At 58.1% G+C, this 56,080-nt stretch carries 57 protein-coding genes, 1 tRNA gene and 1 pseudogene (1 of these 59 cut by a window edge); 29 read left to right on the forward strand and 30 right to left on the reverse strand.

Annotation, left to right across the window (positions count from 1 at the left end; genetic code table 11):
* Window positions 1–247 (forward strand): hypothetical protein (locus tag ACR0AO_RS12980; protein ID WP_480604180.1); only part of this gene is annotated, 247 nt, incomplete at its 5' end.
* Between the two features lie 184 nt (window positions 248–431).
* Window positions 432–731, forward strand: coding sequence for a hypothetical protein (locus tag ACR0AO_RS12985; RefSeq protein ID WP_480604182.1), 300 nt, complete (start codon window positions 432–434; stop codon window positions 729–731).
* Between the two features lie 108 nt (window positions 732–839).
* Here the strand turns inward: ACR0AO_RS12985 and typA are convergent, their stop codons facing one another.
* The 5 genes from typA to ACR0AO_RS13010 all read right to left on the reverse strand — a co-directional run bounded on the left by typA (window position 840) and on the right by ACR0AO_RS13010 (window position 5,521).
* The gene (typA, locus tag ACR0AO_RS12990; protein WP_480604183.1) at window positions 840–2,657 is read right to left on the reverse strand and encodes a translational GTPase TypA; all 1,818 of its coding nucleotides are present in this window, start codon (window positions 2,655–2,657) and stop codon (window positions 840–842) included.
* 76 nt (window positions 2,658–2,733) lie between these two features.
* Window positions 2,734–3,069 carry a DMT family transporter gene (locus tag ACR0AO_RS12995; protein WP_480604185.1) on the reverse strand — a complete coding sequence of 112 codons (336 nt, stop codon included), beginning with the start codon at window positions 3,067–3,069 and terminating at the stop codon, window positions 2,734–2,736.
* 381 nt (window positions 3,070–3,450) lie between these two features.
* Window positions 3,451–4,626 (reverse strand): HD domain-containing protein, encoded by a 1,176-nt coding sequence (locus ACR0AO_RS13000; RefSeq protein ID WP_480604187.1) that lies wholly within the window; start codon window positions 4,624–4,626, stop codon window positions 3,451–3,453.
* On the reverse strand, window positions 4,623–4,868 hold the full coding sequence (locus tag ACR0AO_RS13005; RefSeq protein WP_480604189.1) for a hypothetical protein: 246 nt from the start codon (window positions 4,866–4,868) through the stop codon (window positions 4,623–4,625). The genes ACR0AO_RS13000 and ACR0AO_RS13005 overlap by 4 nt, the downstream gene beginning before the upstream one ends.
* Window positions 4,868–5,521: an alpha/beta hydrolase gene (locus ACR0AO_RS13010; RefSeq protein WP_480604190.1), complete on the reverse strand. Its 654-nt coding sequence runs from the start codon at window positions 5,519–5,521 to the stop codon at window positions 4,868–4,870. Before ACR0AO_RS13010 ends, ACR0AO_RS13005 begins: the two co-directional genes overlap by 1 nt.
* 177 nt (window positions 5,522–5,698) lie before the next feature.
* On the opposite strand from ACR0AO_RS13010, the gene iscR reads away from it, so the two are divergent.
* The 10 genes from iscR to ACR0AO_RS13060 all read left to right on the forward strand — a co-directional run bounded on the left by iscR (window position 5,699) and on the right by ACR0AO_RS13060 (window position 14,084).
* The gene (iscR, locus tag ACR0AO_RS13015; RefSeq protein ID WP_480604192.1) at window positions 5,699–6,157 is read left to right on the forward strand and encodes a Fe-S cluster assembly transcriptional regulator IscR; all 459 of its coding nucleotides are present in this window, start codon (window positions 5,699–5,701) and stop codon (window positions 6,155–6,157) included.
* Between the two features lie 91 nt (window positions 6,158–6,248).
* On the forward strand, window positions 6,249–7,328 hold the full coding sequence (locus ACR0AO_RS13020; RefSeq protein ID WP_480604194.1) for a cysteine desulfurase family protein: 1,080 nt from the start codon (window positions 6,249–6,251) through the stop codon (window positions 7,326–7,328).
* A gap of 18 nt (window positions 7,329–7,346) precedes the next feature.
* Window positions 7,347–8,867 (forward strand): Fe-S cluster assembly protein SufB, encoded by a 1,521-nt coding sequence (sufB, locus tag ACR0AO_RS13025; RefSeq protein WP_480604196.1) that lies wholly within the window; start codon window positions 7,347–7,349, stop codon window positions 8,865–8,867.
* Window positions 8,868–8,918: 51 nt separating this feature from the next.
* Window positions 8,919–9,524, forward strand: coding sequence for a hypothetical protein (locus ACR0AO_RS13030; RefSeq protein WP_480604198.1), 606 nt, complete (start codon window positions 8,919–8,921; stop codon window positions 9,522–9,524).
* Between the two features lie 59 nt (window positions 9,525–9,583).
* Window positions 9,584–10,339: a Fe-S cluster assembly ATPase SufC gene (gene sufC / locus ACR0AO_RS13035; protein WP_480604200.1), complete on the forward strand. Its 756-nt coding sequence runs from the start codon at window positions 9,584–9,586 to the stop codon at window positions 10,337–10,339.
* Window positions 10,339–11,619 carry a Fe-S cluster assembly protein SufD gene (gene sufD / locus ACR0AO_RS13040; RefSeq protein ID WP_480604202.1) on the forward strand — a complete coding sequence of 427 codons (1,281 nt, stop codon included), beginning with the start codon at window positions 10,339–10,341 and terminating at the stop codon, window positions 11,617–11,619. Before sufC ends, sufD begins: the two co-directional genes overlap by 1 nt.
* Complete coding sequence (locus tag ACR0AO_RS13045) at window positions 11,619–12,104, forward strand: YIP1 family protein (protein ID WP_480604204.1); 486 nt, start codon at window positions 11,619–11,621, stop codon at window positions 12,102–12,104. The genes sufD and ACR0AO_RS13045 overlap by 1 nt, the downstream gene beginning before the upstream one ends.
* Window positions 12,101–12,694, forward strand: a complete 594-nt coding sequence (locus ACR0AO_RS13050) for a YIP1 family protein (RefSeq protein ID WP_480604206.1) — start codon at window positions 12,101–12,103, stop codon at window positions 12,692–12,694. Before ACR0AO_RS13045 ends, ACR0AO_RS13050 begins: the two co-directional genes overlap by 4 nt.
* A complete protein-coding gene (locus ACR0AO_RS13055) occupies window positions 12,687–13,907 on the forward strand; it encodes a cysteine desulfurase (protein ID WP_480604208.1) in 1,221 nt (406 codons plus the stop codon). The genes ACR0AO_RS13050 and ACR0AO_RS13055 overlap by 8 nt, the downstream gene beginning before the upstream one ends.
* A 100-nt stretch (window positions 13,908–14,007) precedes the next feature.
* Window positions 14,008–14,084 (forward strand) — tRNA-Arg (locus tag ACR0AO_RS13060).
* 122 nt (window positions 14,085–14,206) lie between these two features.
* Here the strand turns inward: ACR0AO_RS13060 and mepK are convergent.
* Both mepK and ACR0AO_RS13070 read right to left on the reverse strand, forming a co-directional pair.
* The gene (mepK, locus tag ACR0AO_RS13065; protein ID WP_480604210.1) at window positions 14,207–14,776 is read right to left on the reverse strand and encodes a peptidoglycan L,D-endopeptidase MepK; all 570 of its coding nucleotides are present in this window, start codon (window positions 14,774–14,776) and stop codon (window positions 14,207–14,209) included.
* Window positions 14,777–14,834: 58 nt separating this feature from the next.
* Window positions 14,835–15,152: a hypothetical protein gene (locus ACR0AO_RS13070; RefSeq protein WP_480604212.1), complete on the reverse strand. Its 318-nt coding sequence runs from the start codon at window positions 15,150–15,152 to the stop codon at window positions 14,835–14,837.
* Here ACR0AO_RS13070 and ACR0AO_RS13075 point away from each other — a divergent pair.
* From ACR0AO_RS13075 to ACR0AO_RS13090, 4 genes are read left to right on the forward strand one after another with little or no spacing between them, the layout of a single operon-like run.
* Window positions 15,139–16,752, forward strand: coding sequence for a L,D-transpeptidase family protein (locus ACR0AO_RS13075; RefSeq protein ID WP_480604214.1), 1,614 nt, complete (start codon window positions 15,139–15,141; stop codon window positions 16,750–16,752). The two genes, ACR0AO_RS13070 and ACR0AO_RS13075, sit on opposite strands and share 14 nt — an antisense overlap.
* 38 nt (window positions 16,753–16,790) lie before the next feature.
* Window positions 16,791–17,882, forward strand: a complete 1,092-nt coding sequence (gene lpxD, locus ACR0AO_RS13080; RefSeq protein WP_480604216.1) for a UDP-3-O-(3-hydroxymyristoyl)glucosamine N-acyltransferase — start codon at window positions 16,791–16,793, stop codon at window positions 17,880–17,882.
* Between the two features lie 32 nt (window positions 17,883–17,914).
* On the forward strand, window positions 17,915–18,172 hold the full coding sequence (locus ACR0AO_RS13085) for an acyl carrier protein (RefSeq protein WP_480604218.1): 258 nt from the start codon (window positions 17,915–17,917) through the stop codon (window positions 18,170–18,172).
* Window positions 18,173–18,180: 8 nt separating this feature from the next.
* A complete protein-coding gene (locus ACR0AO_RS13090; protein WP_480604220.1) occupies window positions 18,181–19,389 on the forward strand; it encodes a beta-ketoacyl-[acyl-carrier-protein] synthase family protein in 1,209 nt (402 codons plus the stop codon).
* 56 nt (window positions 19,390–19,445) lie between these two features.
* On the opposite strand, the gene ACR0AO_RS13095 is transcribed toward ACR0AO_RS13090, so the two are convergent.
* A complete protein-coding gene (locus tag ACR0AO_RS13095) occupies window positions 19,446–20,054 on the reverse strand; it encodes an invasion associated locus B family protein (protein WP_480604222.1) in 609 nt (202 codons plus the stop codon).
* Window positions 20,055–20,514: 460 nt separating this feature from the next.
* On the opposite strand from ACR0AO_RS13095, the gene ACR0AO_RS13100 reads away from it, so the two are divergent.
* Window positions 20,515–22,062, forward strand: a complete 1,548-nt coding sequence (locus ACR0AO_RS13100; protein ID WP_480604224.1) for a helicase HerA-like domain-containing protein — start codon at window positions 20,515–20,517, stop codon at window positions 22,060–22,062.
* Window positions 22,063–22,480: 418 nt separating this feature from the next.
* On the opposite strand, the gene ACR0AO_RS13105 is transcribed toward ACR0AO_RS13100, so the two are convergent.
* From ACR0AO_RS13105 to ACR0AO_RS13135, 7 genes are all read right to left on the reverse strand, one after another.
* Window positions 22,481–23,785 carry a branched-chain amino acid ABC transporter permease gene (locus tag ACR0AO_RS13105; protein WP_480604226.1) on the reverse strand — a complete coding sequence of 435 codons (1,305 nt, stop codon included), beginning with the start codon at window positions 23,783–23,785 and terminating at the stop codon, window positions 22,481–22,483.
* Window positions 23,782–24,792, reverse strand: coding sequence for a branched-chain amino acid ABC transporter permease (locus tag ACR0AO_RS13110; protein WP_480604228.1), 1,011 nt, complete (start codon window positions 24,790–24,792; stop codon window positions 23,782–23,784). The genes ACR0AO_RS13105 and ACR0AO_RS13110 overlap by 4 nt, the downstream gene beginning before the upstream one ends.
* 116 nt (window positions 24,793–24,908) lie before the next feature.
* Window positions 24,909–25,259 carry a hypothetical protein gene (locus ACR0AO_RS13115; protein ID WP_480604229.1) on the reverse strand — a complete coding sequence of 117 codons (351 nt, stop codon included), beginning with the start codon at window positions 25,257–25,259 and terminating at the stop codon, window positions 24,909–24,911.
* 270 nt (window positions 25,260–25,529) lie between these two features.
* Window positions 25,530–25,859, reverse strand: a complete 330-nt coding sequence (locus ACR0AO_RS13120; protein WP_480604230.1) for a hypothetical protein — start codon at window positions 25,857–25,859, stop codon at window positions 25,530–25,532.
* 331 nt (window positions 25,860–26,190) lie between these two features.
* Window positions 26,191–27,021, reverse strand: a complete 831-nt coding sequence (locus tag ACR0AO_RS13125) for an ABC transporter ATP-binding protein (protein WP_480604232.1) — start codon at window positions 27,019–27,021, stop codon at window positions 26,191–26,193.
* On the reverse strand, window positions 27,018–27,806 hold the full coding sequence (locus ACR0AO_RS13130) for an ABC transporter ATP-binding protein (protein WP_480604234.1): 789 nt from the start codon (window positions 27,804–27,806) through the stop codon (window positions 27,018–27,020). Before ACR0AO_RS13130 ends, ACR0AO_RS13125 begins: the two co-directional genes overlap by 4 nt.
* A 136-nt stretch (window positions 27,807–27,942) precedes the next feature.
* Window positions 27,943–29,127, reverse strand: coding sequence for an ABC transporter substrate-binding protein (locus ACR0AO_RS13135; RefSeq protein WP_480604236.1), 1,185 nt, complete (start codon window positions 29,125–29,127; stop codon window positions 27,943–27,945).
* Window positions 29,128–29,345: 218 nt separating this feature from the next.
* Here ACR0AO_RS13135 and ACR0AO_RS13140 point away from each other — a divergent pair, with 218 nt between their 5' ends.
* Entirely contained in the window at window positions 29,346–30,389 is a 1,044-nt protein-coding gene (locus ACR0AO_RS13140; protein ID WP_480604238.1) for a PQQ-dependent sugar dehydrogenase, read from the forward strand.
* Window positions 30,390–30,392: 3 nt separating this feature from the next.
* On the opposite strand, the gene ACR0AO_RS13145 is transcribed toward ACR0AO_RS13140, so the two are convergent.
* Window positions 30,393–31,397, reverse strand: coding sequence for a GlxA family transcriptional regulator (locus ACR0AO_RS13145; RefSeq protein WP_480604240.1), 1,005 nt, complete (start codon window positions 31,395–31,397; stop codon window positions 30,393–30,395).
* 174 nt (window positions 31,398–31,571) lie between these two features.
* Between ACR0AO_RS13145 and ACR0AO_RS13150 the strand changes: the two genes are divergently transcribed.
* From ACR0AO_RS13150 to ACR0AO_RS13180, 7 genes and pseudogenes are all read left to right on the forward strand, one after another.
* Entirely contained in the window at window positions 31,572–32,942 is a 1,371-nt protein-coding gene (locus ACR0AO_RS13150; protein ID WP_480604242.1) for a class II 3-deoxy-7-phosphoheptulonate synthase, read from the forward strand.
* Window positions 32,943–33,256: 314 nt separating this feature from the next.
* Window positions 33,257–34,078: an SDR family NAD(P)-dependent oxidoreductase gene (locus ACR0AO_RS13155; RefSeq protein ID WP_480604245.1), complete on the forward strand. Its 822-nt coding sequence runs from the start codon at window positions 33,257–33,259 to the stop codon at window positions 34,076–34,078.
* 47 nt (window positions 34,079–34,125) lie between these two features.
* On the forward strand, window positions 34,126–35,127 hold the full coding sequence (locus tag ACR0AO_RS13160) for an NAD(P)H-dependent flavin oxidoreductase (RefSeq protein WP_480604575.1): 1,002 nt from the start codon (window positions 34,126–34,128) through the stop codon (window positions 35,125–35,127).
* A gap of 18 nt (window positions 35,128–35,145) precedes the next feature.
* Window positions 35,146–36,180 (forward strand): phosphotransferase family protein, encoded by a 1,035-nt coding sequence (locus tag ACR0AO_RS13165; protein ID WP_480604247.1) that lies wholly within the window; start codon window positions 35,146–35,148, stop codon window positions 36,178–36,180.
* 108 nt (window positions 36,181–36,288) lie between these two features.
* Window positions 36,289–37,032, forward strand: coding sequence for an enoyl-CoA hydratase/isomerase family protein (locus ACR0AO_RS13170; protein ID WP_480604248.1), 744 nt, complete (start codon window positions 36,289–36,291; stop codon window positions 37,030–37,032).
* Window positions 37,033–37,111: 79 nt separating this feature from the next.
* A complete protein-coding gene (locus ACR0AO_RS13175; protein WP_480604250.1) occupies window positions 37,112–38,335 on the forward strand; it encodes a serine hydrolase domain-containing protein in 1,224 nt (407 codons plus the stop codon).
* A 279-nt stretch (window positions 38,336–38,614) separates the two neighbouring features.
* A pseudogene (locus tag ACR0AO_RS13180) lies at window positions 38,615–38,758 on the forward strand (helix-turn-helix domain-containing protein); the annotation flags it as partial.
* Between the two features lie 87 nt (window positions 38,759–38,845).
* Here the strand turns inward: ACR0AO_RS13180 and ACR0AO_RS13185 are convergent.
* Complete coding sequence (locus ACR0AO_RS13185) at window positions 38,846–40,075, reverse strand: acyl-CoA dehydrogenase (protein ID WP_480604252.1); 1,230 nt, start codon at window positions 40,073–40,075, stop codon at window positions 38,846–38,848.
* Between the two features lie 97 nt (window positions 40,076–40,172).
* Between ACR0AO_RS13185 and ACR0AO_RS13190 the strand changes: the two genes are divergently transcribed.
* Window positions 40,173–41,084, forward strand: a complete 912-nt coding sequence (locus ACR0AO_RS13190; RefSeq protein ID WP_480604254.1) for a LysR family transcriptional regulator — start codon at window positions 40,173–40,175, stop codon at window positions 41,082–41,084.
* On the opposite strand, the gene phoB is transcribed toward ACR0AO_RS13190, so the two are convergent.
* The 10 genes from phoB to ACR0AO_RS13240 form a co-directional block, all read right to left on the reverse strand.
* Complete coding sequence (gene phoB / locus ACR0AO_RS13195) at window positions 41,081–41,770, reverse strand: phosphate regulon transcriptional regulator PhoB (protein ID WP_480604256.1); 690 nt, start codon at window positions 41,768–41,770, stop codon at window positions 41,081–41,083. The two genes, ACR0AO_RS13190 and phoB, sit on opposite strands and share 4 nt — an antisense overlap.
* An 11-nt stretch (window positions 41,771–41,781) precedes the next feature.
* Entirely contained in the window at window positions 41,782–42,483 is a 702-nt protein-coding gene (gene phoU / locus ACR0AO_RS13200; protein ID WP_480604258.1) for a phosphate signaling complex protein PhoU, read from the reverse strand.
* 15 nt (window positions 42,484–42,498) lie between these two features.
* Window positions 42,499–43,296, reverse strand: coding sequence for a phosphate ABC transporter ATP-binding protein PstB (gene pstB / locus ACR0AO_RS13205; RefSeq protein WP_480604260.1), 798 nt, complete (start codon window positions 43,294–43,296; stop codon window positions 42,499–42,501).
* 12 nt (window positions 43,297–43,308) lie between these two features.
* On the reverse strand, window positions 43,309–44,661 hold the full coding sequence (gene pstA, locus ACR0AO_RS13210) for a phosphate ABC transporter permease PstA (protein ID WP_480604262.1): 1,353 nt from the start codon (window positions 44,659–44,661) through the stop codon (window positions 43,309–43,311).
* Window positions 44,658–46,130 carry a phosphate ABC transporter permease subunit PstC gene (gene pstC, locus ACR0AO_RS13215; protein ID WP_480604264.1) on the reverse strand — a complete coding sequence of 491 codons (1,473 nt, stop codon included), beginning with the start codon at window positions 46,128–46,130 and terminating at the stop codon, window positions 44,658–44,660. Before pstC ends, pstA begins: the two co-directional genes overlap by 4 nt.
* 81 nt (window positions 46,131–46,211) lie before the next feature.
* Window positions 46,212–47,267, reverse strand: a complete 1,056-nt coding sequence (locus ACR0AO_RS13220) for a substrate-binding domain-containing protein (RefSeq protein ID WP_480604266.1) — start codon at window positions 47,265–47,267, stop codon at window positions 46,212–46,214.
* Between the two features lie 195 nt (window positions 47,268–47,462).
* Complete coding sequence (locus ACR0AO_RS13225) at window positions 47,463–48,509, reverse strand: sensor histidine kinase (protein ID WP_480604268.1); 1,047 nt, start codon at window positions 48,507–48,509, stop codon at window positions 47,463–47,465.
* 75 nt (window positions 48,510–48,584) lie between these two features.
* The gene (locus tag ACR0AO_RS13230) at window positions 48,585–49,109 is read right to left on the reverse strand and encodes a gamma carbonic anhydrase family protein (RefSeq protein WP_480604270.1); all 525 of its coding nucleotides are present in this window, start codon (window positions 49,107–49,109) and stop codon (window positions 48,585–48,587) included.
* Window positions 49,106–49,747 (reverse strand): guanylate kinase, encoded by a 642-nt coding sequence (gene gmk / locus ACR0AO_RS13235; protein WP_480604272.1) that lies wholly within the window; start codon window positions 49,745–49,747, stop codon window positions 49,106–49,108. The genes ACR0AO_RS13230 and gmk overlap by 4 nt, the downstream gene beginning before the upstream one ends.
* Window positions 49,748–49,764: 17 nt before the next feature.
* Entirely contained in the window at window positions 49,765–50,655 is an 891-nt protein-coding gene (locus ACR0AO_RS13240; protein WP_480604274.1) for a YicC/YloC family endoribonuclease, read from the reverse strand.
* Between the two features lie 218 nt (window positions 50,656–50,873).
* Here ACR0AO_RS13240 and ACR0AO_RS13245 point away from each other — a divergent pair, with 218 nt between their 5' ends.
* From ACR0AO_RS13245 to ACR0AO_RS13255, 3 genes are all read left to right on the forward strand, one after another.
* Window positions 50,874–51,548 carry a PAS domain-containing protein gene (locus tag ACR0AO_RS13245; protein ID WP_480604276.1) on the forward strand — a complete coding sequence of 225 codons (675 nt, stop codon included), beginning with the start codon at window positions 50,874–50,876 and terminating at the stop codon, window positions 51,546–51,548.
* A 619-nt stretch (window positions 51,549–52,167) separates the two neighbouring features.
* Window positions 52,168–52,617, forward strand: a complete 450-nt coding sequence (gene aroQ, locus ACR0AO_RS13250; RefSeq protein ID WP_480604278.1) for a type II 3-dehydroquinate dehydratase — start codon at window positions 52,168–52,170, stop codon at window positions 52,615–52,617.
* Window positions 52,614–53,369 (forward strand): autoinducer binding domain-containing protein, encoded by a 756-nt coding sequence (locus tag ACR0AO_RS13255; protein ID WP_480604280.1) that lies wholly within the window; start codon window positions 52,614–52,616, stop codon window positions 53,367–53,369. Before aroQ ends, ACR0AO_RS13255 begins: the two co-directional genes overlap by 4 nt.
* 381 nt (window positions 53,370–53,750) lie before the next feature.
* Here the strand turns inward: ACR0AO_RS13255 and tsf are convergent, their stop codons facing one another.
* From tsf to olsA, 3 genes are all read right to left on the reverse strand, one after another.
* Complete coding sequence (gene tsf / locus ACR0AO_RS13260) at window positions 53,751–54,626, reverse strand: translation elongation factor Ts (protein ID WP_480604282.1); 876 nt, start codon at window positions 54,624–54,626, stop codon at window positions 53,751–53,753.
* A gap of 77 nt (window positions 54,627–54,703) precedes the next feature.
* The gene (gene rpsB, locus ACR0AO_RS13265) at window positions 54,704–55,483 is read right to left on the reverse strand and encodes a 30S ribosomal protein S2 (protein WP_480604284.1); all 780 of its coding nucleotides are present in this window, start codon (window positions 55,481–55,483) and stop codon (window positions 54,704–54,706) included.
* Window positions 55,484–55,648: 165 nt separating this feature from the next.
* Window positions 55,649–56,080, reverse strand: partial view of a lyso-ornithine lipid O-acyltransferase gene (gene olsA / locus ACR0AO_RS13270; RefSeq protein WP_480604285.1) — the 3' portion only. It continues 405 nt past the right edge of the window; 432 of the gene's 837 nt are visible here — the last part of the coding sequence; its start codon lies off the right edge, out of view; it ends in the stop codon at window positions 55,649–55,651.

The raw sequence follows: 56,080 nt of genomic DNA on the forward strand, positions 1-56,080 counted from the left end.
TATCGCCAGTGCCACCGCCGGTATCGCCAGTGCCACCGCCGGTATCGCCAGTGCCACCGCCGGTATCGCCAGTGCCACCGCCGGTATCGCCCGTGCCGCCACCGGTATCGCCAGTGCCACCGCCGGTATCGCCCGTGCCGCCACCGGTATCGCCAGTGCCACCGCCGGTATCGCCGCCCGTATCACCGCCGGTGTTGCCGGGATTTCCGTCAGCGCGACCGTCAGGGCCACCGCCGCCGGCCAATGATGACCCATCGCCGTCTCCACCCTCAAGAGAGGATCCGATCGAGGCCGTCGGGAAATCGGTCAGCACTGCTGCAAAACTGGGACAGGCGTTAGCCGTACGAGAAAGGATATCTTCGAAATCGGCACGACGTTGAAGATAACGCAACATCCTGGCTTCGACGACGCCGCATTCGCAAAGCGTTTCCGTGGATACCGATTTTTTCGCCGTATTCAGTGTGCATCTTTCTCCGGCGGCAAAACCAGAAGATGCCATTACAACCATGGACGTCGAAGCCAACATCAACGGAACGAAACGTACCTTGGACGTCATTTGTCACTCCAATCACTCGTTACTCAGATCAAGATCCCTATGCCGGGCACATGATCACCCCACAGGGGTCAAAACACATTTCAGCATTCGCCATAAAATTGCCCTGAAGGCAAGGTTGAAAATTCTTTACAATCGCGTGATGAGATCGGATTGGGCAATAAAAAAAGCCCTTTGAGACATGGTATCTCAAAGGACTTAAAAAAAGAATTGTGCACGATGGGATCAGAATGCGAGTTCAAGACCCTGTTTGTTGACCAAATTCGATTCCCTTTTCCCGCTTTTGTCAGGCGGATTTGGCCATTCTCTTGCGTTCGTGCGGGTCCAGAAACCTCTTTCTCAGACGAACGGCGTTCGGTGTGACCTCAACCAATTCGTCGTCGTCGATATAGGCGATGGCTTCCTCCAGTGAAAACTGAACATGCGGCGTCAGGCGCACGGCATCGTCGGTTCCCGAAGCTCTAACATTGGTCAGCTTCTTGCCCTTGAGCGGGTTCACCTCAAGATCGTTGTCGCGGGAATGCTCGCCGATGATCATGCCCTGATAGACATCGGCCTGCGGGCCAAGGAACATGCGACCACGCTCTTCAAGGTTCCAAAGCGCATAAGCCACGGCCTGACCTTTTTCCATCGAAATCAGCACGCCGGCGCGACGCCCCGGAATCGGTCCCTTATGCGGGGTCCAGCCGTGGAACACGCGGTTCAGGACACCCGTGCCCCGCGTATCGGTCAGAAACTCGCCGTGATAACCGATCAGCCCGCGCGAAGGGACATGGGCGATGATACGGGTCTTGCCTGTGCCGGCCGGGCGCATCTCGATCAGTTCTCCCTTGCGGGCGCCCGTCACCTTTTCGATAACAGCACCGGAATACTCGTCATCCACATCGATGGTGACTTCTTCGACCGGCTCAAGACGCTGGCCGTTTTCTTCCTGAAACAGCACCTGCGGGCGGGAAATGCTGAGTTCGAACCCTTCGCGGCGCATGTTTTCGATCAGAACGCCCATTTGCAATTCGCCACGGCCCGCCACCTCGAACGCTTCGCCGCCGGGGGTATCCGACACCTGGATCGCGACGTTGGATTCGGCCTCTTTCATCAGACGGTCGCGGATGACGCGGGACTGGACCTTTTTGCCATCCCGACCTGCCAACGGAGAATCGTTGATGCCGAACGTGACGGTAATGGTCGGAGGATCGATGGGCTGGGCGGGCAGGGCCTCGGTTACCTGTGGTGCCACAAGGGAATCCGCCACGGTTGCCTTGCTCATGCCGGCGATGGTAACGATGTCGCCGGCTTCGGCTATGTCGATCGGTTGCTGGCTGAGGCCGCGGAAGGCGAGGATCTTGGTGGCGCGGAAGTTCTCGATCAGCGCCCCGTCACGGCTTAGCGCCTTGAGGGTTTCCCCGGCCTTGAGCGTGCCGCTTTCAACGCGACCGGTCAGGACGCGTCCGATGAACGGATCGTTGCCAAGCGTCGTTGCCAGCATACGGAAGGGGTTGTTCTTGTGTGCGGCCTGTTTCGGAGAGGGCACGTGATCGACGATCAGGTCGAACAGTGCGGACAGATCCTGGCGCGGCCCGTCCAACTCCATATCAGCCCAGCCGGACCGCCCCGAGGCATACATGGACGGGAAATCAAGCTGCTCGTCATCGGCGCCGAGATTCGCGAACAGGTCGAAACATTCATCCAATGCCCGATCAGGTTCGGCATCGGGCTTGTCGACCTTGTTCAGAACCACGATGGGGCGCAGCCCCAGCGCCAGTGCCTTCGAGGTGACGAACTTGGTTTGCGGCATCGGGCCTTCGGCGGCATCCACCAGCAGCACAACGCCATCGACCATGCTGAGGATACGTTCGACCTCGCCGCCGAAATCGGCGTGGCCGGGAGTGTCGACGATGTTGATGCGGGTGCCTTTCCATTCGACCGATGTGGCCTTGGCCAGAATGGTGATACCGCGTTCGCGTTCCAGATCGTTGCTGTCCATGGCACGCTCGGCCACGGCCTGATTTTCCCGGAATGCCCCGGATTGTTTAAGCAGTTCGTCGACAAGGGTCGTTTTGCCGTGGTCAACGTGAGCAATGATCGCGATATTGCGAAGATCCATGAGAGGTCAGCCTTTGAACGGAAAGTTGCCGCGCGCATAGCGCGGCACGGCACAAGATACCAGCCCAAACCCGTCGTCAGTGGCCGGCGGACCGTGAAAAAAGGTGAATCACCAATATTCCGATAATAATCAGGCTCAGACCCGCGACCGCAGGCAAATCGAGTTTTTGGCCGAATACGATGAGTCCGATCAGCGCGATGAGGACAATCCCCATGCCCGACCAGATCGCATAAACGATCCCGACCGGCATCACCTTGAGCGTCAGCGCCATAAGATAGAATGCAAGCCCATAACCGACGACGACCAGGACAGAGGGCCACAAACGGGTGAATTGCTGACTGGCCTGCAAGGCCGTCGTTCCAATTGTTTCCGCCATCACGGCGAGAAGAAGGATCAGATAGGCTTTGGGCATCGGACCGGCACCGCTGATGTCATTGTCCAGAGGTTGAACACAATGATGGCTCGGGCGGCAAGGGAAATCGAAACCGGAAAACTGAATTCGTCCGAGCTAAGGTCAGGGAAACCCGACTAGCGCCCGAAGACAAGAGCCTGTATCAAATCCACCACTAGCTGGTATTAATTTTGATGAGTTTGTTATGACTTCGTTTGCGAAGAAAATTGTTTTGACTTCGGCCGTGATTGTTGCGCTTGGGTGGCTTGCAGACGGGGGGTCCGTCGACACAGATGCAGCCGAGCATGTTGAACGAGTGACAATTGTGTCAGTGTAAACAGTGCAATTCCGGGGTCGGGAAAAGGGGCTTTCAAGCCCCTTTTTCATTGCGCGGAGAAACACTCAGAATGACTGCTGTCGCGCCGGTCCGATCGTTTCGAAGAACTGATTCAGCTGCGGCTGAAGCCACTGCCACAAACCCGGCGCGCCTCGTTTCACCGGGTCACCAACGCGGCTTTCAAGCTGGTCGAAACTGACCTGATACTCGATCCAGGACCCGCCGCCGTTCTGAAGATTCGCAATCGGGGTCTGGATACGGTCAACCGCCTTACCAAACCGCGCGTCAGGCGTTTCGGCCAGCTCGAACTCGTGCCAAAGGGTGAGAAACTCTTCTTTCTGAGCCGAAGGAAGAAGGCCAAACAGGCGTTCGGCTGCCGCCTGCTCCTTGGCGGTCTGTGCCAATAGGTCAACGTTGCCGTGAATGGGGTGATCACCGGCGTCGATCTCGACAATATCATGCAGCAACAGCATTCGCAGGACCCTGTCAATTTGAACATCGGGTTCCGCCTGCTCGGCCAGCACCCATGCATAGAGCATGATGTGCCATGAATGTTCAGCCGAATTTTCAAAGCGGGAGTTGTCCATGAGCCGGGACGCCCGATAGACGGATTTCAACCGGTCGGCATCGGCAAGGAACGGTAAACGACAGGAAAAGGAGGATGTCCCGGCTTGCCGCGATCCGCCCAGCATATCCAGGGCATGAAGATACGCGTCGGGGAAGTCGTGACGCAGATAGGACGCGCGCCCGCCATTCAGGTTTTCCCGGACCACCGCGATATGGTCTGGTCGCGGTGCGTGCGCACAAAGAACCTGAAACAGTGGCTGACAGCGATCCAGCCGTTTTGCGAATCGGGCATCGGGCGTTTCGTCCGCCTCGAATTCGGTCCAGAGGGACAGGAACTGATCACATTGATCCGCAGGCAAAAGACCGAACAAGTCTTCGGCAGCGCTTCGTTCCGCCAGGGCTACGACCTTCCAGTCCGTTTTCAGGTGAATGGGGTGGTCTCCGACCTCGATTTCGACCAGATCATGCAAAAGCAGCATCTTGATCACCCGGTCGATCGAAACCTGCGGCCCTGCCAGCGGCGCATAGACAAGCGCCCACAGGGCCAGGTGCCAGCTGTGCTCAGCCGAATTTTCCGGGCGGGACAGATCGAGAAGAACATTCGCGCGTTCGACCGTTTTCAACCTGTCCGCCGCCTTCAGAAATTCGATCTGGGCGGAAAGGCGTTCGGTCATTGGTTTTCCCTGGCGTTCTTTTCGGCTCTGAAGGCCGACAGCTTGCCGATCAGGAACTGCCGGGCCTTTCGCTCGGCCATGCGTACGCGGATTTCGGTCAGGAACGCCTCTTCCAGAGATTGCGAGGCTGCCGCCAGAACCTCGGCAACCTCGACAAACAGCCGGTCCTGACCGGTTTCATCCATTACCTTCAACGTATCCTCAGCCAGCTTCGCGGCCAGGGTATTGAGGGCCGAGACCATCAGCGGGTATTTTCTGTCAGGCGGCGTTTTACATAGTCGGTCGTGTTGGTGATCAACGTGTCCATATGCTGTTCCTGAAAGAAGTGATCAGCACCTTCCACCTCGGTATGGGTGATCGTGATACCCTTTTGTTCATGCAGCTTGTTGACCAGCGAAGTGGTGTCCGCCGGCGGCGCCACGCGATCGGACGTGCCGTTGATAATCAAGCCCGACGATGGGCAGGGGGCCAGAAACGAGAAGTCATACATGTTCGCGGGAGGCGACACGCTGATAAAGCCGGTGATTTCGGGGCGACGCATCAGCAACTGCATTCCGATCCAGGCACCGAACGAAAATCCGGCAACCCAGCAGTGTTTCGAATTGTTGTTCATTGACTGCAGATAGTCCAGCGCCGAGGCTGCATCGCTCAACTCGCCCACGCCCTGATCGTATTCGCCCTGGCTGCGACCGACACCTCGGAAATTGAAGCGCAGTACCGTGAAGCCCATGTTGTAAAAGGCATAGTGCAGGTTATAGACAACCTTGTTGTTCATAGTGCCGCCAAATTGCGGATGCGGGTGCAGCACGATGGCGATCGGTGCGTCTTTTTCCTTTTGCGGGTGGTAGCGGCCTTCCAGTCGGCCTTCGGGTCCGGGAAAAATCACCTCGGGCATGTGTGCATTTGTCCTGTCTGTTTTCTGGAGGCGCCGGGATATTCTTGACGGTATTCGTCAGGCACCTTAGAACGGTTCTAATCGATGAGCGTTGCATTGCGACGCTGTCAGTGGGAGATACGCACTGGCTGCGGGAAGGTCAATGATTTCGCGCGTGTGAGGCTGAAGGGATAGCAAATGAAACTGTCGACCAAGGGGCGATACGCGATGGTGGCTTTGGCCGATATTGCGCTTCAACCAGCCGATGCGCTTGTTACACTGGGTGAGATTTCCGAACGTCAGGACATCTCTCTTCCGTATCTCGAACAGTTATTCGTCAAACTCCGCCGGGCCGATCTGGTGGCTTCCGTGCGCGGACCGGGCGGGGGATACAGGCTGGCGCGCTCCGCGTCGCAAATTCGGATCGTCGAAGTGCTGGCCGCCGTGGATGAAACCGTGGATGCCATGCACAAAGGGGCGGGCGCGTCGGGCGCGTCCTCGGGCAGCAGGGCGCAATCGCTGACGAACCGCCTTTGGGAAAGCCTGAGTGCCCATGTCTATGTCTTCCTGCATCAGACTCGGCTTTCGGACGTCATCGAAAATGAACTTGCCCCATGCCCGGCGGTGCCAAGCCTGTTTTCGGTCGTCGATGGCTAGACTCGGGTGGCCTGACTTTGGTCAATGCGCCCGTGATTGACTTCCGCAATCTGCACCGGGTTTTCCAGTTGCTGCAAAAAAAGATGTATCCATGAAACGTGTTTATCTCGACTACAACGCTACAGCGCCGCTTCGCCCCGAAGCGCGCGCGGCGATGGTTGCGGCGATGGATACGTGCGGCAATCCATCTTCGGTCCATGCCGAGGGTCGTGCGGCGAAGGCACTGGTGGAAAAAGCGCGGGTGCAGGTTGCCGAGGCTGTCGGGTGTAAACCGCAGGAGGTGATCTTTACATCCGGCGCGACCGAAGCGGCGCGGATACTGGCGCAACGGCCTGGGGAATGCGATGTTTTTGTCGACAGCACCGCCCATGATGCGCTGTGGTCGCACTTTGACCTTGCAAATGTGGCCGAACGGCCGTTCGGTCCCGGGCATACGCTGGCCATGGGGCTTGCAAATTCCGAGACCGGCATTGTCACACAGCCACCCGAAAAGGTCGAAGGGCAATGGCCGTATGGCGCCCGTCGCGCCGATTGGCTGTTGCTTGACATCACCCAGGCCGTTGGCCGAATTCCGTTTTCCTTTGCCTGGAGCGGGGCCGACATGGCCATTCTGTCGGCGCATAAAATTGGCGGACCTAAGGGCGTCGGGGCATTGATCCTGCGGCAAGGGTTGGATATCGAGCCGCTTGCAACCGGTGGCGGTCAGGAAATGGGCCGGCGCTCCGGAACAGAAAATGTCCTCGGAATTGCCGGGTTCGGCGCCGCCATCGAGGCTGCCGCCCAAGAACTTGCCGACGGTATTTGGACGCAGGTCAAAAAACTTAGAAACATTCTAGAAACCTGTCTTGTGGAATCAGTAAAAGAGACTATTTTTGTCGGGAAAGATGAGCCCCGGCTGCCCAACACTTCATGCATGGTGACCCCTGGCTGGAAAGGGGAAACACAAGTGATGGCAATGGATTTGGCCGGCTTTGCCATTTCGGCGGGTTCGGCTTGTTCCAGTGGCAAGGTCAGGACCAGCCGGGTCTTGTCGGCGATGGGATATGGCGAGGTCGAAGCGGCAAGCGCAATTCGCGTGTCGCTGGGCCCGCAGACGACAGAAGAAGAAGTAATGCGCTTTGCCGAAACCTGGCTGAAGCAGCACCGGAAATATCGCGCCCGGGCGGCGTGAACAAACGAGGAGAAGGCCATGGCGGCTTTGGACCAGACGCAGGTCAAGGAAGGTGTCGATCAGGAAACCGTGGACGCGGTGCGCGAGGTCGGAACCTATAAGTACGGCTGGGAAACCGAGATCGAGATGGAGTACGCACCCAAAGGTGTGAACCCGGATATCGTGCGCCTGATCTCGAGCAAGAATGACGAGCCGGAATGGATGACCGAATGGCGTCTGGCCGCGTTCGATCGCTGGACCCAGCTGGAAGAACCGACCTGGGCTATGGTCAAGTATCCCGAAATCGATTTCCAGGATCAGTATTACTATGCCCGTCCGAAATCGATGGAGGAAAAACCGAAATCACTGGACGAGGTCGATCCCAAGCTGCTGGCCACTTACGAGAAGCTGGGCATCCCCCTGAAAGAGCAGATGATTCTGGCAGGTATCGAAGGCGCCGAAAACGTCCCGGCCGAGGGCCGCAAGGTGGCGGTCGACGCGGTATTCGATTCGGTATCGGTGGGCACGACCTTTCAGGACGAACTGAAAAAACACGGCGTGATTTTCTGCTCGATTTCCGAGGCGATCCGCGAACATCCGGAACTGGTAAAAAAATACCTGGGCACCGTTGTACCGGTTTCCGACAACTTTTATGCGACACTGAATTCGGCGGTGTTTTCTGACGGCTCGTTTGTCTATGTACCGCCGGGAGTGCGCTGCCCGATGGAGCTTAGCACCTATTTCCGCATCAACGCGGAAAATACCGGCCAGTTTGAGCGCACGCTTATCATCGCCGACAAGGGCTCTTATGTCTCGTATCTGGAAGGCTGCACCGCGCCGCAGCGTGATACCGCGCAGCTGCACGCCGCCGTGGTCGAGATCATCGTCGAAGAAGATGCCGAGGTGAAATATTCCACCGTTCAGAACTGGTATCCGGGTGACGAGAACGGCAAGGGCGGGATCTATAACTTTGTGACCAAGCGCGCCGATTGCCGGGGCGACCGGGCCAAGGTCATGTGGACGCAGGTGGAAACCGGTTCGGCCGTGACCTGGAAATATCCGTCCTGCATCCTGCGGGGCGATGACAGTCAGGGCGAGTTTTACTCGATCGCGATCACCAACAACATGCAGCAGGCCGATACAGGCACCAAGATGGTTCATCTGGGCAAGAACACCAAGTCGCGCATCGTTTCCAAGGGCATCAGCGCGGGTAAGGCGCAGAACACCTATCGCGGGTTAGTATCGATGCATCCCAAGGCAAAGAATTCGCGCAACTACACACAGTGCGACAGCCTGCTGATCGGTGACAAATGCGGCGCGCATACGGTGCCCTATATCGAGGTGCGCAACAACTCATCACGCTGCGAGCACGAGGCGACGACCTCCAAGGTGGATGACGATCAGCTTTTCTATTGCCGTCAGCGCGGCATGGACGAGGAAGAGGCGGTCGCGCTGGTCGTGAACGGGTTCTGTAAGGATGTATTGCAGGCCCTTCCGATGGAATTCGCCATGGAAGCGCAACAACTTGTCGCCATTTCGCTGGAAGGGTCCGTGGGGTAACCGGGGTCGTCAGTCCCGACGGTGCCGACCGTTAGCTCAAGGAACGATTGCGTGACAGTCCAGCCGCTTCAGTCAGAACGCCCGCAGCTGATCCTGCCTCCGGACGAGGCGGATGCGTTGCGGCTGGCCTATGGCGAGGCGGGGGTCATCCTTGAATACGGTGTCGGCGGGTCGACCGTACTGGCTTCGGAAATGCCTGAAACCCACATCACATCGGTTGAAAGTGATCGGGGATGGGCGCGGAACGTGCAGGACTGGATCGATCGGCACCCGCCGGCCTCGGGCAGCACGGTTCAGATCATCTGGACGGATATCGGACCGACAGGCGATTGGGGGCACCCGTCGTCTGATGAGGCGTGGCGCAGGTACCCCAAATACGCGCTTGATGTCTGGACCCGGCCGGATTTCCGGCATCCCGATGTTGTGTTTGTCGATGGCCGTTTCCGCATCGGTTGCGCCCTGGCCACCGCGTTCAACATCGAACGCCCCGTTACGCTGATCTTTGACGACTACACGAACCGCAAATGGCACAGACAGGTCGAGGAATTCCTCGGCGAACCGGAAATCATCGGGCGGTTCGGGGTGTTTGAAGTGACCCCGACACCGGTCCCTGCCAAACGCCTTCAGAAGATCTTTCAGTTCATGACCAGATCCTGAGAGCGGAACAGAAACATACACCCGTCACAGTGCGGGGACGAGACGAAAACGAGGAAATCATGCTTGAAATCAAAAACCTGCACGTGAAACTTGAAGAAGAGGACAAGCAAATCCTCAAGGGCGTCGACCTGACCGTCGAGGCCGGCAGGGTTCACGCAATCATGGGGCCGAACGGGTCGGGCAAATCCACGCTCAGCTACGTGCTGTCGGGCCGTGACGGCTATGAGGTGACTGAAGGTTCCGCGACGCTGGGAGGACAGGACCTTTTGGATCTCGACCCCGAAGAACGCGCCGCATTGGGCCTGTTTCTGGCCTTTCAGTACCCGGTTGAAATTCCGGGAGTCGGCAACATGACCTTTTTGCGCACGGCAGTGAACGCCCAGCGCAAGGCGCGGGGCAAGGATGAACTGTCGGCGGCGGATTTCCTCAAGGTGGTGCGCTCCAAGGCAAAGACCCTTAAGATCGATGCCGATATGCTGAAACGCCCGGTGAATGTCGGTTTCTCGGGCGGCGAGAAAAAACGCAACGAAATCCTGCAGATGGCTATGCTTGAGCCGCGCATGTGCATCCTTGACGAAACCGATTCCGGGCTGGATGTGGACGCGATGAAACTGGTGGCCGAAGGGGTGAACGCGCTGCGCGACGAAGGGCGCGGGTTCCTTGTCATCACACATTATCAGCGTCTGCTGGATCACATCAAACCCGATGTCGTGCACATCATGGCCGATGGCCGCATCGTCAAGACCGGCGGGCCGGATCTGGCGCTGGAGGTTGAAAACAACGGCTATGCCGATATCCTGGCCGAGGTGAACTGATGGCCTTGCCCGAAGTGAAACAATCCGCAACCGAAGCCCGCCTGGCTGCGTTGAGTCTGCCTGAGGCGGGCTGCACCCGGCAGGCGCGTGAACACGCGCTGTCCCGTCTGCGCGATATGGGCCTGCCCAGCCGCCGGGATGAATACTGGAAATACACGCGCCCCGACACGCTGGTTCAGGCCGAAGCCCCCAAAGCTGCCCTGTTCACTTCCGAAGAACGCATGATGTTCGACGGTTTCGACCGCCTTAAAATCGTGTTTGTGGATGGCGTGTTCGATCCCGAAGCCTCGGACGATCTGGAACTCGAAGGTGTTCGCATCGAGCGGCTGGAGGATATCTGCTGCAAGGACATCCACTGGGCCAAAGAGCTGTACGGTGTGCTTGAGGAACGCGGACAATCCCCTGTCCAGCGGCCTCTGGCGGCGCTCAATACCGCTTTTGCGACGGATGGTGTAGCCATTCACATCAGCGGCAAACCCTCGAAACCCATCAGCCTGATTTACCGCCATAAGTCAGAAGCTTCCGATGTGATCCTGCATCATGTCATCCGGGTGGAACCGGGTGCCGAGGCGACAATTCTTGAAAACGGGCCGGCCGCTTCGCGGTTCAACAAATGCATGGAAATCGACATCGCCGACGGCGGTACGCTGCATCATGTGCGGGCGCAGGGCCGCGACCATGAACGCCGTGCGGCAACGCATATGTTCACCCGTCTCGGGGCGGGCTCGGTCTATAAGTCGTTCACACTTACCGTGAATGGCGTATTGACCCGCAACGAACAGGTTGTCGAACTGACCGGTGACAATGCCATCGCACATGTCGCCGGAGCCTGCGTGGGCGACGGTGATTTTCATCATGATGACACCGTATTCGTCACTCATGACGCCGTGAATTGCGAAAGCCGGCAAGTGTTCAAGAAAGTCCTGCGCAATGGCGCGACCGGGGTGTTTCAGGGCAAGATCCTTGTCAAGGAAGGCGCTCAGAAAACCGATGGCTATCAGATCAGCCAGTCTCTGTTGCTGGACGAGGACAGCCAGTTCCTCGCCAAGCCCGAGTTGGAAATCTATGCCGATGACGTGGCCTGTTCGCATGGTTCGACCTCGGGCGCGATAGACGAGACCGCCCTGTTTTATTTGCGTTCGCGCGGCGTACCCCACAAGGATGCGACCAACATGCTGACGCTCGCCTTTCTGGCCGAAGCGGTGGACGAGATCGAAGACAGCGCGCTGGCCGAGGATATCGTCGCCCGTCTCGAAGCCTGGCTGATGCGACGGAGCTGATGCCGGTCACAGCCGATATAGCCGCCACCTATCGCGGGCCGGGGCGCGTTATGCGCCGGTTGCTGGGCCTGGGCCAGCGCGAGGACCGTGCGCTGGCATTCGTGATGGGCTTTTGCGTGATCGCCTTTGTCGCGCAAATGCCCGCATTGGCCCGAAAAGCGCATCTGGAAGGGTTGGACCTGAATGCAACAATGGCGGGCGCTTTGCTGGGCTCTGTCATTCTGCTGCCGCTACTGTTCTATGTCCTTGCCTGGGTGTCCCACCTGATCGCACGCCTGTTCGGAGGGCAAGGTACCGCCTATGGCGCACGGCTTGCGTTGTTTTGGGCGCTGCTGGCCTCGACCCCCCTGATTCTTCTGAACGGGCTGGTCGCCGGGTTCATCGGTGACGGCGCGGCCCTCAATATCGTCGGGATTGCCTGGCTGTTCGTTTTCCTGATTTTCTGGCTGACGGGATTGATACAAGCCGAGAGGGCACAGGAATGAATGCCAGTTTCTGGAGCGACCTTGCCGTGAAAACGGTAACCAACCCGGCAGAGGCGGCGCGCAAACTGCTGGCGCTGAAACTTGGACGAGATGTATTGTGGCTGGCCCTGGCGCTGGCCGTCGTGCTGAACACGGCCCTGCAGGCGGCGTCAAACCTCATCCTGATATCGATGGGGGCCGAGGTTCCGGCCGTTGTCGGCTCGTTGATCCCCTATGCCGCTTTGATCGGGGGCGGGTTGATCGCGACCATTGTCGCGTTTCACCAGATCGGTATCCGGATGGGCGGCAGCGGAACTTTCAATGATGTGATGGTTTTGCTTGTCTGGTTGCAGTTCCTAAAGGTGGCGGTTCAGGGGGCCGGGATGATCCTGCTGCTGACCGTTCCTATTCTGTCGGCCTTGCTGGCGGCTGCGGCCTTTCTTATCGGTCTTTACATTACCTTGCATTTCATCGATCAGGCGCACCGGCTCAACTCCCTTGCGGCTTCCACCGGTGTTCTGGTGCTGTCCATCCTGGCGATTGCCGTCCTCGCCATCCTTCTGCTGTCCCTCGTCGGAGGGCCGATTACCGGAACCCCTGCCTATGTATGACGTACAAAAAATTCGCGCGGATTTCCCGATCCTGTCCCGGCAGGTCAATGGCAAGCCACTGACCTATCTCGACAATGGAGCATCGGCGCAAAAACCGCAGGTCGTGATCGATGCGGTGACACGTGCCTATGCCGAAGAATACTCCAACGTGCATCGCGGGCTGCATTATCTGTCGAATCTCGCGACCGAGAAATACGAGGCGGTTCGCGGTACTATCGCGCGTTTTCTCAATGCCGGCAGCGAGGATGAGATCGTGCTCAATTCGGGCACGACCGAGGGAATAAATCTGGTGGCCTACGGTTGGGCAATGCCGCGTATGGAACCGGGTGATGAAATCGTTCTGAGCGTCATGGAACATCATGCCAATATCGTTCCCTGGCACTTTCTGCGCGAACGGCAGGGTGTGGTGCTTAAATGGGTCGATGTGGACGCGGAAGGTGGGTTGGACCCGCAGGCGGTGATCGATGCGATCGGCCCCCGGACGAAACTGGTTGCGATCACGCAATGCTCGAACGTCCTGGGGACAATCGTCGACGTCAAGTCCATAACACGGGGTGCCCATGCCAAGGGGGTGCCGATTCTGGTCGATGGCAGTCAGGGCGCCGTACATATGCCGGTTGATGTTCAGGATATCGGCTGCGACTTTTACGCGATCACCGGTCACAAGCTCTATGGTCCGTCAGGATCCGGGGCGATCTACATCAAGGCCGGACGCATGGCCGAAATGCGCCCCTTCATCGGTGGTGGAGACATGATCAAGGAGGTCTCCAAGGACCAGGTGATTTACAACGATCCGCCGATGAAGTTCGAGGCCGGCACGCCCGGCATCGTGCAGACTATCGGCCTGGGCGCCGCGCTGGATTACATGATGGCGTTGGGGATGGAGAGTATCGCCGCGCATGAAGCGGCGCTGCGCAACTATGCTTTGCAGCGGTTGACCGGGCTGAACTGGATCCAACTTCAAGGCACGCGCCCCGACAAGGCTGCGATTTTCAGCTTCACGCTGGACGGGGCCGGACACGCTCACGATGTTTCGACCATTCTGGACAAGAAAGGCGTGGCGGTAAGGGCCGGGCACCATTGTGCCGGGCCGCTGATGGACCATCTGGGCGTCACGGCCACATGCCGCGCGAGTTTCGGTCTCTACAACACGAGCGAAGAGGTCGATACGCTGATCGATGCGTTGGAACTGGCGCATGATCTGTTTGCCTGACGGTCTGCAGGACGAGGCATTCAATCCGATGCCATCCTGTGGGAAGGAGGGGGATTTTGCTGTTGCACGCGGACCGGAACAAGGATAGCTAACGGCGCAGGCACCTGTAGCTCAGCTGGATAGAGCGCTGCCCTCCGAAGGCAGAGGCCAGAGGTTCGAATCCTCTCAGGTGCGCCAACTTCCCAAAAATTTTTCCACTTGAACACATGTGGTTGCATGGTTTGGTGGCGGCGCGGCCAAAACAAAACCCCCAACCGGGTAAGTTGGGGGTGTTATAGACGCCGGTATGAATCTCGCACTCAGCCGCGCCAGGTGCGCACGACGCCACAATCCATATGAACGAAATTTGAACGGCCGTATCGTCCAACGCCACCCGCCTGACACGCCGCGGCAGCTTTAGCGACCTGACTTACGGAACGGGACGCGAGACGCAGATCGGCGGCTTGCCCTTTCATGTGCAGTGAATTCTTGGCAACGCCGCGAGAACGGGAACGGAGCATGGCGTTCGTTTGCGGGCTGCGATAGCCGGACAGCAGCATATAGGGTTCGTTCACATCCAGCAGATTGTGAGCGGCGGCCATGATATCGATCGTCCGCAGGTCCATCGATTTAACCTGATCCGTCCGCCAGTCGCGCATGAAATGATTGATCTCGGCCACGGCATCCTTGATGTAGTCGCCATCGACCCAATAGATCATGTCGAGACGTTCACCGGTTCGCCCAGAATACATGCGAACCCGGCGGATATCGCCACCGCCGCGAAGAAAGCCTGCTGCATTGGAAAAGGTTGGTGCCGCTGATACCACTGTGGCCGCAAATGCACTTAGCAAAGCGCGCCGCGTCAAGCCCGTCGAGCTGATTTTTGTCATTTACTGCTTCGTCCCGTACTTATTCTGCCTACGCACGATGTTACGCGCGCTTTATCAGTTATTGTTCCCATCCCCAGATGGCGAATGTATGCCACAGCCGGATTCGCGAGCCAAGAATTGATTGCTTGCTGGGCTTGCAAGGGGGAATTTTCGGCGAGTTTTTGCGCAAGTGAAACATCGGGACACATTTTGGCCGCATTTTGCCTTGAGGGCGCGCGGCAGCCGGAGCGATGCAATCCGGCATCAACCCGAATACCATGACGAGAATTTTCAATTTTGTGAATGGACATTTGCCTGCTGTTTTCCCGAAACTTGTTCGGCCAGCGGCAACTGAACCAATTTCGATGACCAAGACCAGAAACATGAAACCAACCATTCGGCAACGCCCCGCTTATGTTCTAGCGACTGTATTCGCGATTTCGGGTGCGGTGTTGTTGGGGTCCGTCCCCGCACAGGCGCAATCTACCGCTTTCAAACAGGCGCTGGCCGAATCCACGGCTTCACAAAGCGGGGTTGCCAGTTTCTATCGCAAAACCGCGTATCAGCCGATCTGGACGGGAGAGGGAGCGGCCTCACAAGCCCGGCGCGCGGCACTGATACAGGCTCTGTCCTGGGCGCAAACTCACGGATTGCCGGGCGACCGGTATCGCCTGGACGAACTCATCCGCGCTATGCGCGATGCAAAATCCCCCCGCGATCTGGGGAAGGTCGAAGCAGATTTGAGCCACGCCTTTTTGAGATATGCACGCGACATTCAGACGGGGTTGCTGACGCCCTCAAAAATTGATCCAGGTATGGTGCGTTCGGTGGAGCGGCGCGCCGAGGTCGATTTTCTGAATGAGGTACTGGACGCCGAGCCCCGCGCATATTTCGCGACCCTGGCGCCGGACTCGCTTCAGTACCGTGCGCTGCTGAAATATAAGATGTATCTCGAAGACCAGCTTTGGGCCGGAGGGTGGGGGGCAACCGTACCGGTGCAAAAAGTTGAACCCGGCGATACCGGGTCGACAGTTATCGCGCTGCGCAACCGTCTGGTCGTTATGGGGTACATGAAACCCAGCGCAAGTCCCAGCTATGATGACAGGCTCAGAACGGCCGTGATGAAGTTTCAGGCCGCACACGGGCTGGAGCAAGACGGGGTGGCGGGCAAAAGCACAATTTCAGAGGTCAACAAATCAATCCAGGACCGGCTGAAATCGGTAATTGTCGCGCTCGAACGCGAACGCTGGTTGTCCCGCGATCGCGGGGAACGCCACATTCTGGTGAACCAGACTGATTTTTCGGCCAAGATTGTGGATGATGGGCGCGTCACTTTCGAAACGCGGGCGGTCATCGGCAAAAACACCCATGACCGCCGCAGCCCCGAGTTTTCGGATCAGATGGAGCACATGGTCATAAATCCAAGCTGGCATGTGCCACGCTCGATCGCGACCAAGGAATACCTGCCAAAGCTTCGCGCCAATCCCAACGCGGTCGGCCATCTTGAAATCACCGACTCGCGCGGTCGGCGCGTCAATCGTCAGGCGGTCGACTTTAGTCAGTTTTCCGCCGGCAGCTTCCCGTTTGCGATGCGGCAACCGCCCGGCAACAGCAACGCGCTGGGGCTGGTGAAGTTCATGTTCCCCAACAAGTACAACATCTATCTGCATGATACGCCGCAAAAAAGCCTGTTCTCCCGAGAAATCCGCGCGTTTTCGCACGGGTGCATCCGCCTTGCTGATCCGTTCGATTTTGCCTATGCGCTTCTGGCTCGTCAGGAAGAGGACCCCAAAGGGTTTTTCCACCGGGTTCTCAGAACCGGCCGCGAAACCACCGTTCCACTGGACAAACCGGTTCCGGTGCACCTGATTTATCGTACGGCCTATATCGGCCCCAAAGGCGAGATTCAGTACCGGCGCGACGTTTATGGTCGTGATCAGAAGGTCTGGGACGCATTGAGCAATGCAGGGCTGGTCCTGCCCGCGGTTCAGGGGTAAGCACGGGGGTACCCGTACTTTTTGCCGGAGCCCCGATCATGCAATTCACCGTCAACCAGATCGCAACGGCCCTTGGAGCCGAGGCCGAGGGGAATACCGGCCTCACGATCTTGCGTGCCGCTGAACCGGCGGATGCAGGACCAACCGATCTGGCGCTGGCAATGTCCCCGAAATACGCCGATGCCCTTGGGCAGGGCGGCGCGAGGGTGGCTATCCTGTGGCCCGGGGCCGATTGGAAATCTCTTGGGCTTGATGCGGCGATTTTTGCACCGCGTCCACGCATGGCCATGGCCGGCGTAACTGCTATGATGGACAGGGGACAGGGCGTGCAGCCGGGGATTCACCCTTCTGCCGTGGTCGATCCAACCGCGGAAATCGGCCGCGACGTGTCAATCGGCCCACTCAGCGTGATCGGAGCACGCGCGCGCATCGGGGCAGGCTCGGTTATCGGCCCGCATTGCTCGGTGGGTATGGATGCATCGTTGGGACAAAATGCGGTACTTCGGGAAATGGTCAGCATCGGCGCCCGGGCCGTGATCGGGGAGCGGTTCATTGCGCAACCGGGCGCCAGGATTGGCGGCGACGGTTTCAGCTTTGTCACACCCGAAGTTTCCGGCGTTGAGAATGTTCGCAAAACGATGGGCGATCAGGGTGACGCAAAAGCGCAGGGCTGGCTGCGTATCCACTCGCTGGGAGCGGTGGAAATCGGGGACGATGTCGAGGTCGGCGCCAACAGCACGGTCGATAATGGCACCATCCGGAATACGCGTATCGGCAACGGTTCCAAGCTGGATAATCTTGTTCATGTCGGCCACAACACACGGGTCGGGAACGATTGTCTGTTATGCGGGCAAACCGGGGTTTCCGGTTCGGTCGAAATCGGAAACAACGTTGTGTTGGGCGGACAAACCGGCGTTGTCGACAATATCTTTATCGGGGACCGGGTGATTTCCGGCGGCGGGACCAAGATTCTGTCGAACGTGCCCGCGGGCCGCGTGATCATGGGCTATCCGGGCATCAAGATGGAGTCCCACACCGAGATATACAAGGCGCAACGGAGGTTGCCCCGTATGGCCCGTGACGTTGAGACGCTTAAAAAGGCGGTTTTCAAACAGCCTGAGAGCGATTAAATCACCCGCAGAGCGACAATCAGGGGATTGATATGAGCATCAGCGACCGCGTCATCGCGATTATTGCAGAGCAGGCCGTGCTGGAGCCATCGGATGTTACGCCCGAATGCACCCTTGAAGATCTGGGCATCGACAGCCTCGGCCTAGTGGAAAGCATCTTTGCCATCGAGGAAGAATTCGACATCTCGATTCCGTTCAATGCCAACGAACCGACCGCCGGCGATTTTGACATTTCCAACGTCGCGGCGATCATTTCAGGCATCGAGACACTGGTGGCGGAAAAGGTCTGACGACGGATATGAAGCGCGTCGTCATTACCGGGGCAGGCACCATCAACTCATTGGGGCATTCGGTCCCTGAAACATTCGAAGCCATGCGCGAAGGGCGCTGTGGCATAGGCGAGTTGAACTTTCGAGACGTCGACCGCCTGGCGATCAAGATTGGCGGACAGGTGCGCGGGTTCGAAACCGAGGACCGGTTCAACCGTCAGCAGATGACGCTTTATGACCGTTTCACACAATTCACACTCACTGCCGCGAAAGAGGCCATAGACCAATCGGGCATCAAATTTCACGGCGACATGGCCGCGCGCTCAGGTGTTGTTCTGGGAACGGCCGGCGGTGGCGTCTCGACCTGGGACGACAACTACCGTTCGGTCTATGAAGACGGCAAAAACCGCGTGCATCCGTTCGTGGTGCCAAAACTCATGAACAACGCAGCGGCCAGCCACGTGTCCATGGAGTACAACATCAAGGGTCCAAGTTTTACGGTCTCGACCGCTTGCGCTTCGTCCAATCACGCGATGGCACTGGCGTTTCAGATGGTGCGCAGTGGCGCGGCTCCGGCGATGGTGACGGGTGGCTCCGAGTCGATGCTGTGCTTTGGCGGCGTCAAGGCCTGGGAAGGCCTGCGCGTCATGTCCAAGGACGCGTGCCGCCCGTTCAGCGCCAACCGGAACGGAATGGTGCAGGGCGAAGGCGCCGGTATTTTCATTTTCGAAGACTATGATCATGCGCATGCGCGTGGCGCCGAGATACTGGCTGAAGTTATCGGGTTTGCCATGTCTTCGGACGCCGCTGACATTGTAATGCCGAGCAAACAGGGGGCGGCGCGGGCCATGGCCGGCGCACTGGCGGACGCACGGATCAACGCCAGCGAGGTTGGTTATATCAACGCGCATGGCACCGGAACCGCCGCCAATGACAAAACCGAATGCGCCGCAGTTGCCGACGTGTTCGGCCGTCAGGCGGACGACCTGATGATCTCGTCGACCAAGTCGATGCACGGTCACCTGATCGGCGGCACCGGTGCGGTCGAGTTGCTGGCCTGCATCATGGCGCTGCGCGACGGAATCATAGCGCCAACGATCGGTTATGAAGAACCGGACCCGGAATGCGCGCTGGATGTGGTTCCGAATGAAGCACGCGAGGCAAAAGTCGACGTGGCGCTGTCCAATGCGTTTGCCTTTGGCGGGCTGAACGCGGTTCTTGCTCTTCGTAAGATCTGATACGATTAAGCCATCAAGCTGATGCTTGATGGCTTATTCCGGAAACACTATTCAATTCAGTTCGAGACAACGTCCACGGCATCAAAGCCCGCGGTGAATCCATTGAGCGACAGGTCCAGCGAAATGACCTGATCCGGCGCCGGGGCAGGGACCAGGGAAATCGTGGCCGTAGAGCCTTTCTTCATCGCGTCGACATCCGCCTGTGTCAGTCCGATCTGCGCAATGCATCCGACCGGGCTGCAGAAGGAATAATTGTACCGTTTGCCCGGCGCGCCATCGATCGAGATAGTCAATTGCGCTGTCAACAGGGTTTCCAGGGGAACGATCACAGTGGCCCCGGCTGCAGCGATCTGGCCTTCGGGAAGGCGGAACAGGGACATTTCCGCCATCGGGCTTCCTTGCGGCCCATTCAGGATTTGCAGGAGCGAGCATGGATCTTTGTCGCCATTGGTCTTGATGCAGGCCATGTTCCAATCTCCGAACTTGTCGGTGGCATACCGATCACCCACCTTCGGTTCGGCATTGACCGGCTGCCCAAGGTCCAGAGACTCGTTGGTGGACTGCCCGCTTTCGCTTCCCGAATCCGAAGTGGTTTCTTGTGCTGTGACGGTGCTTGCCCACAACGCAACCGCAACTGCGGCCAATGGCGTTAGGTTCTTGATCATGAATGCCTCATTCAATTTGGGTCCGCTTTTTGTCTTCCCTAACACGCTGCGGGGCTGGTGTCAGTGCCTATCGGGTATTGTGGAAGCATGTTAGTCGGAAAATCGCCGGCGCCAATGTCAGGCACACAAGACAATCAGAAAAGGGAGCCGAAATTCAGGCTCCCTTTTCGAATTTTGTCTCCCCGTCGGACTGGCCGACTTAGTTATGTCGCAGAAGTTACGAGAGCAGCGGCCACGGGTCAACAGCTAACCCAACATTTTTTTGCCCGGGGGTAAATACGTGAAATCAGAGAAAACTTTTCATGTTCAAGAAAAAAGCCGCACCCGAAGGCGCGGCCAGTCGACAGGGAGGAAAAACGCCGCCAGAGCCGTGCAGGTCCAACGGCAAAAAGACTATCGCAGGCAAAGGTTAACTTTGTATGCTGGGCGAGTATCGGCAAAGCATTGAGGCATAACTCACATGAACGAAACAATTTTTCTGGGCGGGGCAGGGGACGGATACGGAACGCCACAAGGGTTGTCGCTGAAATACGCAAATCGACATGGCCTGATCGCGGGGGCAACGGGCACCGGAAAAACCGTGACGCTTCAAATCCTTGCCGAAGGCTTTTCGGCGGCGGGCGTTCCGGTATTCCTTGCCGATGTCAAAGGGGATCTTTCGGGATTGGCGAAAGCCGGTTCCGAAGACCACAAATTGCATCAGGCCTTCACCGAACGGGCAGAACGCATTGGGTATTCAGATTTTGCCTATTCGGCCTGCCCGGTCACATTCTGGGATTTGTTTGGCGAACAGGGGCATCCCGTCAGGACCACTGTGACCGAAATGGGGCCGTTGCTGCTGTCCAGATTGCTGGAATTGTCCGAGGCGCAGGAGGGCATCCTCAACATCGCATTCCGTTTGGCCGACGAAGAAGGCATGCCACTGCTCGATTTGAAAGACCTGCAGGCCCTGCTGGTGTGGATCGGAGAGAATCGGGCAGAGCTTTCCCTCAGATACGGCAATATCTCACCCGCGTCTGTCGGGGCCATTCAGCGTCGGCTTCTGGTTCTCGACAATCAGGGCGGCACCCGCTTGTTTGGTGAGCCGTCGTTGGAATTGTCCGATCTGATGCGGACGGATGCCAAGGGCAGGGGGACAGTGAATATCCTGGCCTCGGACAAGCTGATGGCGGCGCCTCGGCTCTATGCGACGTTTCTGTTGTGGCTGCTGAGCGAGTTGTTCGAGGAACTGCCCGAGGTTGGCGATCCGGACAAACCTAAATTGGTTTTCTTTTTTGATGAAGCTCATCTGTTGTTCGACGACGCACCAAAAGTGCTGGTCGACAAGGTCGAACAGGTGGCACGTCTGATCCGGTCCAAGGGCGTCGGCGTCTATTTCATCAGCCAGAATCCGGCGGACATCCCCGAGGACATTCTGGGTCAGCTTGGCAATCGTATTCAGCACGCCTTGCGCGCGTTCACTGCGAAAGACCGAAGAAACCTGCGTCTGGCCGCCGAGACTTATCGCGAAAACCCTGCCTTTGACACGGAAGAAGCCATTCGCGAAGTTGGTGTCGGTGAGGCCGTTACCTCGATGCTGCAGAAAAAGGGTGTGCCGGGAATGGTCGAGCGGACATTGATCCGCCCCCCAGGATCGCAGCTGGGGCCTATTGATGCAAAGCAGCGCGCCGAAATTCTGGCGGCTTCGGATATGGCCGGGAAATATGACTCTTTAATCGACCGGAACTCAGCCTATGAGATACTGGCCGGACGATCGGAAACCGCCGCCCGTGAAGCGGAAAAAGCCGAAGAGCAAGGCGAGGAGCAAAGTGCGGCCGAACGGGAGTTTTCCGCGGCACGGCGCTATTCCGGGACACGGGTCAGCCGGTCTTCGGCTCGACGCCGTGCACCGCAAAAGAAAGATACCTTCACCTCGGCCCTGACCGAGGCCGTGATCAAGGAAATGAAAGGCACCACCGGTCGTCGCATTGTGCGCGGAATTCTTGGAAGCCTGTTTAAAGGGCGATAGCCTTTGAAATGAGTGGCGCTGTGATTTTAGGTCATTGCCGCCACGGGATCTCGACTTTTTAACCTTTTGCCCTGCGGCTTCCTTCGGCAATGCAGTAGTTGTCGGCTTCCTTGATGGACATCCCGACAGGAGCATCAATTGCCCGGTCCCAAAGAACCTGCTTTGGTTTGTATAGCTGACATGTCACCACACCCTTTGGCGTGTCCACGGTGACCGGCTCGGTTTCATATGCCCGAGGATCGATCGAGCAGGCGATCAAGACCGGAAGGAGCGCGACACACGCAAGCAATGATCGGGTCAGAGGCATGGATGTCCTTGTCGTTTCGTTTTCCGATACTTGCAGCATGACTTCCCACGGGCCTTATTCTGACACATTTCGAATGGCCCGTGAGAAATTTCGTGAGCAGGCATCTGAATCTCAGTGTTCCGGGATCAATCCCCTGGGACTGAACCTGAGAACCAGCAACAGGATGACGCCCATTGTCAGCAGGCGCATATGAGCGGCGCTGTCGATCAAATGCTCTTTCAGGCCGCTGCCCTCGGGCAGTCCCGACGTGATCACCTGCATCAGCCAAAGACCGATCGGTTCGACCTGCACCCACAGAAACCAGATCAGCATGGCGCCAAGAACTGCGCCAAAGTTGTTTCCTGACCCGCCAACGATCACCATCACCCAGATCAGAAAGGTAAAGCGCAACGGTTGATAGGTTCCGGGTGTCAGCTGACCGTCAAGGGTCGTCATCATTGCTCCGGCAATACCGCAGATGGCAGAACCGAGAACGAAGATCTGCAGATGGCGGCGGGTGACATCCTTGCCCATCGCCTCGGCTGCGACCTCATTGTCGCGGATCGCGCGCATCATCCGGCCCCAGGGACTTTTCAATGCTTTCTGCGCCATCCACAGCAGGATCAGCAGCACGATAAGGAACAGGACGGAATAGCCGAATTTGACGTAAAGCGTTGACGCCGTCACCGGATCAAGCCCAAGACCGGCGGCCCGTTCGACAAATCCCGGATCGTTTTGCAGATCGATCTCGTAAGGAACGGGGCGGGGCAGGCCGATCACGTTCTTCACGCCACGGGCCAGCCAGTCTTCGTTCTTGAGGATGGCGATGATGATTTCCGCAATGCCGAGCGTTGCGATGGCCAGATAGTCCGACCGCAGACCCAGCGCGGTCTTGCCGATGAGCCATGCGGCCCCAGCCGCCAGCAATCCGCCCGCCGGCCACGCAAGCAAGACCGGCAGGCCGAGGCCACCGACATTGCCCGCAGCAGCCGGGTTGATCGCTTCGACCGCAGTGACGTTGGGGTCGAATACCGATCGATAGATGACAAACCCGATCACCAGTATGGCGATCAGGGTCAGGGCCCGTGTCTTGCCCCTGGGCATCTTCCGGGTGATCAAGACACCCGCCACGACAGTAAGCGCGCCAAGCAGCAGCGCCAGAACTATGCCGAATCCGCCTGCGCTCCACGCGCCTGGTGTTGGGGCGGTCGAGATCAGAACAACGGCAAGACCGCCAAGGGCGACAAACCCCATGACACCGACGTTAAACAGACCTGCAAAGCCCCATTGCAGGTTAACGCCTATCGCCATGATGGCCGAGATCAGACCCATGTTCAGGATCAACACCGCCGAATTCCAGCTTTGCAGAAAGCCGGTCAGCAGGATCAGCCCTCCGACCAAAGCGAACAGCAGATAGTTTTTTACAGGTTCGCTCATACCGCTTTCCCCTTGAAAAGCCCGGTTGGTTTGAACAACAGCACAATCAACAGGATCACAAAGCTGACCGCGAACTTGTAGTCAGTCGACAAGAGCTGCACGAGACCCGAAGGTTCAAGCCCTTCCGGCGCGAGATATGTCAGAACTTTCTTCCACGCATAGGTGATGGTCACTTCGGAAAAGGCGATGATAAAGCCCCCTGCGATGGCACCCAGCGGGTTACCCAACCCGCCGACAATTGCCGACGCGAAGATCGGCAGAAGCAGTTGGAAATACACGAAGGGCTTAAAGGTCTTGTCGAGACCGTAGAGAACACCGGCGGTCGTGGCCAGCGCGGCCACGATCAGCCATGTATACATGACAACACGCTCGGGGTTGATCCCCGACAACAATGCCAGATCCTCGTTGTCGGAATAGGCGCGCATGGATTTTCCGGTGCGTGTCTTGTTCAGGAACCAGAACAGCAGGGCCACCGCGATAACGGCGACCACCACCGTGATGCCTTGCGTTGTCTTGATGGCCAGACCCTCTTGGAGGCCTGTCATCTGCTTGAATTCCCGCGCCGAGATCAGAAACCTTTCGCCGTCCAGAAATTTCTGGTCATTCGGACCGATAATGAACCGGACCAGCCCGTTCATGATGAACATGACCCCCATCGACACGATCACCAGGATCACCGGCTTGGCCTTTTGTTCGCGATAGAACTGATAGACCAGCTTGTCCGTGACCAACAACAGGACCATGCAGCCAAGAATGGCGACTGGCAGCGCCAGCAACGCGGTCGGAAGCGGCCCAAGGCCAACGCCGATGCTTTGCAGCCACCACGTGACAAGAACGGCAATCATCGAGCCGAACGCCATCGTGTCGCCGTGGGCGAAATTTGAAAACCGCAGGATGCCGTAGATCAATGTGACCCCCAGCGCTCCGAGTGCCAACTGACTGCCGTAGGCAACAGCGGGCACGATGACGAAGTTTGAAAGCGCAACGAGCGCGTTGAGTAGATCCATGTGTCCTTCTCACTGTCCGGGTGCGGCTTTATGGCACGCTGATCGGGGGGCGTACAACATCTTGCCCCCTCTTTTTCAACGGAATTCTCATACCCTCGGACTGGAACGGCACAGGACTAGCCGAAAGGATCTTCGCAGTGGCCCCGATCCTGCCTTGCATGGGGGCCATTTACGGTCAGATCGAAGGTCAGACTCTGAAAATTCACCACAAATGTCATCACGTCCTTGCCCATTATGTGCAGGAAAGTCAGAGAGTTGAGGCCCGAGTGAATTGTCGCCTCTCCCTGAATCTCGTCGGCAATGATGTAACCCAGATTCGAAGCGCCCGATCGTGCAAGCGTCACCGCCCCACCGGTCCGGTCGGAAACGCAATTGACGACGAAATCCTCTCCTCCAAGGGAATCACCGGCAGAAAGCCCGACGGTCGGAACGATCGCGGAGAGGATAAGCGCAAAAACTGTCTTCATAGGTCACCATAGTGTCGTTGGCTGCCGATGAGGTTCTGTTGCCATGTCACCTGATCGGCTGCGCCGGATTTCGTTCATTGCCTACGACCCGGACCTGCGAGTGGTCAGGTTCGGATCGTACACCGCCGAGCTAAGCGCCGAATGTGACTAAAATCGTCCCGCACGTTTAAATGCACGAGAGTTTTACCAGTTTTGAACGCGCCTGACGCGGCCGTTCAAGGACCAACGCCGTGACCGAAGGTTTGCTAGCACCGGTTGTGGCGCGAAGGTCTAGACCGGCATTTCCGTGCATTTGCCGTAGTCGTCGCCGGCTTTGGGGCCGCGGATCGACAAATCATAGGTCATGTCCGAGAAATTCACGAAGAAGGTCATGACGTTGTCACCAGCGAAATGCATGAAGGCCAGCGACCCCATCCCCCTGAAAACGGTTGCAGAGCCTGAGATGTCCTTCATGCTGACCGTTCCTGTGTTTTCATCACTGTTCTTGCGAAGCCGAATTTCGGTTCCGTCCAGATCGGATGTACAATGGAAATCCCGTTCTTCCGCGGCAACCGAAGTTGCGAACGTGATGGCAAGGGCACAGAGAGCGAAATTCTTCATTTTGGTTTGTCCAGCGTTGGTCCGAGTGCGACCGCCCGGTAAAGCAGCCTGCATCGTGGATGAAAGGCAACCGGGCCGGGTCGATCACGTCCGGTATCGCAGGCAGCTTGCTTGCGATAGGTTCAGGCGATAGGCGCAGATTGTGACGACATTACATCCCGGTCGCGGCCAAATCCGGATCACCGGGTAGTTCGGACAGTTTCAGCCGGTTTGGATGTTTCCCGAAAGTCAGCGACAGGGAACATGCTGATATACACGGCAACAATCAAAGAGGGATATTTGTCACGATACCGGCGCGATTGACGGCGCGTTCATGACTCCCTTGCCGGAGTCACCCGCCCAGGAACGATTTCCTTACCTCCGGATCAGCCAAAAGCTCCTTGCCGGTACCCGTATACGCATTGCGCCCTTGCACCAGAACATAGCCCTTGTCGGCAATTTCCAACGCCTGCCTCGCGTTTTGCTCGACCATGAGGATCGGCAATCCGGTTCGGCTGACTTCGATGATCCGGTCGAACAATTCGTCCATGACGATGGGCGACACACCGGCGGTCGGTTCGTCCAGCATCAGCACCTTGGGCTTGGTCATCAGCGCGCGCCCGACGGCCACCTGCTGGCGCTGTCCGCCTGACAATTCGCCGGCGGCCTGATGGCGTTTTTCCCTGAGGATCGGAAACAGGTCATACACCTGCTCCATCGTGCCCGAGAAATCGTCGGTACGAATGAACGCGCCCATCTCCAGATTCTCTTCGACCGTCATCGACGTGAAGATATTGGAGGTCTGCGGAACAAAGCCCATGCCTTTGACCACCCGGTCCTGCGGTGTGAGATTGGTGATGTCTTCACCATCCAGCCGCACGGCGCCCGAACGGACGTCGAGCATACCAAAGACAGCTTTCATCGCGGTCGATTTTCCGGCCCCATTCGGTCCGACGATTACCGCGATTTCACCTTTGTCCACGGCAATGGTGCATTCATGCAGAATATCCGGCCCCTTGCCATAGCCACCGGTCATGGTGTCGCCGATCAGGAACGGTCCGCCGTCAGCTTTGCTGGTTGGTCCGCTGTGACGATGTGCCGGACTCATGGTGCCTGCGCCCCGGGGGTTGGTGATAGTGGCGTCCTTGTTGCCACGATCATCGCGATAAGGGTTGTCGCTCACGCCTCGGCCTCCAGCTTGTCCTTGTTCTTCAGACCAGTGCCGAGATAGGCCTCGATCACCTGGTCGTTGGCCTTTATCTCGTCCAGCGTACCTTCGGCCAGAACTTTCCCCTCGGCCATGCAGATGACCGGGTCACACAGACGTCCGATGAAATCCATGTCGTGTTCGATCACGACGAACGTATATCCACGTTCCTTGTTCAGGCGAACGATCGCGTCGCCAATGGTGTTGAGAAGCGTGCGGTTCACGCCCGCGCCGACCTCGTCCAGAAACACGATTTTGGCGTCGACCATCATGGTCCGGCCAAGTTCCAGCAGCTTTTTCTGCCCGCCCGACACCTGACCCGCCTTGTGTTCCGCCAGATGTTCGATGGTCAGAAACTCCAGCACCTCGTCTGCCTTGGCCCGCAGCGCCCGTTCCTCATCCGCGATCCGCTTGCGCCCGAACCATGTGTTCCATAGGGATTCGCCGGACTGTCCGCCGGGGACCATCATCAAATTCTCACGGCAGCTCATCGACGAGAATTCATGCGCGATCTGGAAAGTCCGCAGCAGCCCTTTGTGAAACAACTCGTGCGGGGGCAAACCGGTGATGTCTTCGCCATCCATCGAAACCTTGCCGCTGGTTGGTGGCAGCACGCCCGCGATGACGTTGAAAAGAGTGGTCTTTCCCGCTCCGTTCGGACCGATAAGACCGGTGATGGAGCCTTTGTCGATTGCCAGCGATGCGCCGTCCACCGCGTGGAAACCGCCGAAATGCTTATGGACGTCTTCAACGACGATCATGTTATCCCCTAGCCGCGACTTTTCTGCGCGGTCCTGTTGTTTGTTACCCCATTCCCTTCGAGGTGCGGCCTTTTGTCATTGAAACAGCCCGGACACAAGGCCCGGGCTGTTTTGAGTTTCGATCAAAGTGACATGATCAGCGGTATTTTACAGTTGTGATCTTACCGTCCTTGATTTCGTACTGACGGTAGTTGCCGGCACTTTCGCCGGGCCCAATCAGTTCGACCGCGGTGGCGCCGACATAGTCCACATCGCCGCCATCCTTGAGAATCTGCAGCGCCTTGGCCAGTTCGCCGGGATAGATTTTTTCGCCCGGTGCGTTGGCGACATCCATCACCTTGGCGGCATAATCTGCCGGTGCCTTGGAGTTCGCCGCCTGCATGGCCAGCATGATCAGCGCCGCCGCATCATAGGATTCGCCGACAAAGGACGAGGTGCCGTCAAAACCGTTTTCTTCGCCCATCGCCTGGATGGAGGCGGCACCCGGGCTGTCGGTGCCGGGCAGTTGTCCGGTTGAGCCGTCAATTTCCGAGCCGAAATCGGATTCCAGCTTGGCACCATACATGCCGTCGGGGAAATGGAATGTGTCGAATGCACCCGAATCCAGCGCCGCGCGCATGATGCCCGAACCGCCCTGATCGACATATCCCGCGATCACCAGCTTTTCACCGCCCGCGGCGGCCAGTGCACCTACTTCGGCGGCATAGTCGGCCTTGCCATCCTCATGCGCCGCCGTGATGGTCACAGTGCCGCCAGCGGCCTCGAACGCCTGCTGAAAGCTGTCGGCGATGCCCTTGCCATAGTCGTTGTTGGTGTAGGTCAGCGCGACCTCCTTTACGCCCTGTTCCATCAGAACGTCGGTCATCACCTGACCCTGACGGGCATCCGACGGCGCGGTGCGGAAGAACAGGCCGTTGTCTTCGGCGGTCGACAGCGCGGGCGAGGTGGCCGAGGGCGAGATCATCACCATGCCATTCGGCAGCGCCACGTTAGACAGGATCGCGCCGGTCACGCCCGAGCAGTCGCCGCCGACGATGCCGTCAACACCGTCCGAGGTGATCAGGCGCTCGGCAGCGGATGTGGCCGCACCGGAATCGATGCAGGTCGAGTCGGCCCGGACCGCGCTGACGGTGGCGCTGTCCAGCAACAGGCCGCTGTCGGTGACTTCTTTCATGGCCAATTCAGCTGCGGCCGCCATCGGCGGGGTCAGCGATTCAATCGGACCGGTGAAGCCAAAGATGATGCCAAGTTTGACGTCTTCCGCAGAGGCTGCGCCAGCCATCAGAGCAATGGCCGCAGAGGCCGTGAGCAGTTTTTTCATGAGGTTACTCCCTTATTGGAACATATCGTTCTGTCACGAACCCTAGGCAAGCTGTCGCTAAAAGAAAAGTCCTAACGAAAATGTGCCTTTGCGGGGCGTAAACTATTTGTTTTTATGAGCTTTGATGGGAGTTTATGCCCAGTTTCACAGTATCGGAGGTCGATACGATGCGGCATTCATTTTTGATTCTCCTTCTCTTTTGGTCACTGCCGGCCGCGATGGCCGAGTCGCTGGACACGAGTGCCGGAACGGTGCGGCTAACGCGGATGATCTCGGGGCTGGACACGCCCTGGGCGATCGGGATTCTGCCGGATGGCGGGGTTCTGGTGACCGAGCGGGATGGAGAAATGCTTTTTGTCTCGGGCGGTGAAGCGGTGCGTGTCAAAGGCGTGCCCAAGGTTTTTGCCTCGGGGCAGGGCGGGTTGCTGGATGTCACGATCCCCCGTGATTTTGCGCAAACGCGCGACATCTTCCTGACTTACTCGAAACCTCAAAAGGGTGGCGCGGGTACCGCTCTGGCCATTGGGCGCCTTAGCGAAGATGGCCGGTCACTGACCGATCTCCGGACGATTTTCGAAGCGACCAGCGGAAGCCGCGGTGGGCGGCATTTTGGCAGCCGCGTCATCGAGGCAAGGGACGGCACATTGTTCGTCACGGTGGGCGAGCGCGGTGATCGTCCTTCGGCGCAGGATCGGTCGAATCATAACGGATCGATCGTCCGGATACGTCGGGACGGCACGGTGCCGGATGACAACCCTTTCATCGGCGATCCCGACATTCGCCCGGAAATCTGGTCTTATGGCCACCGCAACCCGCAGGGGGCCGGGCTGGATTTGCAGGGGCAGTTGTGGACGTCGGAGCACGGTGCCAAGGGCGGGGATGAAGTCAACCGGATCAAAAGAGGCGCAAACTATGGCTGGCCGGTGATTTCCTATGGCACCCATTATTCGGGCGCAAAAATCGGCGAAGGCACCGCCAAAACCGGGTTGGAACAGCCTGAGTTCTATTGGGATCCGTCCATCGCCCCTTCGGGTCTAATGGTTTATTCCGGCAAGCTCTGGCCGCGGTGGAAAGGCGATATTTTCGTCGGCTCGCTGAAATTCGACTATATCTCACGGCTTGCAGGAACACCCTTGCGAGAGGTCGAGCAGATCAAAGGTCCCGAAACCGAAAGGGTGCGCGACATCATTGAGGCGGCGGACGGTTCGATCTGGTTTATTTCCGTGGGGCAGGGGGCGGTTTACAGGATCACGCCCGGGTGATTCTCAGATCGACAAGCGCGACGCCTGCGTTCCGCGTTCGCGGTAGGGTGTGGTGTTGTAATGCGCGCGGTAACATTTGGAGAAATGCGACGGGCTGGCAAATCCGCAGGCCAGCGCCACATTTATCACGCTCATATCCGTCTGCATTAGCAGGTTACGCGCCTTTTGCAGGCGTAGTTCCATGTAATATCTCTTGGGCGAGCGGTTCAGGTATCGGCGGAACAGCCGTTCCAATTGCCGCGTGGACATGCCGACATCTTTGGCCAGAATCGAGGGCGAGATCGGCTCCTCGATGTTCTTTTCCATCATCTGGATGACCTGGCTCAGTTTCGGGTGACGCACGCCGATCCGGGTGGGTGTGGACAGGCGCTGCGTATCCTGATCGGTGCGGATCGAGGAATAGATCATCTGATCGGCCACGGCATTGGCCAATTCTTCTCCGTAATCGTCCGCGATCAATTTCAGCAGAAGATCTATTGACGAAGTGCCACCGGCGGTCGTCATCCGGTTGCCGTCGATCAGAAACACGGATTTTGTCAGCTCGACATTTTCGAACTCTTCAACAAAGCTGTCGGCGTTTTCCCAGTGGATGGTGGCGCGTTTTCCCTCCAGAAGCCCCGCTTTTGCCAGCACATGAGCGCCCGTGCACAGGCCCCCGATACGAATGCCCTTGCGGGCTTCGCGCCGCAGCCAGTTCAGCATCTTCTTGGTGGCCGTGTTTTGGATATCCACACCGCCGCAGACCAGCACGATATCCTCGCGCGACAGATCACCCAGATCACCATCCAGATTGAACGATGTGCCGGCCGAGCAGGACGCGGTTTCGCCGCCTTCGCCCACCAATTGCCAGGTGTAAAGCTCTTTGTCGGCCATGCGGTTGGCGATCCGAAGGCTGTCCAGCGCCGAGGCGAAGGATAACATCGAAAATTTATCCAGCAGAACAAAGATATACCGGCGCGGTTTGGACTGCGGGTTTTCGACTTCGACAACTTGGCGTTGTTCTTGCATTGCGGCCTGTCCTTGTTTCCAGCGTTTCGCACATATTGGCGGGGCTGAGGCGAATATGGCAGTCAACATGCTCAGAGCTTGTTTGCGTCGTCAAGAGGCGCAAAAGAGATATGGTCACTTGTTTCCGTATTTTGTATAGAGACGACCTGAAATACCTCAGCGGAGATCCAAGCTATGACCGAGTGGCAAAAAACGAACTGGCGCGGCAAGCCGCGGGTTCAGATGCCCGACTATACCGACGCGGCCGCGCTGGCCAAAGTCGAGGCTCAGCTTTCGCAGTATCCCCCGCTGGTCTTTGCCGGTGAGGCGCGGCGCCTCAAGCAACATCTGGGTGCCGCCGGACGCGGCGAGGCCTTTCTGTTGCAGGGCGGGGATTGCGCTGAAAGCTTTGAACAGTTCAGCGCCGACGCGATCCGCGACACCTTCAAGGTAATGTTGCAGATGGCGATGGTGCTGACCTATGGCGCCAAGGTGCCGGTCGTGAAAGTCGGCCGGATGGCGGGTCAGTTCGCCAAACCGCGCAGTGCGCCGACCGAGGTGGTTGAAGGTGTCGAATTGCCCAGCTATCGCGGCGATATCATCAACGAGCTGGCCTTCACGCCCGAGGCGCGCATCCCCAATCCGTCCAAGATGCTTCAGGCCTATACCCAGGCCGCGGCGACGCTGAACCTGCTTCGCGCGTTTTCCACGGGCGGTTTCGCGGATATGAGTCGCGTGCATTCCTGGACTTTAGGCTTCACCGACGATCAGGACGTTCAGAAATACTCTGAGATCGCCGACCGCATTCAGGACTCGATCGATTTCATGGGGGCCGCCGGAATCACCGCCGACACCACTCATGAATTCTCGACTGTGGAATTCTATACCAGCCACGAGAGCCTGCTGCTGGAATACGAAGAGGCGCTGACGCGGCTCGATTCCACGTCCGGCAACTGGCTGGCCGGTTCGGGACACATGATCTGGATTGGCGACCGGACCCGTCAGCCCGATGGCGCACATGTCGAGTTCTGCCGCGGCGTTCTGAACCCGATCGGTATGAAATGCGGTCCAACCACGACTGCCGAAGACCTCAAAGAACTGATGGCCAAACTGAACCCCGAAAACGAAGAGGGTCGACTGACTCTGATCGCGCGGTTCGGAGCGGGCAAGGCGGGCGAGCATCTGCCGCGTCTGATCAAGGCGGTCAAGGAAGAGGGCGCCAAGGTCACCTGGGTTTGCGACCCGATGCACGGTAACACGATTAAGTCGGCGACGGGGTACAAGACGCGTCCGTTCGACTCGGTCCTGCGAGAAGTGCGGGATTTCTTTGGTGTGCATCAAGCCGAGGGTACCATCCCCGGCGGCGTGCATTTCGAGATGACCGGTCTGGATGTCACCGAATGCACCGGCGGCGTGCGCGCTGTAACCGAAGAGGACCTGTCCGACCGGTATCACACCGCCTGCGACCCGCGTCTGAATGCCAGCCAATCCCTGGAACTGGCGTTCCTGGTGGCGGAAGAACTGACGAACCTGCGCCGCAACCGCAACAAGCGCGCGGCCGGCTGAACGCCGTTTGAGAAAATTGAAACGGCGGGTGAGGAACCCGCCGTTTTTTTCGGAATATGGGATCAGATCACATTTTCTGATGCGAATTCCTTCAATCGCTTCAAAACGGGCTGAATGACCCTCGTCGCTCAGACAAGGCGGGGCGCGCCGATACCTAAACAGAATTCCGGCCTGACCTTTCGGTAAGCGCAATTCCCTCGGACCCGCCCCGGGAAATGACGCTGCGATGTGACGTTAAGTCGTTGAGCCGCCCAGGTGATTGTCAACCAGGTGGCGAAGTGCAATCCTGAACCGCGAAAAAGCCGGGAAACTTCATGACACCTGAAAGCCTGTTTTCGCTTCACGGAAAGACTGCGCTTGTAACAGGAGGCGCGACCGGAATCGGCCGCATGGCAGCCGAAACCCTTGTACGAGCCGGGGCGCGGGTGTTGATGGCATCGCGAAAAGGAGAGGCCTGTCAGGCGGTTGCGCATGACCTCAACGCATTGGATGCCGCCGGACAGGCAGAGGGGTTCGCGGGCGATGTGGGAACGCAGGATGGTATTTCGATCCTTTGCAGTGAGATTAGCAAAAGAACGGAAGCTATTGATATTCTGGTGAATAACGCCGGCGTCACGTGGGGCGCGCCGCTGGGTCAGTTTCCGTTCGAAGCCTGGGAGCGGGTCATGTCCGTCAATGTGGCGGGGGTTTTCGAGTTGACGCAAAGGCTATTGCCCATGCTGAAGGCTTCGGCGACGGTCGATGACCCTTCCCGGGTAGTCAATGTCGGCTCCGTTATGGGAGAGGTGCCGATGGGTGATGGCGCCTATAGCTATTCCGCGTCCAAGGCAGCGGTAATCCATCTGAGCAGGGTTCTGGCCAAGGAACTCGCGCCCCATTCCATTACGGTCAATGCCCTGGCGCCCGGCCCGTTTGAATCGCGCATGACAGCTTTTGCCACAGCGGACGAGGGGCTGCGGGAAAAGGTCGGCGGAGCGGTTCCGTTGAAACGCGTTGGAAGGGAAGAGGATATCGCCGGATGCGTGCTGTTTCTTTGCGGTCGCGGCGGTGCCTATGTGACCGGTGCGGTGATACCCGTTTCCGGCGGCATCAATGTGATGACCGGACCGAACATCTTTGAAAAGGCCCTGCAGTAAAAAAAGTTGCCGGGCGCAGCTGATGATGGAGAAATGCCTTGAAGGACATGATCTGGAAGCGGGAGGAGGCCCATCTGCCGGAACACCTCCGCGGCCTGCGAATACCGATGATCGGTGCGCCGCTATTTATCATATCTGTGCCGGAATTGGTGATTGCGCAATGCAAGGCCGGGATTATCGGGTCTTTCCCGGCCCTGAACGCGCGGGAGGCCGAGGGAGAACCTCCATTACTGGAGGCCTGGTTGAAGCAGATCACCGAAGAACTGGACCGGCACAATCAGAAAAATCCCGACAGCCCGGCCGCGCCTTTCGCGGTCAATCAGATCGTGCATCGCTCCAACGCCAGGCTGGACCGTGATCTTGAAATTTGCGCGCGCTGGAAAGTGCCGGTCTGGATCACGTCGTTGGGCGCGCGGGTCGAGGTCAACGAGGCCGCCCACAGCTGCGGCGGGGTAGTCTTGCACGATGTCATCAACAACACTTTCGCCCGTAAAGCCATCGACAAGGGCGCAGATGGTTTGATCGCCGTTGCCGCCGGGGCCGGAGGGCACGCAGGCCAGCAATCTCCGATGGCGCTGATCCGGGAAATCCGAGCATGGTTTGATGGGCCTGTGGCATTGTCCGGGGCAATCGCCTGTGGCGATTCCCTTTTGGCTGCCCGGGCAATGGGGGCTGATTTCGGCTATGTTGGCTCGCCCTTCATCGCGACGCACGAGGCCAACGCCCAGGACGAATACAAACAGATGATTGTCGAAAGCGTAGCCGAGGACATCGTCTATTCCTCGCTTTTCACCGGTGTTCATGGAAATTACCTCAGAAAATCCATTCAACGTGCCGGAATGGATCCCGATAATCTGCCTTCGGCTGATACGTCGACGATGAATTTCAGTCAGGGCTCGTCCAAACCCAAGGCGTGGAAGGAAATCTGGGGTTCAGGGCAGGGGATCGGGGATGTGACCGAGATCGTTCACGCCGAGGAACTGATCGGCCGCATCGCTGCCGAATACCGGACCGCCGGAAAAAAGCTTGCCGCCGAGTTCGATGATTAACCCGACAATGGGATAGCCATGAGCCATCAGCCCCAACCTCTCGATCTTGACGCGGTGGACACCTATTTGCAGGGCAATCTGGTCGGGTATCGGGGGCCGCTGACGTGCGAAAAGTTTGAAGTCGGACAGTCAAACCCGACATACCTGCTGAAAACTCCGAACCGAAACTATGTTTTGCGCCGCAAGCCGCCGGGTGTTCTGCTGAAATCGGCCCATGCCGTCGATCGCGAATTTAGGGTGCAAAGGGCATTGGCCCGGAGCAATGTGCCCGTCGCTCGCATGTATCTGCTGTGTGAGGATGACAGTGTCATCGGTTCGATGTTCTATGTGATGGAGTATCTGGAGGGTCGGAATTTTTTCGAACCGGATATGGTGAATGAATCCAACGAGACGCGTAGCGCTGTAGTAGACGAGATGAACCGGGTTCTGGCCGAATTGCATATGGTCGATATCGAGGCCGTGGGGCTTGGTGATTTCGGCCCGCCCGGCAATTACTTCGAGCGTCAGATCGGGCGGTGGGCCCGCCAGTACAAGGCCTCGGAGACCGACGTCATTCCGGATATGGATAGGTTGATTGCAGTGCTGCAGCGCGAAATGCCCGCCGATGACGGGCAGCGTACGCTCGTGCATGGTGATTATCGGATCGACAATATGATTTTTGAACGAACCGGCACGAAATGTCTGGGCGTTCTGGATTGGGAACTTTCCACTATCGGACATCCCTATGCCGATCTTGCCGCCGTCATCATGCAATGGCAAATGCCGCCGGGCCGCGAGGGGAGGGGCTTGGCGGGGATCGATAGGGCGGCCTTTGGGTTGCCTTCGGACGAGGCTTTTGTTGCCCGATATTGTCAACGGCGCGGGTTGCGGCGGATCGACAATTTCGGGTTCTACCTTGCCTTCAACTTTTTCCGGATGGCGGGAATTCTTCAAGGCGTCTATCGGCGCGCTCTGGACGGAAACGCGTCCAATCCCGAGCGGGCCAGGCAACTGGGGCGGTATGTTCCTGCCTTCGCACGGCACGGCCTGTCCGCGCTGGATCGTGAGATTTGAAAGGGACGGTGTCGAGTGGATAGCAACAAGAGCGCTGGATAGCAGATTGGATCTGCCCACCGTCCGTTCGTTCGACAACTGACTGACAATGCAGGGGGAGGAGGCGATATGAAGGGATTTTTTGAACGTGTCGACCATGGCGAAGGCATCGTCGAACTAAGTTTGAGACGGGCACCGGTCAACGCTTTGAGCGCGGATTTCCTTATAGGATTCGCCGGTGAAATGCAGGATATCGGACAGGATAAAAATGTCAGCGCGGTCGTTTTATCCAGCCCGTTCAGGGTGTTTTCCGCGGGTCTCGATCTGAAAGAGGCGCAGAACTTTGACGTCGCGCAACAAAATGCCATCGTCAAAGGATTGAATGTCGGCTTTCTGTCGTTATTCGAGTGCCCCAAACCCACAGTCTGCGCCTTGAATGGCGCGGCAATTGCCGGCGGAATGTTCTTCGTTCTCGCTTCCGATTTCCGCGTCGCCGCGAAGCGGGCGCAGCTAGGGTTGGCGGAGGTGCGCGTTGGAGCGGATTTCCCGGCGGGGCCACTGGAAATCGCGCGCGCGACACTGGATCCGAACACGCTCAGACGTTTGATGCTGACAGGTCAGCCAGTGGATGCCGAGACCGCCCATCGTTGCGGGATAATCGATGTGATCGACGATGATGTCCTGGTTCGAGCCATCAACGAAGCTCGTGCGCTTGCGGAAATTCCGCCGAATACCTACGCCTCGGTCAAACGCCAGATCCGGAGAGGCACCATTGACCACATCCGTCATCTAATGGCCAATGGCGCTAATACGCCCGAAGGTGGGTGGTTCAATGATGAAACCAAAGCCGCGATGAAACGCATGATCGGATAGACGCGGAGTCACCCGGGCCTCATTTGCCATCCGGACCAGGGCACACTTGGCCTAGACACAAACCGAAAGGGAAATTGCTATGAAGCAGGGATTCGATCCGGCGCGGTTGAACCGGATCGGCGCGTGGATGCGGCGCTATGTGGATGAACGCAAATATCCTGGCAGTTCGATTCTGATCTGCCGCAGTGGCGAAGAGGTGTATTTCAACACTTGCGGGTTGCGGAATGTCGAAAAAAATCTGCCTTTCCAACGCGACACGGTCGCCCGCATCTATTCGATGACCAAACCGATCACCTCGGTTGCCGTCATGATGCTTGCGGAACGGGGATTGTTCCACCTCGGCGCGCTGGTATCGGATTTCATACCTGAATTCAGCAACGTGCAGGCACTCGTACCGGGAGCCGAGCGGATCGATCAGGTTGAACCTGCGTCGCCGCCAACCCTTCATCACCTGCTGACGCATACCAGCGGTTTGAGCTATCCTTTCAACCCCGGCATATTGCCCGAGGCAATGGATGAGCAAGACCTGATGTTCAAATCCTCTCAGGGTCTTCTGGCCGAAATGGTCACTCGGGTCGCCACCCTGCCTTTGGCGTTTCAGCCCGGCGTGCGGTGGGAATATTCAGTCTCCACCGATGTTCTGGGACGTGTGATCGAGCTTGTTTCCGGAAAAAGTCTTGACCGGTTCTTTGATGAAGAAATTTTCGATCCGTTGGGCATGAGCGAAACCGCGTTTTCGGTGCCCGGTAGTGTTGGGAACCGGTTTGCCTCGCTCTATACGCCGCTGGCAGGCGACGCCATGGCGTTAAACGAGGCCAAAAGCGGGGGCGACACGCTGCGACTGGTTGATCAGGCCGGTGACTCCCCGTTTGAGCGAACAACCCTGTTTTCTGGCGGTGGTGGCCTGGTGGGGACGATTGACGATTACCAGCGGTTCGTCGACATGCTGCGCCGGGGCGGCGAGGCGAACGGGCAGCGCATTCTCAGCCCCAGAACGCTGGATTTCATGATGCGTAATCATCTTCCCGGCGACATTGCGTCGATGGGGCCAACCAGCTTTGCCGAGCAACCCATGGAAGGTCTGGGGTTTGGGCTCGGGGGCGGAGTTGTTCTAGATGCCGCACGATCCGGCACAATTGGTTCGACGGGGGATTTCAGCTGGGGCGGGATGGCGTCGACGTTTTTCTGGCTGGACCGTGTTCACGACCTCAGCGTCGTCTTTTTCACTCAGCTTTCGCCATCCAGTTCCTATCCGTCTCGCGCGGAACTCCGGGCCCTTGTTCACGGGGCGCTGGTCGATTGATGGAATTCCTCCGGTATCTCGGCGGGAGCATCGGCGACGCATCAAGAACCGGGGCATGGCAACCAGTCCTGTGGTTAGATAGGCTCGGTGAACTTGTAATTTTACTTTGGCTTTTCGTTACAAGAGTTTTCCAGAGACGCGTTTAGAAAACGGTTTGAGTTGGCGTCTTCTAGTTTATTACCATAATCATCATTATACGGTTTATGTTCGTGCGCGGGTGGATTCACAAACGAAGTGCAAATTCTGTATCAAAACAGATTTTTGCATGGAGGATGCCAAATGGTAAGCTGTTACCCTCACCTGAGTTTGGAGGAACGTCGCAAGATTGCAAAATGGCTTGAAGCCAAAATGCCAGTGCCAGAGATTGCGGATCGACTGGGTTGTGCTGCGTCGACGATCTATCGCGAGTTGAAACGTAATTTCCACGACGGCAATTTTGAAGGCTGGCAAGCCAATTGTTCAGACGGCCGCGCCGACTCAGGCTCGGCCGCCACAGAGAAATCACAAGGCTCAATAGAAAGCCTGAAGCCCGGTTTGCGCACGCCCCAGGATCAATGCGTGAACGTCATGCGTGCCTTCATAGGTGTTCACGGTTTCAAGGTTGACCATGTGGCGGATCACCTGAAACTCAAGCGAGATGCCGTTGCCGCCATGCATGTCACGCGCCAAACGTGCGATATCCAGGGCCTTGCCGCAATTGTTGCGCTTGACGATCGAAATCATTTCGGGCGCTGCGTTCGCCTCGTCCAACAGACGGCCGACGCGCAGGCTGGCCTGAATGCCCAATGCGATCTCAGTCTGCATGTCCGCCAGTTTTCGCTGATAAAGCTGCGTCTGTGCTAGCGGCCGGTTGAATTGGTGGCGGTCAAGCCCATACTGGCGGGCGGAATGCCAACAATGTTCCGCAGCCCCCATCACCCCCCAGCTGATACCATAGCGCGCCCGGTTGAGGCAGCCGAACGGCCCTTTCAGGCCCTGAACATGCGGCAGAAGCGCGTCTTCGCCCACCTCGACGCCGTCCAGAACGATCTCGCCCGTGATCGAGGCACGCAAGCTCAGTTTGTTTTGAATCTTGGGTGCGCTGAGCCCCTTTGCTCCTTTCTCCAAAACAAATCCACGGATCTTGCCGTCATGGGCATCAGATTTCGCCCAGATTACGAAGACATCCGCAATCGGTGCGTTGGATATCCACATCTTGCTGCCGGTCAGGCGATAACCGCCCTCGATCTTTTCGGCCCGGGTTTTCATGCCGGCGGGATCGCTGCCTGCGTCGGCTTCGGTCAGACCGAAACACCCTATCCATTCACCGCTGGCCAGTTTGGGAAGGTATTTCCGGCGCTGTTCTTCGCTGCCATAGGCATAAATCGGGTACATCACCAACGAGCTTTGCACCGACATCATCGACCTATAACCAGAATCGACCCGTTCGACTTCACGCGCCACAAGACCATAGCTGACATAGCTCGCACCGACGCCGCCATATTCTTCGGGGATCGTTGTGCCCAGCAGGCCCATTTCACCCATTTCACGAAAGATATTCGGATCGGTTTCCTCGTTCTGGAACGCTTCCGTGATGCGTGGCTGCAGCCTTTCCTGCGCATAGGCACGAGCGCTGGCGGCAATCATCCGTTCATCCTCAGTCAATTGATCCGACAAACGGAACGGGTCTTCCCAATCGAAGGTTCCAAGATCGGGAGCATCCTTGGCACGCAAGGCGGGTTTGGTCTCGGGGGCATTCATGGTGCATCTCCAAGTTTCACGGTTGCGCGCAGCCTACCGTGCAATTTTCGCAAAAAACAGCGAGACTTTTGCAAGTATTCGTGACTAAAACGCATACATGGATACGCCACGCCGATTTTTTCCGTCGATAACTGCACTTCGCGCCCTCGAAACGCTGGATCGACTTGGTTCTGCCTCGGCCGTTGCGGAAGAGCTGTCGCTAACGCAAAGCGCGGTCAGCCGACAGTTGCAGTCGCTGGAGGCGCAACTCGGCGTTGAACTGATCCAACGGGACAAAAAGCGACTGGCACTGTCTCCGATGGCACAAACCTATGTCGTGGAAATTCGCGAAGCGCTGAACCAAATCGCGCAAGCTTCATTGCGCCTGCATGTCGCCCCGGTTGGAGGAACACTGAATCTTGCTATTCTTCCAACATTCGGAATGCGATGGCTGATGCCCCGCCTGCCCGACTTTGCGCGGCTTCATCCCGAGATTACAATCAATATGTCCACACGGCTTCGACCATTCAACTTTGCCTCCGAAACCTTTGATGCTGCATTACATTTTGGCGAGCCGGATTGGCCCGGTACAGACCGCCTGCTTTTGAAGACGGAACGGGTTCTGCCCGTTTGCGCGCCGAACTTAATGCCGAACGGTCCGCCGGACTCTGCCAAAGGCTTGCTGCGGTTTCCGTTGTTGCACATCCAGACACGTCCACGCGCCTGGCAGGATTGGTTCAGCCAGATCGGATGTGATCTCAAGGAGCCGCTGACCGGTACACTCCATGATCAATTCGCAACCATTATTCAAGCCGCTATTCACGGACTGGGTGTGGCGCTGCTTCCCAGCTATCTGGTCGAACAGGATCTGGCGACAGGCCGGCTTGTTGCGGCCTATCCCGATGCAATGGAAACCGTCGGCGCCTATTACCTTGTCTGGCCGAATTCGAAATCGAACGACCCGTCATTGCGGGAATTCCGTCACTGGCTTGCCGGGCAAGCCCAACCGGAAGAAGCCCTGCCGCGCTAACCCAACGCGTATCCCGCGCCGCGTACCGTGCGCAGCGGGTCGGCACCGCCATGCTGCATCAAAGCCTTGCGCAAGCGTCCGATATGCACATCCACGGTTCGAGTATCGACATAGATGTCGCGCCCCCAGACGCGATCCAACAATTGCTCGCGGCTCCAGACGCGGCCCGGTTTTTCCATGAACGTACTAAGCAGGCGGAACTCTGTCGGCCCCAGTTTCAGAGGCTTGTCCGCCCTGCTCACTTTGTGCGTTTCGGCGTCAAGAATGATATCGTCGAACTCCAGCCTCACGCCGACCGTCGATGGCCGCACCCGCCTGAGCTGGCTGCGGACACGTGCCATCAACTCCACGATCGAATAGGGTTTGACGACATAGTCGTCCGCACCGGTTTCCAGGCCACGAACCTTGTCCACCTCCTCGGAGCGGGCCGAAAGCATGATGATCGGAATGGACCGGGTTTCAGGACGTGCTTTCAGGCGGCGGCAAACTTCGATACCGCTCAGATTGGGCATCATCCAGTCCAGAACAATGATGTCCGGATTTTCCTCATCCACCAGCAACAGGGCCTCGTCCCCGCTGGCGGCACGGGAAACCCGAAATCCCTCGGCTTCCAGATTATAGGCCAAAACCTCTCTCTGCGCGGGCTCATCCTCGACAACCAGAACCTTCGGCTGATCGGTGGACATGACAGGCTCCTTCAGATGGTTTGCGACGTGGTGTCGGCCTTGGGCCGGGCCTCGGCGGGGCGGCTGCCGGTCACCAGATAGACCACCTGCTCTGCGATGGCGGTCACGTGATCGCCCATGCGTTCGATGTTTTTGGCGATGAAATGCAGGTGCATGCAGGCGGAAATGCTGCGCGGGTCCTCGGCCATGAAGGTCAGGAGTTCGCGAAACAAACCATTATACATCTGATCCACATCATGATCGCGTTCGATCACGTCGGTGGCCAGTTCAGGGTCGCGCTGGATATAGGCGTCGAGTGCGTCGCGCAGCATATGCTCCACTTCGCGCGCCATTCGGCGCAATGCCGAGGCGCTACCGTTCACCTCGGCCGCATCGACCAGAACGGTTGTCCGTTTGGCGATGTTCTTGGCATAGTCGCCGATCCTCTCAAGGTTTGCCGAAACCTTCAGAACCGACAGCACCAGCCGCAAATCTCCGGCCGTCGGTGAGCGCAGCGCGATCAGGCGGGCGGTTTCCTCGTTGATCAGTTCTTCCAGTTCGTCGATGGCCTTGTCGCCCTTGCGCACTTGCTGGGCAAGCTCTTCGTCCCGGGTTTCCAAAGACCGGGCCGCCCCTATGATGGCGGCTTCGACCAGACCGCCCATTTTCATGATATGTGCCTGGACGGCCTCCAAGTCACGGTCGTAAACTGATGTAATATGCTGTTCCGTCATGTCTTTTTCTCGTCCTCAACCGATACGACCGGTGATATAACTTTCAGTACGGGGATCGATCGGATTGGTGAAAATCTGACCGGTCTCTCCGAATTCCACAAGATTACCGAGATGGAAGAAGGCGGTTTTCTGGCTGACCCGCGCCGCCTGCTGCATCGAATGCGTCACGATCACCACCGAAAACCTCTGGCGCAATTCGTCGATCAGTTCTTCGACCTGCGCCGTCGCAATCGGGTCGAGCGCCGAGCACGGCTCGTCCATCAACAGAACTTCGGGTTCCGTCGCCACTGCACGCGCAATGCACAGGCGCTGCTGCTGCCCGCCCGACAGCCCGGTTCCGGGCGCATCGAGGCGATCCTTGACTTCGTCCCAAATTGCCCCGCGGCGCAGGGATTTTTCCACGATCTCGTCCAGTTCCGCCTTGTTTTTTGCCAGGCCGTGAATGCGCGGCCCATAGGCGACATTGTCATAGATCGTCTTGGGAAAAGGGTTCGGTTTCTGAAAAACCATTCCGACCTTTGCGCGCAATTGCACCGGATCGACCCGCTTGTCATAGATATCCTCGCCATCCAGCAGGATATCCCCCTCGACCCGGCAGATGTCGATCGTGTCGTTCATCCGGTTCAGACAGCGCAGGAATGTGGACTTGCCGCAGCCCGAAGGGCCGATGAAGGCGGTCACGGTCTTGTCCTCGATCTCGACGCTCACATCCTTGATGGCATGGGTGTCACCATAATAGACCTGAACGTTCTTCGCGGTGATCTTGGTTTCGTGTGCTTCCACATCTCTCTCCACGCGAGACATATCTTTCATATCGTGCCCCCTTTACCAGCGGCGTTCAAAGCGGCGGCGAAGAATCACGGCCACGGTGTTCATGGTGACAAGGAAGACAAGCAGGATGATGATGCCTCCCCATGCGCGTTCATAAAAGGCCGGATCGGCCCGTTTCGCCCATTCGTAGATCTGTGCCGGCATCGCGGAATTCGGGGACAGCAGGCCGCTGGCAACGCTGTCCGGCGCGTTCGAGGCGATGAAGCCAACCATACCGATCAGCAACAGCGGGGCGGTTTCACCCAATGCCTGCGCCAGCCCGATGATCGTGCCCGTAAGAATACCCGGCGCGGCCAGTGGCAGTACGTGGTGAAAGACGGACTGCATTTTCGAGGCCCCTACCCCCAGTGCCGCATCACGGATACTGGGCGGCACGGATTTCAGCGAAGCGCGGGTTGAAATGATGATCGTTGGCAGGGTCATCAGCGTCAGAACCAGACCACCCACCAGTGGCGCCGACATCGGCAGATGCATATAGTTGATGAAGACCGCCAGGCCCAGGATGCCGAAAACAATGGAAGGCACGGCAGCAAGGTTCGAGATATTGACCTCGATGACATCGGTCAGCCAGTTCTTTGGCGCAAACTCCTCCAAATAGATCGAAGCCGCCACACCGATGGGCAAGGCCAGCACCAGCACCACCAGCATCATGAACAGCGAACCGACCATCGACACGCCCATTCCGGCGGCTTCCGGTCTTTGATCCGAGGCGTCGGCCCCAAAGATGAAGGAGGGGTTGAAGGTTTTCCTGAGAATTCCCGCTTTGCGCAGTTGATCCACGAAATCCAACTGGGCCGCCGTTATCGACTTGTCATTCGCGATGGACGCGCGGGTGACACGCCCTTTCAGATATCCATCAACGCGGGAATTGGCGAGGAAGCGGAACTCGACCGTTTGTCCGATCTTGTCGGGATTCGCCAGGACATACCCGCGCAGTTGCCCGTCCGCGCTTTTCGACAGAATGGCCGCCTGTTCTTTCGTCTTCAGATCGGTTTCGATGCCAAGCTTTTTCACTTCGGCTTCAAATGCGTTCTTGATCAGCGGTGCATAGCCAAAGGTCGTGACTTTCTTGATATCTTCGATGTTTCGATTGCCGTTTTTGTCGAGTTTGCTCTCCAGCAACTCGACCGGTAACGTGACAAAGGTTTGCGAATATGCCCCCACGCCCTTGCTGACGATGTTGTAGGCCAGCAGAAATAGCATTGACAGGCCGATAGCGATGGCAACAACGCCATAGGTCTTGAACCGGGCCTCTGCCCGGTTTCTCCGGGCGGTTCGGGCATCCTTTTCCAGCAAGGAACCACTGTGCTTGCGGGCCGGTGCACCGTTTTGGCGGATATCGGTCATTCGTATTGCTCCCGGTATTTGCGCACGATGTAAAGCGCCAGAACGTTCAGGCCGAGGGTAAGCACGAACAACGTCAGCCCCAACGCAAATGCGACAAGCGTTTCGGGACTGGCAAAGTCGGTGTCGCCGGTCAGCTGACTTACGATCCGGGTGGTGATCGTGGTCATTGATTCCAACGGGTTAAGCGAGAATTTGGCGATCGCCCCTGCCCCCATAACGACGATCATCGTCTCGCCGATCGCGCGCGACGCCGCCAGCAGTACCGCGCCGACAATACCGGGCAACGCTGCCGGGAGAACCACCTGGCGTATGGTTTCGGACTTGGTGGCGCCCAGCCCGAGCGACCCGTCCCGCATGGATTGCGGAACGGCGTTGATGATGTCGTCCGACAATGACGAGACGAACGGGATCAGCATGACCCCCATCACCAGGCCCGCGGTCAGAACCGAAGTTGCACCGGCCATCCATTCGACGCCGAGCAGACCACCCTTGGCGAATATTTTCGCCAGCATGGGTCCGACGGTCAGCAACGCGAACAGGCCGTAGACGATGGTCGGAATGCCTGCCAGAATCTCGATCAGGGGCTTGGCGAAGCTGCGGGTCGCCTTGCCGGCGTATTCGGACAGGTAGATTGCCGCGAACAGTCCGATTGGTACTGCGACCAGCAACGCCACGAGCGAAATGTACAACGTCCCCCAAAGCAGCGGCAGGAAAGATAATTCGGAATCGCCACGAAAATTCGGAGCCCATGTGCTGCCAAAGAAGAAGTCTTTCCAATCGTGCAGCCGGAAGAAATTCGTGGTCTCGAAGAACATCGAAAGCACGATGCCCAGCGTCGTCAGAATGGCCAGCGAGGCCGCGAGGATCAACAACGCCAGTATGCCGCGCTCGACAGTGTTGCGCGCCCGAAAGTCCTTGTGAGTTCCCGCGTATGAAATCGCCAGCCCCCCCAGGGCAAGTACGGCGATCACGATGGCCATGGCGTTTCCACCTATGGCGTTCAATTGGCGATAACGTTGCGCCGCGCGCAGAACGCCAGGTTGCACATCGGATCCCAACGCGACACCCAATTCTCCCAGCTTGCCACGGATGTCGGTTGTCTCGGCATCCAAGGTACGGGCCTCCCGACGGGTCAGCGCACCCTGCTCGACGGCAATATCCAGACCCTCGGCAACACGCCGGACGTCGGACATCAGCAGGTCGCGGGTCAGATCTTCTGGAATGGCCGCGTCGGGGATCATGCCAGAGACACGGCTGTCCACGATCAGAGGCTGAGCCAGCAGCCAGATGATCAACACGGCAAGCGCCGGAACAAGCGATGTCAGGGCCACGTTGAGCCCGTAGTAGACGGGCAGAGAATGAAGGGCGCGCGTATCGCCCCCCACCGATTGCAGCGCGCGGCGGCGCCCGGCGACATAACCGATTGCGGCCAGAAAAAGCAGCGATAACACCAGCCAGAGTGTCGGCATCAGAACCATGATCCGTAGTCAGATGTAAGAAAACCGGGGCAGAAACTCCGCCCCGGCCGTTTTCGGGAAGTCCACGGCGGGCTACGAGTTGCCGTCCATCGTGGATTCGTCGGCGACCGCGTTCTGGGTGTCTGCCAGTTCGGGATCGGCGACCAGCCCGTATTCGGCCAGCGGACCGTCGGGGCCGGCGACCTCGTCAGCGACGAAGAATTCGACATATTCCTTGAGGCCGGGGATCACGCCGATATGTGCTTTCTTCACATAGAAGAACAGCGGACGCGAAACCGGGTATTCGCCGGTTGCGATCGATTCGGTCGAGGGAACGATGCCCGACATGGTGGCAACCTGCAGCTTGTCGGTGTTGTTTTCATAGAAGGCCAGACCAAAGACGCCGATGCCGTCCTTGTTGCTTTCGATGCGGGCCAGCGTTTCGGTATAGTCGCCGTCAATATCAACCGACCTGCCGTCGGTGCGCAGGGCGATGCAGGCTTTCTCGGCCGCTTTTTTCTTGGCCTTGTCGCTGTCGCCTTCGGCTGCGGCCAGCAGGTGTTCGAATGCGCCGGTGGCTTCGCAGCCCGCCAGGATCACCTTGTCTTCGAACACTTCGCGGGTGCCGTGCTTGGTGCCGGGTACGAAGGCCTGAATGTCGATCGCCGGGAAGTTGGCGTTCACGTCGGCCCAGGTGGTGTTCGGGTTGTCGACCAGATTACCGTCGACCAGAACCTTGTCGGACAGCGCCAGGAACCAGTCGGTCGGGGTGAATTCATAGGCGTTGCCGTTGATATCGCTGGCAAACACGATGCCGTCATAGCCGATGCGGACCTCGATGATGTCGGTCACGCCGTTCTCGGCACAGGCCTCGATTTCCTTGTCCTTGATCTTGCGCGAGGCGTTGGCCACGTCGATGGTGTTTTCGCCAACACCTTCGCAGAACCGCTTGAGACCCGCGGACGAGCCGCCCGATTCGACCACCGGGGTCGGAAAATCAAAATTTTCGCCGAACGCTTCGGCAACGATCGATGCATAAGGCAGAACGGTCGACGATCCGGCAACCTGAACCTGATCGCGAGCAGCAGCAGCGGTGGCGGACACAGCGGCAATTGCAAGCGCCGAAGCCGACAGTTTCACAAAGGACATTCCAGTCTCCCTGGTAGAGATATGATGCGATCACCCCCATGATGATCCTGGAGAACTCCTAGGGGCGGCGCGTAAGTCTTTTGTGACAGGTATGTAACGGTTTCATGACAACCGGGCGGGATCACCCGGAATTTGACGCAAAGCCGCCATGCATCTGTTTCATGGCGGGATGACGGAACCTGTCCGGGTCGGGCTTTATCGGGGCAGTGCCACGGTAAAGGTCGATCCTTTTCCCAACTCGCTTTCGATGCGCAGGCGTCCGCGGTGGCGGTTTACGATGTGCTTGACGATCGCAAGGCCCAGCCCCGTCCCGCCCAACTGACGCGAGCGATGGCTGTCGGCCCGATAGAACCGTTCGGTCAGGCGGGGCAGATGGATCGCTTCTATGCCCGGCCCCTTGTCGACGATCCGGACCTGCGCCGAAGGGCCGCGCAGCGCCGGGTCGCGTTCGGGCGTGGTCAGAATTGCCGTTACTTCCCCACCCGCGCCACCGTATTTGATCGCATTCTCGATCAGGTTGGTGAAGACCTGCCGCAACTGGTCGGTGTCTCCCCTGATCACTACCGGATCGTCCGGAGCCTGGAATTTCAAAGAAACATTGGCCGAATCCGCCAGCGGGCGCAGCGAGTTCATGGTGCTCTGCAACTGCGCCGACAGATCGATTTCCTGCTTGGGGCGAACTCTTTCTTCGCTTTCGACCCGGTTCAGCGACAGCAGATCCCCAACCAGACGGTTCATCCGGTCAGCTTCGTCTGCCATGATCTGCAGAAAGCGTTCGCGGGCGGCTTTGTCTTCTTTTGCGGGGCCGCGCAGGGTTTCGATAAATCCCATCAGCGCCGTCAGCGGCGTCCGCAGTTCGTGGCTGACATTGGCGACGAAGTCGCGGCGCATCTGTCCGGCCTGTTCAAGATGCGAGATGTCCTTGAAACAGGCCAGAGCCGCCCCTGCTTCTTTCTCGCCGATACCCTGAATGAACCTGCATTCGACCTCGAAGGTGGTGTCCTGAGCACCATCGTTTGACAGGTGCCGGGTGGTTGTCGTTGCTTTTGTCTTAAGTGTTTTCTCCAGCGCCTCGATCACCTGCGGCTGGCGCAGGATGGTGGCGAAGTGCCGTCCGGAAATCTGTTGCCCCAAAAGCTTCCGGGCCTCGGAGTTTGCGGCGATGATCCATTCTGACCGGTCCACGAGAACCGCAGGAAACGGGATTGCCTTCACGAATTCGGAAATGAGATCGGGTGGCATGGGGCGGACTCTCGGAAAACCGGGATATGTTTGGCGGCTCCTACACCCGGAATGTGACGTCTGTTTGGTGGTGCGTCATGAAACGACGGTGAGGATGTCGCGATATTTTCGCATGTTTTCCCGATAGTTCCGGGCACTCAATGCCAATCCCTCTATGGCTGCGTCGTCAAGCTGACGCACGACCTTGCCGGGTGACCCCATGACCAGAGAGTTGTCGGGGATTTCCTTGTTCTCGGTGATCAGCGCGCCTGCCCCGATCAGGCAGTTGTGACCGATCTTTGCGCCGTTCAGAACGATCGCGCCCATGCCGATCAGCGTATTGTTCCCGATCGTGCAGCCATGCAGCATCACTTTGTGCCCGATCGTGCAATCGCGCCCGATGGTCAGGGGATAGCCGGGGTCGACATGCATGACGCAGTTTTCCTGAACGTTGCTGCCAGCCCCGACCCGGATCTCTTCGTGGTCGGCGCGGATGGTGCAGCCGAACCAGACCGATGCGCCCTCTTCAAGCACGACCTTGCCGATCAGATTGGCATCCGGTGCGACCCAGGTGTCGGGATGTATCCGGGGTTCGTGTTCCCCCAAAGCATAGATCGTCATGACATCTCCTGAAATTCGGTCTGCAGCGCCCGGACGTGGTCGGTCAGGTGCGGCTGCTGAATGCGGCGCAGGCGGGTTGCGGTGATGATGGTCTTGAGCGCTTCTTCGGTGGTGTCCAGATCGTCATTGATCAGCACATGGTCGTAACTGCCCCAGTGGCTGATCTCATCCCAGCTTTTCTGCATCCGGCGCGCGATGGTTTCGGCATCGTCCTGACCCCGCGCTTCCAGCCTGCGCCGCAATTCCCCGATCGAGGGCGGCAGCAGGAAGATCGACAGCGTGTGCTGGCCCAGATCGGAATTGCGGATTTGCTGCGCCCCCTGCCAGTCGATGTCGAACAGCACGTCCTGACCGTCCTCGATGGCGGTCTGTACCGGCCCTTTGGGTGAGCCGTAGAAATTGCCGAACACATGGGCATGTTCCAGCATTTCGCCATTGGCCACCGCCGATTTGAACGACTCTTCGGTTACAAAATGATAATCCTGCCCGTCGACCTCTCCGGGGCGCGGATTGCGGGTGGTGGCCGAGACCGAAAACCGGATAGTGGCATCCCACGCGCGCAGCCGTCTGGCCAGTGTGGACTTGCCCGCGCCCGAGGGGGAGGACAGAATGATCAGAAGGCCTCGGCGTTTTGCCATGTCGTCGTATTCCCGTATTATTCCACGTTCTGGACTTGCTCGCGCATCTGATCGATCACGGCCTTGAGCTCAAGCCCCGCAGCGGTCAAATCCGCATTCTGCGACTTTGAGCACAGCGTATTGGCCTCGCGATTGAATTCCTGCATCAGGAAATCAAGCTTGCGCCCCACCGGCCCGCCCTGCCCCAGCAGGTCCCGGGCCGCGGCGACATGGGCGGTCAACCGGTCGATTTCTTCGGTCACGTCCGCCTTGACAGCGATCAGGGCAAGCTCCTGTGCGACCCGGTCGGGATCGGCGCCGTCGGTATTGTTCAATACGCGCGCCAGATTGGACCGCAGGTTTTCCGCCATTTTTTCGCGCCTGCCTTCGGCAAGACCGGCCGCCTGTCCGGTGAGGGTTTCAACGAGAGCGAGCTGGGAATGCAACACGCGCTGCAGCGCGTCACCTTCGGTCGCGCGCATGTCCAGAAAAGACTGCACCAAAGGCTTGAAATCCCGCTTTAACTGTTCGACCAGCGGCGCGGCATCGTCTTCATCCGCACCGGTCTCCAGCATTCCGCGCAAAGCCAGCAGGTCGGATGCCCGGGACGAAGCGAGGGAAACCCCCTTGCCCCTGGCTTCTTCTTCCACGGCGGCCAGCGCGCCGAGGGCTGCCTCCAGCAATTCACGGTTCAGCCGCAGATCACTGCCTTCCTCGGAGCGGGCGATGCGCAGAGACAGCGTAACATTTCCCCGCGCCGCCGCCTTGGCCAGATCGGTGCGCAAGGCCGCCTCGAGCCCGGCAAGCCACTCGGGAACGCGAAGGCGCAGGTCTAGCCCCTTGCCATTCACGCTGCGCAACTCCCAGGTCCAGCTGTAAGCGCCAAACTCGCCCTTGCCCGAGGCGAAGCCGGTCATGGATCTTATCATTCCTGCCCTTTCCTGATGCCGGTTGTTGGTGCACCTAATGCCATAGTGCGGCACAGGGCAAGTCCCGGCTCGGACGGGTCACGTTAACCTGCGTTAACCAAACGTTAAAGATTTGCTCTAAAATTAACTCAACCCGTGTCAGATTAGGATCTGAGTAAGCTGCGTATCGCTGGGCGCCGAGTACTTGGGTGTTCTGTCATTTGGCAGGGGGTTAAACGGTGAAAAAGTTGAGTGAAAACGTTCCCGGAGCGACAACGGGAAAGGTGGTGTCGATGAATCGGTTTTTCAGCGGTCGCAGCTTATCTCCTATCCGTCAGGCCGAGGCCTATTGGACAGCCCTGTTGGACGGGAACGGAATTCCGAACCGTTCGGACATTGATCCTCGCGGGCTGGGCAACATCCTGCAGTTCACCTTTGTTCTGGAACGTGTTGCCCCAAGTGTTGCCCGGTTTCGGCTGGCAGGCAGCCACATGACCGAATTGGCGGGGATGGAAGTGCGCGGCATGCCCTTGTCGGCTTTTTTCACGCCTCCTGCCCGCGACGAGATTTCCGGAGCGCTGAAGCACGTGTTCGGATCTCCGGCCGTTGCGGAACTTGAACTGGCGACGGAGCCGCGATTGCGGGCCCCCAAGCTTGAAGCCAGAATGATCCTTTTGCCGCTGAAAAGCGATTTGGGAGATGTCAGCCGCGCCCTGGGCGTTCTGGTCGCAGATGAGGTCAAGGGCAAGACGCCGACCCGGTTCGATATCGAAACATGCAGGATCAAGCCCGTGTCGAATATCACGAAAACACAGGATCACTACCGCGAACCGGCATTGGGATTTGCCGAAAGCCAATCCCCCTTTGTGTCCCCGGCCCCTCACCTTCGTCTGGTGTCGTCAAAAGAAGAATGACTTCATTTGTTGTTTTTTGGGGGGCGCGGTCCGATCTCCGCATTGATGTATTCGCCTCGTGGATGATGGGATTTCTTCACGAAGTAGGGATCAGTCGCGGGCAAGGCGGGATCAACCTGAAGCTGATTGATTTGTCACGCTTTTCAGTCTCAGATCGAAGGTATCGCAAACTTTGCGCCGCCTGGTAATTTAGCATCCTCAGTGCAGAGCGCATAGCATTTGGATCTCTTCCAGTCGCACTGCCGGTCTGGACGCGCGACGAGAAGCGAATCACCGGAGAAGTTGCCATGGTGCCAACTGTCGTCTTGGCAGCGCCCGTCGACCCCACCGCCGAAAGCGCGATACGGGTTGGATCAAACTTATGCGCGGCGGCAAGCGAAAAACGGTCCGTAACCGATCTGTTGCAAACACAAAACCTGTATCGGCATCCAAACGCCATGAAATTAATGCAATGAGAGAGTGATGACCGGATTTGAGCATCATTTCGCCACGAAATTCTGGGAGACTTCAGGCAAAATCCCGCCACGTCCAATTGCCATTGGATTTATGAAACAAGGTCATCCTGGTAGACATTCGTGCGCGGACTCCATTATGAATTGGGCAATGGGGAAATGCATGCATGAATAAAGTTCTGGTCCTGAATGGTCCGAATCTAAACCTGTTGGGCACACGACAACCAGAGGTATACGGGCACACAACGCTGAAGATGATTGAAGAGACCTGCATTTCGCATGGCTCCTCTGTCGGGCTTGAGGTCACCTGTTTCCAGTCAAACCACGAAGGCGCGCTGATCGACGCCATTCACGACGCGCGCGGCATACAGGGCGGTATCGTGCTGAACGCGGGTGCATACACACACACCTCTGTCGCCCTGATGGACGCGATTTCCTCGGCTCAGGTTCCGGTCGTTGAGGTTCACCTGTCCAATATCCATGCGCGCGAGCCGTTTCGTCACAAATCCTTTATCGCGCCCGTGGCCGTCGGCCAGATCTGCGGGTTCGGGGCGCAGGGATATCTGCTGGCGCTCGATGCACTGGCAACCCACCTTCAGCAAAGTGGCCAGCAATGACCCTGGATGAATACCTCAATTTCCTGAGCTATACCAAAACGCTCGAAGAGCTTTGGGATGCGCATTGCCGTCAGATGGACAAATATGGGTTCGTGCGCCTGCTCTATGGGTACACGCAATACCGCACCGCCACATCGTTGGGAGATCCCGAAGATTTCATCATCCTGACCAATCACTGCCAGCAATACATTGATGGATTTCTGCATTCAGGATTGTATTTCCACGCACCTATGCTGAAATGGGCGCTGAAGAACGAAGGCGCCGGTAGCTGGCGCCGCATTTCCGAATTGATGTCGAACAACACAATGACGGAAAAAGAGCGGCAGGTTTACGAATTCAATACCTCGATGGGCGTCACCGCCGGATACACGATCAGCTTCAACTCGGTTTCCATGCGCACCAAGGGGGCAATTTCCCTGTGCGCGCGCAAGGGGATGTCGCAGGATCAGGTCGAAGCGATCTGGCAAGAGCATGGCCGTGACATCCTGTTGATGAACAATATCGCCCATCTGAAAATCCTGACCCTGCCCTATAACCCGCCCAACCGCTCGTTGACCAAGCGGCAGCGTGAGGCCTTGCAATGGGTTGGCGATGGCAAAACCACCCAGGACATTGCGTTGCTGATGGGGCTGACATCCGCGACGGTGGAAAAGCACCTCAGATTGGCCCGTCAGGCATTGGCGGTCGAGACGACTGCGCAAGCCGTTCTCAAGGCCGCGCTGCACAATCAGATGTTCATTATGGAAGCCTGAAACCTTCTCTTCCCATCGCCAGCAGACGCCGGATTACCTTGGGTAAGGAAATCATGACTACCAAATTGCTGTTATGCGTCGCATTATGATCAGGTTCCGTGAGTGGTGGCTTTGGCCAAGGAACATTTGGATGGACCTTCGCAATATCGTTGCTCTCTGTCCGATCTGACAAAGGCCGTTTATTTTTCGGCGTGCCAGCGTCAGAATTTTGAGGGGCCCTACCATCCCCATCGTGCAGGGCCCCTCATATTCTATTCCAATCGATTTTTGCTGAATTGCTGATGGTCAGCCCGATTTTGTGACTCAAAGAAAAAGGCCGGCTGCGTGATCCGCACCCGGCCCTTTTGGTGACGTTGCCGGGTCGACAGACCCGGACAGAATTTAGCCTTGCGCTGCCTTTGCAACCTCAGCAGCGAAGTCTTCTTTTTCGACCACAATACCTTCGCCGACTTCCAGACGGATGAAGCCGGTGATGGTTGCACCCGCTTCTTTCGCTGCGGCCGCAACGGTCAGGTCGGGGTTCACCACGAATTGCTGGTTCAGCAGGGTCGATTCCGCCACGAATTTCTTCATGCGGCCTTCGATCATCTTTTCGATCACCTGCTCCGGCTTGCCGGATTCGCGGGCGATGTCCATCTGAACCTGCTTTTCCTTTTCGACAACAGCCGGGTCCATGTCAGCTTCGGACAAAGCGGCCGGGTTCACAGCCGCGATGTGCATCGCAACCTGCTTGCCAATGGCTTCGTCACCACCTGACAGGGCAACCAGAACGCCGATCTTGCCCATGCCGGCGGTTGCGGCGTTGTGCACATAGGAAACAACGGTGTCGCCTTCGATCTTGGCCATACGGCGGATCGACATGTTTTCACCGATTTTGGCGATTTTGTCGGTCAGCACATCCGCGACGGGCTTGCCACCCAGATCGGCAGCTTTCAGCGCCTCCACGTCGGCCACGTTCAGGGCGGCGCCGGCGATGCTGGAAACCATCTCCTGGAACTCGGCGTTCTTGGCGACGAAATCGGTCTCGGCGTTCACTTCGACGGCAACGCCCTTGCCGCCGTCAACGACAACTGCCACGAGACCTTCGGCCGCGGTACGGCCCGATTTCTTGGCGGCTTTCGCCAGACCTTTAGTGCGCAGCCAGTCAACGGCGGCATCCATATCGCCATTGTTTTCGGTCAACGCCTTCTTGGCGTCCATCATGCCAGCGCCGGTTGCGTCGCGCAGTTCTTTCACGAGTGCTGCTGTGATTGCCATCTCTTGGCTCTCCTCAATTCAAACGGATTTGGGGCAGGTCATACCCTGCCCCAGATGTCATTCATGTGACGGGAAGCTTACGCTTCGGCAGGGGCTTCTGCGTCTTCCGCAACGGCCTCTTCGACGGGAGCTTCTTCCAGTTCGCCCAGGTCAACGCCAGCGGCGCCCAGTTGCGCCGACATGCCGTCCAGTGCAGCACGAGCGGCCAGGTCGCAGTACAGCGCGATGGCGCGGGCTGCGTCGTCGTTGCCGGGGATGATGTAATCCACACCATCGGGCGAGCAGTTGGTGTCGACAACAGCCACAACCGGGATGCCCAGTTTGTTGGCTTCGGCGATGGCCAGTGCTTCTTTCTTGACGTCGATGACGAACAGCAGGTCCGGAACGCCGCCCATCTCGCGGATACCGCCCAGCGAGGCCTGCAGCTTGAACTGGTCGCGCTCCATGCCCAGACGCTCTTTCTTGGTCAGACCTTCGGCGCCGGATTCCATGGCTTCGTCGATCTGCTTGAGGCGGTTGATCGACTGGGAAACAGTTTTCCAGTTGGTCAGCGTGCCGCCCAGCCAGCGGTGGTTCATGTAGTACTGGGCCGATTTTTCGGCCGCATCCGCGATCGGCTGCGCTGCCTGACGCTTGGTGCCCACGAACAGAACGCGACCGCCTTTGGCGACGGTTTCACGGATCGCGCTCAGCGCCTGATCCAGCATCGGAACGGTTTGGGTGAGGTCCATGATGTGGATGCCGTTGCGCGCGCCATAGATGAACGGCGACATGCGCGGGTTCCAGCGTTGGGTCTGGTGGCCGAAGTGAACGCCAGCTTCCAGCAGCTGACGCATGGTGAACTCGGGAAGAGCCATGCTTTGTTTCCTTTCCGGTTTCTTCCTCGGCGGGGGTTTCAGAGCGGATGCTCCAACCGGCGGTCCAATCGGGGATGTCTCCCCCAAAAGGGCCAAACCCCGCCTGCGGGTTTGAATGGCGCGCGTATACGGCAGGATTGGACCGGGCGCAAGGGCCAATTGCCCTTAATTTACGGGCCGGGCGAGCGCGTGCGCGTGGCGTACCGCCGCTTCGCAATGGGCCGCCAGCGCCTTGCGGTTCTCGAACTCGCTGACCTTTGCCGGTGAATGATAGATCAGTTCGATCCATCCCTGCCGCCGCGCCGCGAGGGTTTTGAGCAGGTGCGGGCCGAATTCCATTTCGCCCCACCAGCCGTAAAAACGGTCCGGCTGACCATCGGGGGCATGGAATATGACCGAAACGGGCTGAACAAAAATGCTATCGCGGAGATGGTCGGAAAAGAACGCCGCAAACAACGTTGACTTGAACGGCAAAACCCGCAGCCCGTCGGTTGAGGTGCCCTCGGGAAAGAACAGAAGTTTGTGCCCTGCCTTCAGGCGGCTCTCTAAAACCTGTGTCTGCTCGCGGGCCTTTTTCGGGTTGCGTTCGATGAACAT

The sequence above is a fragment of the Ruegeria sp. AF8 genome (genome assembly GCF_056541825.1).

Bases quoted from the DNA above. Each gene is read 5' to 3' on its own strand.
- ACR0AO_RS13095 (WP_480604222.1), bottom strand. From the start codon at position 20,054: ATGATCAAGAACCTAACGCCATTGGCCGCAGTTGCGGTTGCGTTGTGG.
- ACR0AO_RS13070 (WP_480604212.1), bottom strand. From the start codon at position 15,152: ATGGTTGGTTTCATGTTTCTGGTCTTGGTCATCGAAATTGGTTCAGTT.
- ACR0AO_RS13170 (WP_480604248.1), top strand. From the start codon at position 36,289: ATGAAGGGATTTTTTGAACGTGTCGACCATGGCGAAGGCATCGTCGAA.
- sufD (WP_480604202.1), top strand. From the start codon at position 10,339: ATGGCCTTGCCCGAAGTGAAACAATCCGCAACCGAAGCCCGCCTGGCT.
- ACR0AO_RS13045 (WP_480604204.1), top strand. From the start codon at position 11,619: ATGCCGGTCACAGCCGATATAGCCGCCACCTATCGCGGGCCGGGGCGC.
- ACR0AO_RS13160 (WP_480604575.1), top strand. From the start codon at position 34,126: ATGATCTGGAAGCGGGAGGAGGCCCATCTGCCGGAACACCTCCGCGGC.
- ACR0AO_RS13110 (WP_480604228.1), bottom strand. From the start codon at position 24,792: ATGGATCTACTCAACGCGCTCGTTGCGCTTTCAAACTTCGTCATCGTG.
- ACR0AO_RS13120 (WP_480604230.1), bottom strand. From the start codon at position 25,859: ATGAAGAATTTCGCTCTCTGTGCCCTTGCCATCACGTTCGCAACTTCG.
- typA (WP_480604183.1), bottom strand. From the start codon at position 2,657: ATGGATCTTCGCAATATCGCGATCATTGCTCACGTTGACCACGGCAAA.
- ACR0AO_RS13135 (WP_480604236.1), bottom strand. From the start codon at position 29,127: ATGAAAAAACTGCTCACGGCCTCTGCGGCCATTGCTCTGATGGCTGGC.
- tsf (WP_480604282.1), bottom strand. From the start codon at position 54,626: ATGGCAATCACAGCAGCACTCGTGAAAGAACTGCGCGACGCAACCGGC.
- pstC (WP_480604264.1), bottom strand. From the start codon at position 46,130: ATGCCGACACTCTGGCTGGTGTTATCGCTGCTTTTTCTGGCCGCAATC.
- pstA (WP_480604262.1), bottom strand. From the start codon at position 44,661: ATGACCGATATCCGCCAAAACGGTGCACCGGCCCGCAAGCACAGTGGT.
- ACR0AO_RS12995 (WP_480604185.1), bottom strand. From the start codon at position 3,069: ATGCCCAAAGCCTATCTGATCCTTCTTCTCGCCGTGATGGCGGAAACA.
- gmk (WP_480604272.1), bottom strand. From the start codon at position 49,747: ATGGCAAAACGCCGAGGCCTTCTGATCATTCTGTCCTCCCCCTCGGGC.
- phoB (WP_480604256.1), bottom strand. From the start codon at position 41,770: ATGTCCACCGATCAGCCGAAGGTTCTGGTTGTCGAGGATGAGCCCGCG.
- ACR0AO_RS13145 (WP_480604240.1), bottom strand. From the start codon at position 31,397: ATGCAAGAACAACGCCAAGTTGTCGAAGTCGAAAACCCGCAGTCCAAA.
- rpsB (WP_480604284.1), bottom strand. From the start codon at position 55,483: ATGGCTCTTCCCGAGTTCACCATGCGTCAGCTGCTGGAAGCTGGCGTT.
- ACR0AO_RS13150 (WP_480604242.1), top strand. From the start codon at position 31,572: ATGACCGAGTGGCAAAAAACGAACTGGCGCGGCAAGCCGCGGGTTCAG.
- ACR0AO_RS13240 (WP_480604274.1), bottom strand. From the start codon at position 50,655: ATGATAAGATCCATGACCGGCTTCGCCTCGGGCAAGGGCGAGTTTGGC.
- ACR0AO_RS13075 (WP_480604214.1), top strand. From the start codon at position 15,139: ATGAAACCAACCATTCGGCAACGCCCCGCTTATGTTCTAGCGACTGTA.
- ACR0AO_RS13155 (WP_480604245.1), top strand. From the start codon at position 33,257: ATGACACCTGAAAGCCTGTTTTCGCTTCACGGAAAGACTGCGCTTGTA.
- ACR0AO_RS13085 (WP_480604218.1), top strand. From the start codon at position 17,915: ATGAGCATCAGCGACCGCGTCATCGCGATTATTGCAGAGCAGGCCGTG.
- sufC (WP_480604200.1), top strand. From the start codon at position 9,584: ATGCTTGAAATCAAAAACCTGCACGTGAAACTTGAAGAAGAGGACAAG.
- ACR0AO_RS13050 (WP_480604206.1), top strand. From the start codon at position 12,101: ATGAATGCCAGTTTCTGGAGCGACCTTGCCGTGAAAACGGTAACCAAC.
- ACR0AO_RS13175 (WP_480604250.1), top strand. From the start codon at position 37,112: ATGAAGCAGGGATTCGATCCGGCGCGGTTGAACCGGATCGGCGCGTGG.
- ACR0AO_RS13140 (WP_480604238.1), top strand. From the start codon at position 29,346: ATGGCCGAGTCGCTGGACACGAGTGCCGGAACGGTGCGGCTAACGCGG.
- phoU (WP_480604258.1), bottom strand. From the start codon at position 42,483: ATGACGGAACAGCATATTACATCAGTTTACGACCGTGACTTGGAGGCC.
- ACR0AO_RS13000 (WP_480604187.1), bottom strand. From the start codon at position 4,626: ATGACCGAACGCCTTTCCGCCCAGATCGAATTTCTGAAGGCGGCGGAC.
- mepK (WP_480604210.1), bottom strand. From the start codon at position 14,776: ATGACAAAAATCAGCTCGACGGGCTTGACGCGGCGCGCTTTGCTAAGT.
- ACR0AO_RS13090 (WP_480604220.1), top strand. From the start codon at position 18,181: ATGAAGCGCGTCGTCATTACCGGGGCAGGCACCATCAACTCATTGGGG.
- iscR (WP_480604192.1), top strand. From the start codon at position 5,699: ATGAAACTGTCGACCAAGGGGCGATACGCGATGGTGGCTTTGGCCGAT.
- ACR0AO_RS13225 (WP_480604268.1), bottom strand. From the start codon at position 48,509: ATGCCACCCGATCTCATTTCCGAATTCGTGAAGGCAATCCCGTTTCCT.
- ACR0AO_RS13005 (WP_480604189.1), bottom strand. From the start codon at position 4,868: ATGGTCTCGGCCCTCAATACCCTGGCCGCGAAGCTGGCTGAGGATACG.
- ACR0AO_RS13130 (WP_480604234.1), bottom strand. From the start codon at position 27,806: ATGATCGTCGTTGAAGACGTCCATAAGCATTTCGGCGGTTTCCACGCG.
- ACR0AO_RS13190 (WP_480604254.1), top strand. From the start codon at position 40,173: ATGGATACGCCACGCCGATTTTTTCCGTCGATAACTGCACTTCGCGCC.
- ACR0AO_RS13220 (WP_480604266.1), bottom strand. From the start codon at position 47,267: ATGTCCTTTGTGAAACTGTCGGCTTCGGCGCTTGCAATTGCCGCTGTG.
- ACR0AO_RS13255 (WP_480604280.1), top strand. From the start codon at position 52,614: ATGACCCTGGATGAATACCTCAATTTCCTGAGCTATACCAAAACGCTC.
- aroQ (WP_480604278.1), top strand. From the start codon at position 52,168: ATGAATAAAGTTCTGGTCCTGAATGGTCCGAATCTAAACCTGTTGGGC.
- pstB (WP_480604260.1), bottom strand. From the start codon at position 43,296: ATGAAAGATATGTCTCGCGTGGAGAGAGATGTGGAAGCACACGAAACC.
- ACR0AO_RS13100 (WP_480604224.1), top strand. From the start codon at position 20,515: ATGAACGAAACAATTTTTCTGGGCGGGGCAGGGGACGGATACGGAACG.
- ACR0AO_RS13165 (WP_480604247.1), top strand. From the start codon at position 35,146: ATGAGCCATCAGCCCCAACCTCTCGATCTTGACGCGGTGGACACCTAT.
- ACR0AO_RS13020 (WP_480604194.1), top strand. From the start codon at position 6,249: ATGAAACGTGTTTATCTCGACTACAACGCTACAGCGCCGCTTCGCCCC.
- ACR0AO_RS13230 (WP_480604270.1), bottom strand. From the start codon at position 49,109: ATGACGATCTATGCTTTGGGGGAACACGAACCCCGGATACATCCCGAC.
- sufB (WP_480604196.1), top strand. From the start codon at position 7,347: ATGGCGGCTTTGGACCAGACGCAGGTCAAGGAAGGTGTCGATCAGGAA.
- ACR0AO_RS13010 (WP_480604190.1), bottom strand. From the start codon at position 5,521: ATGCCCGAGGTGATTTTTCCCGGACCCGAAGGCCGACTGGAAGGCCGC.
- ACR0AO_RS13115 (WP_480604229.1), bottom strand. From the start codon at position 25,259: ATGAAGACAGTTTTTGCGCTTATCCTCTCCGCGATCGTTCCGACCGTC.
- ACR0AO_RS13185 (WP_480604252.1), bottom strand. From the start codon at position 40,075: ATGAATGCCCCCGAGACCAAACCCGCCTTGCGTGCCAAGGATGCTCCC.
- ACR0AO_RS13055 (WP_480604208.1), top strand. From the start codon at position 12,687: ATGTATGACGTACAAAAAATTCGCGCGGATTTCCCGATCCTGTCCCGG.
- lpxD (WP_480604216.1), top strand. From the start codon at position 16,791: ATGCAATTCACCGTCAACCAGATCGCAACGGCCCTTGGAGCCGAGGCC.
- ACR0AO_RS13105 (WP_480604226.1), bottom strand. From the start codon at position 23,785: ATGAGCGAACCTGTAAAAAACTATCTGCTGTTCGCTTTGGTCGGAGGG.